The sequence below is a fragment of the Maritimibacter dapengensis genome, from assembly GCF_019218265.1.
GTDB lineage: Bacteria > Pseudomonadota > Alphaproteobacteria > Rhodobacterales > Rhodobacteraceae > Maritimibacter > Maritimibacter dapengensis.
In genome coordinates, this window is sequence record NZ_JAHUZE010000006.1 from 1 (window position 1) to 55,055 (window position 55,055).

Here is a 55,055-nt window from a genome sequence, read left to right on the forward strand (position 1 = left end):
AACCCCGCAGGCCCGCCGCCGCTGCGCTATGTGAGGGCTACGCAGCGCCGGGCCTGCTCACCACCAAGGGGGTCAATATTGGATGCCGATAGGGGGTCAAACTTCAATGCCGATTGACATTCACCACCGTCTTAGTGTGCGCGTCGAGTTGCTTCCTGATCGCGTCCTTGCGTGCTTCGATGCCGTCTTTTTCGCCGGAGAGCTTCGTATACGTGCCGCAAAGCTCGGACACGTCCTCGCGGTGCCGGGTCTGGATCGCCGTCAGGCGGGCCAGCTCGGTCTCAGCCGCCTTGAGGTCGCCCGCATCGGCGGCTGCCTTCTTGTTGGCGATGACGACATTCGCCGCCCGGATCGCGGTGTTCGCCGCCTCGATGGCGGCGATGGCGCTGTCATAAGCAGCGCGCACGACCGTGAAACCTTCATCCGGCGCGATCGGTTCGAGCGGTACGGCCGCTTTGCGGTCGAGAAGGTCGGTCGCCCCGGTTGCAAGCCCGCGGATCGCCTCGACGGCATCGGCCGGCAAGGCGAGGGCAGGAGCCTCGATCGCGCAATACTTCTGCCAGAACTCCACGCCGCCCTTATTCTGTTCTGCGATGGTGCCAAGGCGGGCAAGGGCAGCATCGCCCATGTCCCGCGCGATGCCCGCTTTCATGGTAGCAATCTCTCCCGCAAGCGCCTCATAACGCTCGCTGAACACGGCCCGAAAAGCGGCGATCAGCGGAAGCCCCCGAATATCTTGCCCACAGAAAGGACAGGTATCGTCGGCATGGCCGAGGCCATCCGCGATCCAGTTGCCACCGCTGGCCGTCATGCCATGCGCGGCCAGGTGCGCCGACAGTTGTTGCTCCGCATCCTGTGCGATGGCGTCGATGGTGCGCGCCAGCATGCCGGTGAAATCCTCCGGCAGGGCCGGAATAGGAAATTCGGAAAGGGCAGGGCGGGCGCGCAGCGCCCCGGCCTGCCGCAGCGCATCCACGCTGCGCGCCTGCGCCTCGATCTGCACCGCAATGTCGGGCGTCTCTGGCAGGGCAATGAAGGTGTCCAGTTTCATGCCAGCCGGCACATGCGGCTGAACGGCTTTTCCCGCCGTGCTAATTTCGCCGGTCTTGGCGCGACTCTCGGCGGCCAAGTCGGCATCCTTCGCTGCGAGCTTCACACCGGCGTCGCCGACGATGACACGATAGAGATTACGTTTGTGCTCGATGTCCACGACCTCGCCGGAGTGGACGTTCTCGGCGACAAACACCCCGTCGAAGATAGAGATGTCCGGCTTGGTCGCATTCCACGCCGTGCCATCAAAACGGGCCTGTCCGCTGTCCAGCAGCAGCTCGATCGCCGGTGCGTCGGTAGCGCCAAGAGTCTTGCGGCCGAGGACATGGGCCGGATCGCCAGTTTGTAGTGAGCGGAGGACGGCACAGATCGTTGTTTTGCCGTAGCCGTTTGCACCCGCGATGAAGGTGTGCTTGCCAAGCTGCGGATTAGGGGAAGTGGCGGAGTTGCGGAACCGACCAACGTTCTTAATCGAAATGATCTTCTTGAGCACTTGCTTCCCCCTGAATAATACCGCCACGCCCGCCCGGCAAATGCCGGTAAAGCGTCGCCGGCGAAACCTTTAATCGCGTCGCCACCTCGTCCATGGTGATCGCTGGATCGCGTAATAGCGCCTTGGCGGCCGCCAGATCGGCGGAGGACAGGGCAGGGGGGCGGCCGCCTTTGCGGCCGCGATCGCGTGCAGCCTTGAGGCCCGCGCGAGTGCGCTCGCGGATCACGGATCGTTCGAACTCGGCAAGTGCCCCGAAAATATGAAAGACGAGCTTGCCGCCGGCGGTTGTGGTGTCGATCGCTTCTGTGAGGGAGCGAAATCCGATGCCCTGATCCTCAAGCGTAGAAACCGTGTCGATAAGCTGAGGCATGGATCGCGCCAGGCGGTCGAGCTTCCAGACGACCAGGCTATCCCCCGGACGCATGTATGACAGTGCGGCGGCCAGTTCGGGCCGGTCGCGCTGTCCGCCAGATGCCTTTTCGGTGAATACTTTTTCACAGCCCGCCGCCTTCAGGGCGTCGAGCTGGAGATCGGGATTCTGATCCTGCGTGGAGACGCGGGCATAACCGACGAGCATACAGACCTCTTAAAACTCATCGCACTATGAGGGAATTGAGAGTTTTATTTCAAGAGATAGTTTTGAGAGACCAGAGACCGAGTTTGCGAGCGGAGCAGGGGCTTCTACGGCGGGACTCTCAAAAACGGTGATTTTTGAGATATTTTCTTGTTAGTGCCACCACTATGGTGTATCGTGGTGCAATCTGATGCATAGATGTATTTGCCATGCCTGTCGACGCCCAAAACAACGATGACAAATCCGTACATCGCCTGTCTGTCAGCCTCACGGCGGAGCAGCATCGCGAGATTAACGAAATTGCCCGGAAAAACCGGGTATCAGTGGCATGGGTCGTGCGCGAAGCGATCGACCGCCTTCTGAAGGATGACATGCCGTTACTGCATGTGGGGAAAGAATGAAAATCGCGCGTACCAAATCACGCACCACCACGCCAAAAGGCAAGTCTTTGAAAGTTGCCCCACGTGGTCGCTTCGCCGATTTGGACGAAGATAAGTTACGCGGTGGTTATTACACGTCAGCAAAGGTCGCAGAATGGCTTTGCGGCTGGGCGATCCAGTCCGCTGAGGATGTCGTACTGGAGCCGAGCTGCGGCGATGGTGCCTTTTTGGAGGCGGCCGCACATCGGCTCCGTGAGCTGGGCGGAAAGCCTGCAAAGATCGGGCGAAATCTGACTGGCGTTGAAATCATTCCGGCAGAAGCGGAAGCCGCAACAACGCGCCTTCAGGGCGTGATCGGCAAATCTGCCGAAAGGGTGGTTCAAAACTCGGACTTTTTTGCATGGTGGGCGGACTCTCTTCAGCCCGCCTTTGACGCGATCATCGGCAACCCGCCGTTCATCCGCTACCAATCGTTCCCTGAGCCGCATCGCACCATCGCCATGCAGATCATGGGCGATCAGGGGCTGACGCCAAATCGCCTGACCAACATCTGGGTGCCGTTCGTGGTCGCCGCGACGGCCAGTCTCAAGGCTGGCGGGCGCCTCGCACTCGTGCTGCCGGCGGAAATTCTGCAAGTCACTTATGCGGCGCAGTTGCGCTCCTATCTGACCGATCACTTCGAGCGGATCGACGTGATTGCCTGCAATGAGCTGTTCTTCGAGAAGGCGGAGCAAGAGGTCGTCCTGCTACTTGCTGATGGTGCTTTAGCAACAGCGTCCGAGGACAATACCTGCCGCGTTTCTCTGACAGCCGCCGCAACGGTTGCCGATATTACCGATGTCAAACCAGCCTTGATCCTCGATCGGGCGGAGCCCAAGACCATCCGGCACGACAGCGAGAAGTGGCTGAAATATTTCCTTGATAATCGGCAGATCACCTTCATGCGCGCTCTGCGCGATGCGGCGATCACGACGCCCATGTCCACGCACGCGAGCATCGACGTGGGGGTGGTCACCGGAAAAAATGAATTCTTTGTCCTCTCGGCTAATCAGGTCGAAGATCTTGGCCTTGAGGGCTACACGACGCCGCTGGTATCGCGCTCTGCCCAGCTCAAGGGCAGCAAGATCGGGAAGGCTGACTGGAGGTCCCTGGCCGCTGGCGGTGATCGCGTCCATCTACTCAACATCTCGAAGGCACAAGCCAGCAAGCTCACCGCACAACTGCGCCAATACATCGAGGAAGGTGAGCGGAAAGCATTCCATATGGGATACAAGTGCTCGATCCGAAAGCCTTGGTATCTGGTGCCGTCTGTCTGGGTGCCGGACGGTTTCGCGTTCCGCCAAATTTACGACTTCCCTCGCATGGTGCTGAACTCTTCGGGGGCTACGTCCACCGATACGATCCACCGGATGCGCAGCCACGGCGCGAAGCCTGAACGGGTGATCGCCAATACCTATACCTGGCTCACGGCTGCTTCGGCTGAGATCGAAGGGCGAAGCTACGGCGGCGGCGTTCTGGAGCTTGAACCGACAGAAGCCGAACGGTTGCTTATGCCCGCCCAGCTCAACGGCGCGATGCCGCTCACCGAAGTGGATCAACTCGTCCGTGCCGGCCGGCTCGATGATGTTCTGGAGGAGAATGCAAAGATCATCCTCCGCGAGCACATGGGGCTGACATCGGCAGAGTGTGATCTTTTGAAGAGCGTCTGGACGCAGATGCGGAATCGGCGGAACTCCCGTCGGCGTGGTGCCCGGAAACATACAGCATGACAGCCGTTGACCCGAAGGACGCTGCCCGTGCTCGGGTGGCTGATCTTGTCCAGAACTTCCGGCGCAACGAAGCAGATTATCTGCGTGCGGCCTATAATGAGACGCAGGCGCGCACGGATTTTATTACGCCGCTGCTCGCGGCATTTGGGTGGGACGTGCACAACGTCGCCGGCCAACCGCTCGGGCTTCGGGAAGTTATCGAAGAGGCAACGGTTGAAGTCGGCGAAGAGCGGCTTTCCAAGAAGCCGGACTATGAGCTGCGCCTTGCACGCCAGCGCAAGCTCTTCGTTGAAGCCAAGAAGCCGAATGTGCGCATTGATCGGAGTAGGGATGCCGCATTCCAGACGCGGCGCTACGGTTATTCGGCAAGCCTGCCGATCTCGATCCTGACCAACTTTCATCAGCTGGCGGTCTATGACTGCCGGCCCTCTCCAAACAACACCGATGAAGCGCATGTCGCGCGTATTCTGCTTGTCGGATACGAAGAGTTTGAGGCGCGCTTCGACGAGCTATGGCCGCTTCTGTCGCGTGAGGCTGTGTACTCTGGCGATTTTGATCGCCGCTTCGCCGTCGATGTGACCCGGCACGGTGCCGATCAGTTTGACGACTTTTTCTTGCGCCAAGTGCGGTCGTGGCGCGAGCGTCTCGCAAGAGATATTCACCAGCAAGTCCCCGGCCTGTCGCCGGAAGAGCTGACCTATGCGGTGCAACTGTTCCTTTCGCGGATCGTGTTCCTTCGTATCTGTGAAGATCGCGACATCGAGCGGTATGAAACCCTGCGTGGCCTGACCGCCGGCAACAGTTTTGATGCTCTTATGGCGGAGCTGCGGCGCGCGGACGCCTTCTATGATTCCGGTCTGTTCCGGCTGCTCGATGATGCCAGGCTCGGGATTCGCATCAGCGACGATGTGCTGAGCGGTATCATCAACGAGCTTTACTACCCGCAGAGCCCCTACACCTTCGCTGTCGTGGAAACCGAAGTCCTCGGGGAAATCTACGAGCAGTTTCTGGGCGAGATCATCACGATCGACGCGCATGGCAACGTCGAGATCGTCAGCAAGCCCGAGGTGCGGGACAGCGGCGGCGTCGTGCCGACGCCGCGCTACATCGTCGATGCAATTGTGCAGCGCACGGTTGGGCCGAAACTAGCCGGACAGTCTCCGGCTGATCTCGCAGCCTTCACCGTTGCCGACATTTGCTGCGGCTCGGGCATTTTCCTCTTGTCGGTTTTCGAGTTCCTGACGGACCACTATCTGTCCTGGTATCTGGCCAACGATCGCGCAAACCATGTGGGCCGCACGATCTATGAAGCCGGGGCAGGGCTGTGGCGTCTGACTTTCGAGGAAAAGCGACGCATCCTGCTCGCGCATGTGCGCGGCGTCGATATTGATGCCAATGCGGTTGAGGTCGCCCGCTTTAGCCTTCTTTTGAAGCTGATTGAAGACGAGAGCGAAGCCGGGTTGCGAGAGTATGTCGATCGCACCGGCACGCCGGCGCTGCCGGAGCTGGATGGAACGCTGCGAGCAGGAAATAGTCTTGTCAGCCAGGCGGAGTGGGTTGCGGCGCGTGGCGCACTGCCGGCACGGCTTTTGGATAAGGTCAATCCTTTCTCCTGGGCGGTCGAGTTCCCGGCGGAGAATGCACGAGATGGCTTCGACGTGATCGTTGGAAACCCGCCCTATATCCGCATTCAGAACATGCAGACATACTCGCCGGAGGAAGCCGCCTTTTACCAATCGGCGGGGTCTCCTTACACAACGGCGCGCCAAGACAACTTCGACAAATACGCGCTGTTCATTGAACGCTCGCTGAGCCTTGTACGGCCAGACGGTCGGCTTGGCTTCATTGTCCCGCATAAATTCATGACGATTCAAGCCGGGCGGGCGCTTCGGCGGCTGGTGACGGCCGGGCATCCGCTCGAAGAGATCGTGCATTTCGGCGTGCAGCAGGTCTTCGGACGCTTGGCGACCAACTACACCTGTCTGTTGATCCTCGACCGGCAAGGGACGGCCGATGTGACCGTGGAGCGGGTCGAAGCCTTGGATTTGTGGCGGTATGGCACGCCAGGGCCGAGAAGCACGATGCCGGCCGCCGAGCTGACGGATGATCCGTGGCAATTCGCCGATGCGGCCACGCGCGCGCTGTTTGCACGGGTACGCGCTGCCTGCGGCCGCGAGCTGGGCGAAGCAGCCGAAATTTTTGTCGGAGTCCAAACCAGCGCCGATGCAATTTACATCTTCCGCGAGGTCAGCAGCACGCCAAACACTGTGACGCTGCGGTGGGACGGCCGCGATTGGCCGATCGAGCGGGACATACTCCGGCCTTGCCTGCTCGATGTCACGCTGCAACCCTACGCGCGCGCTGAGGCCAACACCTGGATGATCTTCCCCTATGAGATCGTCAACGGTGCCCGCACGACAGCGCAGTTGATCCAGCCCGCAGACATGGCGCGGCGGTTTCCGCTCTGCCTAGCTTACTTGACAGCGCGTCAAGCTGATCTGCAACGGCGCAATATCGTTGGCGGCACGGCCGCTACCCGGCAATTCTATCAGTTCGGCCGCTCGCAGAGCCTGACGAAGTTCGACAGCCCCAAGATCATCCTGCCGATCCTGTCCCGTGAAGCCCGTTACGCCTATGATGATACCAACATCATGATGACGGGCGGCGGGAACGGTCCCTATTATCTGATCCGGCCACGCAATGGCGCAGCGGAAACAAACTTCTTCCTTTTGGCCGTGCTGCACCACCCCCTGAGTGAAGCGATGGTGCGGACCCATACCAGCCCGTTCCGGGGTGGATACTATTCACATGGCAAGCAGTTCATCGAGCACTTGCCAATTCCGCCGGCAACACCAGCGGAGCGGGCGAATATCGAAGCCCTTGTCACGCAGTTGATCGCTGCAAACGATGCTGCTCAAGCGGCTCGTGTGCCGCATCAAAAGACGCTTCATGAGCGCAATGCGGCCGCGCTACGCGACCAAATTGAAGCGATCGTCACGACATTGTTCGGACTCTCGCCAGCGGATATGGCGCTGGCGAGGGCCGTGCCAATCCCGGCATGACGGCTGCGAGTTCTTTAGAGCGACAGCCTGGACGCGGTTCTTTTACTCTCGTCCATCCCAAGCGTGTCGCGGTTTTGAATGAGAGGGTTCGATGAGGCGATTCAAAATCGACGCGGAAACGCTTCCCGACCTGCCTGGGATGATGCTCGTCACGGTCGAAGCTCTGAAAGAGCTCGGCGGGTCAGCGACGATCCAGGAGCTCGATGAGAAGGTAATCGAGCTGGAAGGCGTTACGGAGACCGAACAAGCCTTCACCATGCCGCGCGACGAAAACCGAACGCGGGTAAATTACTATCTAGCCTGGGCGCGGACCTATCTGAAACGGGGTGAGGCACTGAACAATTCCCAGCGTGGGGTCTGGGCACTGACCGAGGCAGGCTCAGCAATTTCCGATCTTAAGGCAACACGAAAAATCTACGATCAGGTGACGCAGGAAGAACGCGAACGCGCGCGCCTGAAACGTCTCGCCGCGAAGAACGCCGAAGCCGCCCGAGGTGACGAGATCGAAGTCATGGCAGATGACGGCCCCGAAGATGAAGAAGACTGGAAGTCAGCGCTCTTGGCCGTTCTAGGAAAGATAACAGCGGACGGTTTCGAGCGCCTGTCACAGCGTCTTCTGCGGGAGGCGGGCTTCACCAAGGTCGAGGTGCGCGGCAAGTCTGGCGACGGCGGGATAGACGGCGTCGGAGTGCTGCGGGTAAACCTTGTGTCTTTCCAGGTTTATTTCCAGTGTAAGCGCTGGAAAGGGAGCGTTGGAGCAAAGGAAATCCGCGACTTTCGCGGAGCCTTGCAAGGGCGGGCCGACAAGGGACTCTTCATCACCACCGGACACTTCACCAGCCAAGCTTCGGATGAAGCCACGCGTGATGGCGCGATTGCAATCGACCTGATCGACGGCGATCGCCTTTGCGAACTCTTGAAGGAAAACAAGCTAGGCGTTGCGACAGAGATGATTGAACGGGTCCAGATTCAGCCTGATTGGTTTGCAGGCATTTGAGGCGGTCTTCGCCCCTTTGGGGGCGTTCGCGCGAAGCGCCGGACCTGTCGGCGGGTAGCCTTCAGGTTGCCCGCCGACAGGTCACCCTGAAACCGCCCAACACCTGGATCACCCCACAACGCAAAAGGCCCCCACCTGGTGACGGGGGCCTCGATCATTGCGGCGGTGCGGGCTGCTACTCGGCGGCCATCCGGTCGGCCTGCGCGGTGCGGGCCATGATGTAGTCAACAGCCTTCTGCGCCTCGGACGCGGCGCGGAAAATCGCGCGGCTGTCTTCTTTCATCGCCTCCAGCCATCCTTCGACATAGGCCGCGCTCTGATCGAATTCAGGCTCGACACTGATCTGCGCGCACAACATGCAGTTGCCAATCTCCGCGACCAGCTCCTCGAAGGCGTAGGCCTTGCGGTCATTGAACCGGCCCAAGCGGTCCAGCCGCTTTGTCGCCCCTGTCCAGTGGGTCAGCTCATGCGCCAAGGTGCCGTAGTATCCTGCGGTCCGATGAAACGTGCCAATCGGCGGCATGTGAATCCGGTCGGTCTTGATGTTGTAATAGGCGCGCGGCTCCTCGGTCACGTCGATCTGCGCGCCGGTCGCGGCAAAGAAGGCCTCCAGCGCCGGGTCGGCCACGGTGCCCAGATCACGGGGCGGATCGGGCAGGATGTAGAATTCAGCGGGCAAGCCCTCGATCTGGTCCGCATTGAACACACGATAGGCCTTGGCATAGGGGATCTGACGTTCCTCGCCGTTCTCGTCCTCGCGCTCGACGGTGCCGTATTTCACTACGGTCGCGGATTTCTCGCCCTTGCGGACATGGCCCCCAAGCTGCTTGGCCTGATTGAACGTCATCCAGCGGGCTGAGCTGTAATCCCTGGCCATCGCCGTGGCCCAAAGCATCAGGATATTGATGCCCCGATAAGCCTCGCCGTTGAACCGTTCCGGCAAGCTGACCGATACCCCGCCACCGGTCCACGGCTTGCGCCAGGGCGGCGTTCCCGCCTCGATCTGCGCAATGATCTGATTGGTGACATGCGAATAAACGTCAAACTTCTCTGCGGTCATTTGTGACCCTCCTTAAAGTGACGCGGGCCGGGTCTCTTCCCCTTTCCGCCGATGGGCGGGCCTTCCCTCTCTGTTGTCTGGAATGCCCATGCATTCCGGACGGCAGAGCAGGTAAGGGCAAAGCCCGTCCTGCGGCCTGGCGGGGCCGTGACAACCGGGTGGAGGGCGTGAATTTGGGAGGGAACCGCGCGCCTGCGCGTGGGAGGAACCGGAATTCTCGACCGGAACCGACGCCGCAGGCGGCGCTTGCCGGTTTTCTCGGACCTGCCGGGATGGCAGGCGGATCAACAGGATTGGAAACTGTCAGGGTTGGGGTGAGCGGGCGTCAGCCCGTCGATCCTCGGCCCTGCCTATCGCTCAAGGCGAGACCGGGGTCACTGCATAAAAGTGACATTATTGTCCGGCTCGTGCGAACGAACCGGGAACTCATGCGGCATCGCGAAGATCATTTTTCCGAAGGGGCCTGAGGCGATCTGGGCTGAGCGGCGGGTTCATGTTCCACAGATAGTCGCCAGTCAATCCGACATGTGCCCAGCCAAGCGGCGCGATGTGTTTGATGATGTCATTTGGGATGGCAACGCCGTCTTTCCTCAGATCAGTGATTGAGGCTTCCAGATATTTTGTATTCCACAGGATGATAGCGGCGACCAGGAAGTTGAGGCCGGACGCTTTGTGTATCTGATGCTCATAACTGCGGTCACGCATTTCACCGAGTTGGTTGAAGAAGACCCCGCGTGCAAGGGCGTTTCGAGCCTCGCCCCTGGCCAGGCTTGCGCTGGTTCTTTTCCGCAATTCCAGGCTGCGCATCCATTCCAGTGCAAAGAGGGTCCGCTCCAATCGCCCCAATTCGCGCAAGGCAATTGCGAGTCCGTTTTGCCTGGGATATGCGGACAAGCTTTTCAAGATCGCCGATGCGGTGGTGGTCCCGGCCTTGATGGAGGTCGCCAGCCTGAGGATCTCGGGCCAATTGTCGATAATGTGAGCGACCTTGATGGTGCCGCCGATGAAGGGCGTCATGATGGCCGGGGGCTTCATTCCAGGCAGAAGATACAATTTGCGATCCTTGAAGTTTCGCAAGCGTGGCGCGAAGCGGAATCCCAAAAGGTAACACAATGCAAAGACGTGATCCGTCGCGCCGCCAGTGTCCACATGATGCTCTTCGATTGCGACACCCGATTGGTGGCGAAGCAGACCATCCAAAACGAAGGGTGCTTCGCTTTCTGTGGCGGTGATGACGGTCGAGTGGAACGGGCTGAACTGGTCGGAGATGTGGGTGTAGAATTTGAGGCCCGGGGTGCGCCCGTATTTCGCGTTGATGTCTGCAGAGGCTTCACCGCGGCCACCAGCCCGGAAGAACTGCCCATCTGAGGAAGACGTCATGCCGTCCCCCCAGAGCTTGGCCAGCGGGAGATCGCGCTGCATGTCGACCAAACAGGCCAGGGCAGTTGAATAGGTCTCCTCGCGCAAATGCCAGTCGTGCGCCCATGCGATCTGCCGGGCGGACAGATTGTGAGTTGCTGCCGCCATGCGGGACACACTCAGATTGACCCCGTCGGCAAGGACAGCGGCAAACAGCGCCTTTTGATCTTCCGCCGGTCTGCCCGAGCGATAATGGGTGAAGCAATCCGCAAAACCGGTCCAGGCGTTCACTTCCGTCAGCAGGTCGGGGATCTTGATTTGTGGCAATTGCCCATAGACCAGTCGGCTCATGGCCGTGGCGGCGTCGGGTGTTTCGTCTTTGACCGGGGTGATGCTCAGGGTGCCACCCTGAATGGCGGCATCCGGCAACGTCCCAGCTTCGGCCCGGGCCGCGACAACGGCCATGGCCTCCTCAATCTGCAGTTGCCGCTCTGCAAGATAGGTTTCTGCATCCGCCGCGGCGGCGATCGGCAATGATCCCTCGGTACGCAATATCTCGAAGGTGGCCTTGGGGATGAGCCGATCATCGAAGTTGCGGCGCTGCCGGCTTCCTTCGACCCAGACATCTCCTGCCCGAAGCCGATCGCGCAATTCGAAGTAGACGCAAAGCTCGTATGCGCGCCGGTTGACCTCCCCCGGTGCCGGAAAGACAAACGGGCGCCAGGCCTTCCGGATGAACCCGGTCGGCGGGTTGTCGGGCAGGCTGCGCTTGTTCGTCTCATACATAACGCGCAAAAGATCGACCGCGCGCAGAAGGCTGGCGGCACTGGCCGCTCCTTTGAAGGTCAAGCCCCTTAATATCATGGGCGCAAATTGGCGGGCTGTCTGATATTTTCCGATGAGCTCCGAGTATTTGTCGGGCTTTCCGTCTCCCAGGGCAGTCTCAATTGCGGCCGTCGCACTCTCGATCTCATCCCAATTGGCCGTGTCCAGCATCCCGTTGAGATCGCCGGTTTGCAGGCGCGCTGTCAGAGCCTCACGGCAGAAGGTTTTGAGAGACTGCAAGGGGCGGATGATGTCCATCAGGAGCTGGGATGCTTTGTCGGAACTTTGCTGTTCCGCCTTTCGAAAGCTCCGACCCAGCAATTTATCGAACATATCCAATGCAAGGTCGGTGAGCTGTTCTTCCAGCCGCAAACAGGCGGCCGACAATACAGCCCATAGCCGGGGCAAGGCCATACGCCGCAGGTTTTGCACCGTGATCCGCAAGCCTTCGCCGGCCAGACTGTCGAGCGCCGATGTCGAGATGTTCTGACGCAAACTGGTGGGCAAGCCGATCTCCCGAACCACCATCAGGCGATCCAGAACAGCCTTGATGGATTTGGCCGAGGCTGATTTGGGTGCTGCTTTCAGCCAGCTCAGCATCGACACCTCGCCCGATTCAGGTGGCGCAATCAATGCACGCAGGGCGTCGTGGTGATCCGGATGCAGGTCCCGGGTCAGAGCGGAAATCCTGACATTTTCCGCACGCCGGATCGCGTGCCTGACAATCAGTTCAACGGTACGTCGCGCCGGGACCAGAATACGCCGGCGCCTCAGTTCTTCAATCAACGAGATCGCCAAAGGCTCGGCCCGCAGGTCTTCTCCGGCAGATGGTGTCAGCCAATGAACAAGTTCCCGCACGAGGGATCTTGTGAAGGCCCGATAGCCGAACCGGGCCATGATTTGCGCGATATGTTCGCGTCGCGTTTGCGGGCGTCGATCATAGACCGCCAGATCGGAAGCGCTGGCATCAACCTGATCTGCAAGAAAGGCCAGCATCACGTCGTTGGGCTGTTCTCCAACCTCGCGAACCCGCCCGGGATGGCGCATGTAAGCCAATGATACGGCATAGCCCAGACGGGCGGCAGCGGTTCGTTTTCTGGCGACCGCCTCGATCTCATCCGGGGTGAGCGTACAATACATCGCAACCTCTCGATCCTCCAAAGGCGGCGCCATCAACCGAGACCAAAAACTTGCCGTCAATATTTGTCGCCGTGCCATTTAATATCCTTCTCCCGTTCATGTCCGAGAAACGCTCGTTTGGCGGAACGTCCCGTTCCGTCCGCCAATATGGCTTGACAACGGGAAGTCGGACAAGTTGATTTAAGGACGGGAAAACGGACAGGACTGCCTCAATGGCTCTGATCGGATATGCGCGGGTCTCGACAACAGACCAAAAGCTGGAACCGCAGGTGGATGCGCTCAAAGCCGCAGGCTGCGAAACCGTGTTTGAAGACGTCATCTCCGGTGCCAAAGCAGACCGCCCAGGCCTGAATGATGCTCTGGCCTTTCTGCGCAAGGGCGACACGCTTGTGGTCTGGAAACTCGACCGTCTTGGCCGCTCAATGAAGCACCTGGTCGAAACGGTTACAAATCTCGGAGACCGTGGCGTTGGCTTCAAATCTCTGACCGAAGGCGTGGACACAACCACCACCGGCGGCACTTTGGTCTTCCACCTATTCGGGGCGCTGGCCCAGTTCGAACGTGACCTCATAATCGAGCGCACGCAGGCCGGATTGAAGGCCGCCGCAACGCGCGGCAGAAAAGGCGGGCGCAAGCCAGTCGTCACGCCCAAGAAGCTGGAGCAAGCCAGAGCCTATATCGGTGATGGATTGACGGTCCGCGAGGCCGCAGCGCGCCTCAAAATCAGTAAAACAAGCCTCTATAACGCCCTCAGAGACCAGAAATCCGACTGAAACCTGAAGTGTTCCCGTAAAGTTCGCGCGAGCCGGACAATAACGTCACTTTTATGCAGTGACCCCAATTCTTCGGCCGTTTCCGGAAACTCGAGCGCCGCGGAGTTTGACCCTCGCACCAACTCGTATCGTGAATTCCAGCGACGCACCTCGGCCGCGTTCCACCCGTTCATGACCAGAATGATCGCGGCGATCATCAGCATCGAGGACGGGACCCAGATCGTGTAGCCACCCATGGTTTCGTCGGACAGGGGATCGAGAAACCCGGTTCCCGCCGTTTGGTAGGAGGCATAGAGGCTCACCTCTTTGAGTGTCGTCAAGGAACCCAGAAAAATGTTTGAAACGATCACCGCGAAACCGGAGATCAGCCTTGCGCCGCGCCTCGCGCCCTCAGGGGGATCTCTCGGGTCGAAGAGCATGCCGAAATACCAGATCCCTGCCAGCACCATCGCAAAATGGGCGAACACCTCGATCGCCGCGATGCGCTGAGCAAGTCCGTAAAGCACTGGAATCTGCCAGATAAAGAGCGATGTGATGAGCGCGGCAGTGGCGGTTACCGGATGTGCCAAGAACCGAAATGCAAAAGATTTTCCAAGAGCGCCGAGGTATCGACGCCACCGTCTGTTCAAACCGGCTTGCAATAATCGCCACGGCTGAGAGACCGCGAAGAGTAGTGGTCCTGCAAGGCGGAGGAGAAGGTGCTCCACTTGGTGCACCGAAAAGAGGCTATGCCCCAACGAAGCCAGAGGCGCATTTGTGGCCGCGAGAATGCAGGTCAAGCCAGCGAGGAACAGGGCTTGCCGCCACATAGACACCGTCCCGCGAATGCGAGCGGATCGCACTAGGCCGCGCATGTAGACCCATGCGGCCAAGCTGACGGAAACAAGGGACACTGGCGAAATCGCATACCCAAACGGGTCGAAAAGGAGGAAGTAAGTGATCATCGGCTCCTGTCATTTTGTATTGTCGGCGTATCGACGGATACCGGTGAAAGTCGGGATGTTCCCACAGCGCCACCCCGGGCCAAGGACAGATCAGTGGACATCGTGAGATATTTGCCCTGCATCCACATGAGAAAAAGGTTTTCATAGAAACGTGAGAGCGGGTGGCCGGACTGACCGGCTGGCGCGATGAAATAGGATCCGGCTTCTTCCGAAAACGACATGACCGCCTGAAAATTGGTGCCCGCGCTGGCCGCGAAGGGGCGGTCATTGTCAGAAGAGAACAGCGTTGCAATCAGTGTGTATGGATCGCCCGAAGATGGGGCTTCGAGAGACAGCAGATCGCTGATGATCCCACTCGATCGGATTGGCGCCCACCCCATATTCAAAGCGTGTGCTTCGCCCCAGACCCAATCTGACGGATCGGGTCCGTAGCGGTCGACAAGCCAGCCGATGGCATCATCCAGGGCCGCACGAACCTGATCCTGGCAGGTCTCGATGCGGGTGGACGGGCGGATGTCGCACCAGATTGCGCTCCCTCCGCGATCTGAAAGCACCGCAAATAGGATATCGGCATTTGGCCTGGCCCAGACCGTTGTCGCGGATGGAAATTCATCCTGAAGTATCCGTTTTTGCAACGCGCGCGCCCAGGCCCAGAACACGAGCGGTTCCGGTGAAAAGCGATCCATGTCGCCATTCCATTGGGCAAGTTGACCCAGAATATCGCCGCGAAGCTCATCTGCGCGGTTCTCTTTGAGAGCGCCTGCGGAACCCACGAACCAGAGCTCTTTTGCCATTATAGGAAGAAGCGCCCGCGCGGCAGTGCTGACCGTGTCGCGCTGCGCCGCAATCGCGCCCTCGACCGAGAATATCGGTTGCCGCACATCAAGAGCTGCCAGACGGGCGTCTCGAAACGATAAAGGCGTTTCGACCTCCCTGTCAGGCCAGCGAGCAAAGATTTCTCGGCCGATGGCAAGAATCTCCAATCCGGCTGGTGCCAGGTTCATGCTTGCGTCCATAGCATCGTTCACATCGGCGGACCGCGCCAGACGGTCAAGCATCATCAGAAAATTGCCGGCCTTGGCAGCGGTGGGACTCACTGGCTCTTTAAGGGCAGTCAGTGACAGAGATCGGAACGCCCAAGCGACGCGTTCGCTGCGACCGACGACAATGAAGGGCACACCCGGCATTGTAGCCCCAATCGCGGCTCCGGTCGGGAGTTGAATATCCGCCAGGTACCATTCAGAAGGCAGCGATAAGGGGCCACGTATATCGGCGGCGAGAATTGGTGCTCCCGAAGCTGTTCTGTCTCCAGGCAACGCCCAAGCATCGAGGCTGACCTTGGGCGAGGTCACAAACAGCTCGGGCAAAAGAGGTCGATCTGACAAGCCGGACAGGTCACTCTGGCGTCTCTCGGGTTGAAGATCGTTCAGAAACGCTTGGACAAGTCTGAGACTATCGACGGGTCTCCAGGCAGCGATCATTCTCTCATCCGCGATCAACAGATCGGGTGAGCCTCTGCCGCGCCCGCCTTCGGATACCAGACCAAGCCACGCGTTGACACCTGCGGCATATGCGTCGAGCGCTTGGGCTGTCGAAGGCTCGACTTCGATCGTCTGGTCAAGTGGCAACAAGGCTTGCGCTGCCCGCCTTGCCCTCAATAACTGGCCAAGCCTGTCCTGAGCGTGAACGAAACCAAGCGCGAAATAGGCGTCCGCAGCGGAGTCTGCAGAAATGTGCGGTATGGCCGCAGCATCTCGCAGAATATCGACTGGACCTTCGATTCCCGCAACACTGAAATCCTCGTCATAGTCGGGGACGGAGGCGCGCAAAAGAAAGTAGACGACACCGGATACGGCCAGTCCTGATGCAAAAATCGCCAGGAGCAAGTACAGTAATATGTTGAACAGTCGTTTCAATTCGTTGCCGGTGCCAAAGCATTCTCAAGACGTGATGCGCAAGAGGATCACCGAGGCGAAAAAAGCGAGTAGGCCGAAAGCAATACCGAAGCCTGTCGCGTATTGAAGTATATCCAGGCGGTTCCCTTTCCGCCGTTGCGCCAGGTAGCCACCCCAGAGCGCCCCTCCGACAAAGCCTGCGAGCACCAGCATCACGATTCCTCCGATTTTGATTTTTCTGAATTGAAACATCGTCTGGCCGATCCGACGGTAAAGGCTAAGGCCCAGACCGCACAGATGAGCGCCAGCGATGTCCAATCACCGAAACGTGCGTAAGGTGTAGGCGCAAGCGCTGTCGGCAGGCTGGCATCTATGACTCCAGTTTGTCCGGTCTCGAGGCGCGCGATGATCTCTCCCTTGGCGTCGATGATCGCGGAAATCCCCGTGTTGGCCGCCCGGACCACAGGAAGCCCTTCTTCGACCGCGCGCATGCGCGCGGAGGCGAGGTGCTGCTCGGGGCCGATGCTGGTACCGAACCAGGCATCATTTGTTGCGTTGAAAATCCAGTCGGGGCGAAAAAGGTCATCGACCACCTGGCCCGGAAAAATGATCTCGTAACAGATCGCCACCGCGACCAGAGGCGCACCCGGGATCGCCAGCGTGCCTGGCCCTGGTCCTGGCGTGAAATCGCCCAAACCTTCGGTGAGCCGCTCAATCGGCAGCCAGCCTCTCAGGGGCACATATTCCCCGAACGGAACAAGATGATGTTTTGCATATCCCGTCAGAATTTCGCCGTTGCCGTCATAGGCTTGAACCGTGTTGAAATATCGGGTTTCCCCATCGCCCTCTACGCGGTCAGGCACTCCTGTCAAAAGGATCCTGCCGTCTGGCAGAACCGTGGATAACCGCCTGCGCGCCAAGGCGTCCTCGTCCAGAAAACCGGGAAAGGCCGTTTCCGGCCACAGCAGCAGGTCGAAGCGTCCAGGTTGCGCAGACAAGCTCAAGTATTTTTCCAGTGTTCGCTCGCGGCTCCCCGGCGCCCACTTCTCGACTTGCGGCACATTGCCTTGGACGATGCGCAAAGCGATGTCCGTCGTCGGCAAATTTGTCCCTAAACGCAACGCGCCGCCACCCCAGAGGCCCATCACCGCAACGGCGAAGAGCACGAGAACAGGCACGCGTCTATTTGGTGCCGCCACAATCAACACACCGGGCAACAGCCCGATAAAGACCGTGAGAAAGCTTAGCCCATAGCTTCCGACCCAGGCGGCGGTTTGGCGCAGGGCGGCGTGATCGACAAGGGCATAAGCGGCAAGGTTCCACGGAAACCCCGTCAGGACATGCCCCCGCAGCCATTCCAGTGCGACCCAGCAGGTTGCAAGCAGCAGGCCCGCTGCAATGCCGCCGACAGCCCGGCGCTGCATCACGGCAGCAAAAAGCATCGCTGTCAGAGCCGGGAAAATGGCCAGTCCGGCGGACAGTCCCGCGACTGCCGGAATCGCAAGGGCACCGAAACGTTCGGAATCGACGTAGAAGCTCTCGGCGATCCAGGAAACTCCAAACCCGAACTGGCCTATTCCGAAGGCCCAGCCGATGAAGAAGGCAGGCGCTGTCGAAACCTGCCGGAGCATGAGAAAAAGTGCTGAGAAGGCGACCGGAACAACGATGAGCCATGAGAATGGTGGAAGGGCTAAATCCGTTAAACCGCCCGCCATAAAGCTAATCCCTGATCGCAGGGAAATGTAACGGCCACGACCCGTCAGTGGTCGCAAGCCCGTCATCATGTGCCAGTCTGAAACTTGGCGCTCAACCAAGGGGCTATGAGCAGTAGGCCCACGCCGCCGACCACGAAAACATCCGCCATGTTGAAGGCGGGCCAATGCGTGGATCCGGCGTAGAAATCGAGGAAGTCCGTCACACCCCGAAACCGGATGCGGTCGAGGACGTTGCCGAGCGCGCCACCGATAATCGCACCATAGGCGATAGCCTCAACCGGGTTGGCAGTGCGCACCAACATGACGGTCAACCAGCCACAGACAGCGAGGGCCAACACTGTAAGGCTCCACCATGGCGCTCCACCAAGTAATCCGAATGTCACGCCATCGTTGCGCAGGTAGATGAGATTGAAACCGGGAAAGACCGGAATTCCGGCGCTCAAATCTGCCGCATTGGCGACGACAATTGCTTTTGTCACCTGATCGACAAGAAAAGCACTTCCAGCCGCAATGAAACCTTGGAAATGGGACTGTTTCATCTCATCATCCCAGCCATACATCGAGGAACAACATGATCACGAGGCCGACCGCGAGACCGAGTGTCGCCCTGTTTTGATGGCCGGAACGGTGGGTTTCCGGAATGATTTCGTGGCTGATGACGTAGAGCATCGCCCCGGCGGCAAAGGCGAGGCCCCATGGCAACAGCGGCTGCGAGATGCTGATGATCCCAGCCCCAAGAAGCCCGCCTACCGGCTCGACAAGACCTGTCAGGGCGGCAATCCCCCACGCACGGCGCCTGGAATATCCCTCACCAAGCAATGAGACCGCTACTGCGAGACCCTCGGGAGCGTTTTGCAGCCCGATGCCAATCGCAAGCGGCAAGCCACCAGAGAAACCGTCAGCCCCAAACCCGACACCAACGGCGAGTCCTTCGGGGAAATTGTGGATCGTGATCGCAATGATGAAGAGCCAGACGCGGCGCAGCGAAGCAGCGTCTGGGCCTTCCCGCCCGGTCTTGAAATGCTCATGCGGCAGCCGCTCGTTCATCAGAGCAACGGCACCCATGCCAAGCAGGAGCGCAACACAAACGATGGCCGCCGGGAGAGCACCGTTGTCGGACTGTCCTTCGGCTGCGTCGAGAGCCGGGATGATCAGCGAGAAGAACGATGCAGCGAGCATGACACCCGCTGCGAAGCCAAGCAGCAGATCGCGCGTAGCCCGGGAGGGGATGCGCCCGAAAAGAACAGGGGTCGCCCCGACCGCTGTCAGCAATCCGGCGGCCAGGCTTCCAAGAAAGCCAAGGGTAATTGGGGAGAAGGGTTCCAAGCGCTGAGGTCTCGCCGATACGTCAATCAGCGGCCGAATAGCTACTAAAGATCTCGGTCGATCCATCGCCGCGGATCAGGAAGACGTCATAAGCCTCACGATCATCCTCCGGTCCCATGCCCGGCGAGCCATAGGGCATTCCCGGCACCGCCAGCCCCACCGCATCTGGACGCTCATCCAACAAACGCTGAATGTCTGATGCCGGCACATGACCCTCGATCACGTAGCCGTCGACCAGAGCCGTATGGCAGGAGACCATGCGCTGAGGCACGCCATTGTCGAGTTTGAAGCGCACAAGAGATCCCCCGAACATGTCCTCGCCTGTCGGTGCGAAGCCGTTTGCCTCGAGGTGCTTCATCCAGGACAGGCAACACCCGCAGCCATTTGTCTTCCGGACTTCGATCTGGATCGCATCGGCGACAGCTTGTGCCGCGGGAAACATGGCCAGCGTGACTGCAAGGGCGGGAGCCAGTCGTTTCATGGATTAAAGCCTTTCGGTTGTTGTTTGCACAAATTCGCTGGCGAGCCTCTCAGCGAGTAGCGAACGCGCCTCAGACAGTCGTTCAAGCGCAGCAGTGTCGTCTGCATCCCGCTCGGCCGCCTCTGCCAGTCGCTCGTCTGAAAGAGGATCGGTCGGGCGACCATCCACCAGAATCTCGTAGTGCAGATTGGGACCGGTCGCGGTGCCGGTCGCACCGACGCGACCGATCATGTCTCCGGCCATCACGCGCTGCCCTTGTTCGAGGCTGTCCGGCACCTCGCTGAGATGTGCGTAGCGTGTAAGTGTGTCGGATCCATGCGCAATCTCCACCACCCGGCCATATCCACCACGACGTCCGATAAAGCTCACGCGTCCGGGCGCCGTTGCTTTTACCGGCGTACCGCTTGCCGCGGCAAAGTCGACGCCGGTGTGCATGCGCACATTCCCATAGACTGGGTGTGTGCGACGGCCAAAGACGGAACTCAGCCGCGCTCCTTCCACCGGTTGCGCAAACACGCGCAGCACTTCTCCGTCGACATAGATCGTCGCTTGACCGCTGCCGTCGTCCGGCCAGACGATCTCGTAGACCGATCCACCAAGATCCAGCTCAGCGAAGGCAAGCTCAGGCTGACCAATTCTCTGGGTGCCGTCCCGTGCCTCGCGCCAAAGGAGGCGCATCGTCTCGCCACCGGAAAGTTCGCGTCGAAAATCCACTGTGCCGCCCAGCATCTGCGCCAGGTCGACCGCAAAGCGTGCAGGAATGCCTGCTTTGTCCAACGCCGCGAAGACAGAGCTTTCGATCACTGCCTCGCCCGCGAACGTTACCATTTCAGGGTCTGGCTCCAACACGCGTGTGACAAATTTTTGACCAAAGACCGTTTCGATCCGCACCCCATTGTCAACTGCCAGTTCCACGCGGCTCGGATTTCCGTCAACCTTTGAGATCACGGTGATCTCGTGGCCCGGGCGCAATCGGCGCAGATCATATTCTGCTCCAAGCGCGAGCGCGATTTCGGCGCGCGCAGGCGCAGCGATACCCGCGTCCGCCAGGACCGCATCCAGAGTCTCGCCCGACGCAATCTCACGCGACCAGGTGATCAAAGGCGGTTCAATCTCGGGCAAGGCGGTTTCTGCGAAGACAGATTGCAAGAGCGGCAGAGGTCGCATTGGGCTAGCATTGTCGGCGTGAAATGCAGCGGGCGGTGTCACATCGTAGTCGGCGATCTGAGGCATCGAGAGCGGATCGGGAGTCCAGAGGGTCGCTTCAGCAATCGCAGGAGGCACTGCCTCTTTGGAAAGAACGCCAGAAATGGCGATGGCGGTCAGCGAAAAAGCGCCTGCGATTGCCACGGTCGCCAAAACAATTCTAATCTTCATGTTGCCCCCTCTACGTATTCTGTCAGTGCACGCCGGATCTTCGGCACTGCGAATTCTCTTGGCTCGTGATAGTCAATCATGGTGACAAGTTCACCCTTGGCATCGAACAGGAATACGCTTGCCGTATGGTTCATTGTATAGTCGCCGCCTTCGGTCGGGACGCGCTCATACGAGGCACGAAATCCTTCTGCAGCGCGGGCAATCTGGTTTGCCGGCCCAGTCCAGCCGCGAATAGCCGGATGAAAATAGCCGACATATTCGGCCATGGCCTCGACCGTGTCCCGCGCCGGATCGACTGTGATAAAGACCACGTTCATCTGCGCGGCTTCGTTTCCGAGATCTTCAAGCCAGCCTGAGATATCCGATAATGTTGTGGGGCAGACATCCGGGCAGTAGGTGAACCCGAAAAACACCATGGTCGGGCGTCCGATCAAGGTTTCTGGGCCCACTTCATTGCCTTCGTGATCGGTCAGTCGGAAATCCATCGCCGACAGGGGGAGAGGCCTTTGGCCGGCCGGTTTTGGTGCACCGGGACCATCCACCCGCCACCAACCGACGCCGAGCATCAGAGCGACAGCGCCTACACCGGCTGCACCGTATTGGACCACATGCCGACGCTGCATCAGCTCTCCGGCCCGCGCGCGGCGATGCCCAGAATTGGGACCTCGACAGTCACTTCACCACCGTCCGAAAAAGTCAGTGTCAGCGGAAAGGTCTCGCCTTCGATCATCGGGTTTTGCAGCTTCATGAGCATGGCGTGCAATCCGCCCGGCTTCAACGCAACGCTTTGGCCCGGTTCAATCGTGATCTCGCCAGCAGGCGCCATTGAACTTACGCCTTCGGCGTTGGTTTTCGTCTCATGGATCTCGGGCATCATGGCCAATGGTGTTGTAAGCCCGGTCAGCGTGACCGTGTCTTCACCGGTGTTGCGCACAGTCATATAGGCGGCACCAGGGCGGTTGACGCCGATTGAAGCACGGGACCACGCGTTTTCGACGACCACATCCTCCGAACCGGCAAATACCGGAGTCGACGTGCCCGAGAGCAGTAAGAGAAGGCTCAAGCCCTTGATGTAGGGTAGTTTTTTCACGAACAATTCTCCTGTATCTAACCGAGCGTCAATTTTGGCTGGCCGCAACTTCCGCAGCCACCAGCCGCCGTAGTTCGGCCTCACCGAACGGGTCTAGCGGTTTGGCGTTAACGAAGAACGTAGGCGTTTGTCGCACGCCTACCGCTTCGACATCAGCGCCGTCCTGGTTGAGCACTGCCACGACACCGGGGGCCAGCATCTGTGTCCGAGCCGCTTCGACATCCAGACCACCGCTTGCGGCAATCTCAAGGATCAAACCCGGTGCCGGAGTGCCATGGGACGCCCATCGCGGCTGCTCGCGCAGGACCGCTTCCAGTACGGGTTCGAACACATCCTGCATCCGCGCAGCTTCGAGAACGCGGATCGCTTCCACCGAAGCGTCCCCATGAAAGGCAGTGTATCGAATTACGACACGGACCGCATCACCGTGCTCAGCCATTATATCTTTGACCACGGGATAGAATGCGCGGCAGGCCTCGCAAGCTGGATCGAAAAACTCGACAATCGTGACAGGTGCCGTTTCGGGGCCGAGGATCGGGGAATAGGACCGGATCAGCAAATCGTTCACTTCGGGCGCGACAGGTACTGCCTCTGCCATGGGTTGGGGGCGGGTGGCATACCAGGCCGCGCCGCCAAAACCTGCGGCACCAACAGCCAGAACGGATAGAATGAGTCCGCGTCGATTCATGTTTGTTTTTCCTTCAGTGAAATGGCCGACAGCATCCCGATCATCGTGAAGGCGACAAGCGCCATCAGCGGAATCGGAATGCCGAAGACCACCTGGTTGTCGTCGGTACAAGAGGGGCCGGTCGCCGTGCAGGGCTGGATCGCCTCGGGGATCAGCCCGACATAGAGGCCGATGTGATACAACGCCACTGCCGCCCCCCCAAGCGCCAGTGCAACGCCATAGCGTCCCACGCGCGGATCCTGCCACCACAGCCCGAGCCCAAGAACGATAGCCAGGGGGAACATGAAGGCGCGCTGGAACCAGCAAAGGACGCAAGGCGTTTGACCAAGGACTTCACCGATGAAGAGCACGGCAAGCGACGCGGTGAGCGCAATGATCCACGCTAGGCCAAGGGGCGTGTGTCCGGAAAGTCGGGTCATGGCGATTAGATCCTCTCTCTCAGATCGGCGAGGATCTCTTCGGCGGGTGTGCCATAGGGCCAAGAGTCCGCGAAGCCAGCTTGCGTGTCGAAAAGGAAAAGATGCGATGTGTGCCCCATTGTATAGCCATCCGGCGCGCTGGCCTCTTCGATCCGTTCGAAGTAGATCGGAAAGGTTTCAGCGGTTTCAGCGATCTGATTGGATGTTCCGGTCAGACCGATGATGCCTGCATCAAAGCGCGGCACAAAGTCGGCAAGAGTCATTGGCGTATCGCGTTCGGGATCAATCGAGATGAAGATCGGCTGCACTTTTGCGGCATCCTCGCCAAGTCCATCCATGACCGCCGCCACTTCTGCAAGCGTCGTCGGGCAGACATCGGGACAATTGGCAAACCCGAAGAACACAAGCATCCAGCGGCCCGCAAAGTCTTCTTCGGTGCGGATCATGCCTGTGTGATCCGTCAGTTCGAATTTCGCAAAGAAAGGTTGTCCGTCCTCGGCTTCGGCGCGGTCGGCGCGGTAGTCTGCCCACAGTAATAGCCAGATGAAAACGAGCGCCGCGACGCCCGCCAAAACCCATAGCACTTTTTGAAGACCCGAAAGCTTCACGCCGCTCCGCCCGAATTTGATTCTATATTTTTAGAGCGTTTACACCCTCTAGCTACTGTAGGTTCAAGTCCTATTCTGGAAGAAAAAGCGGTGTTCACCGACCTGTGACATGCCGAGCGGAACTTGTGCCGCAAAACGCTTGAAGCTACACGGACTGTAGATAGTTTGGAGAGATGGTATGTTTACAATCGGCACTCTGGCTAAAAAGACCGGAACAAAGGTGCAGACGATCCGCTATTATGAGCAGATCGGACTCTTGCCCGAGCCTGGGCGATCGGCTGGCGGTCAGCGGCGCTATGGCGATAGCGAGCTTGACCGCTTGTCTTTCGTCCGGCATGCGCGGCAACTCGGGTTCTCGCTGGACGCGATCCGTGAGCTTCTCGATCTGAGCGATCATCCAGAAAAGTCTTGCGCGGAGGCCGATGCCATCGCTCGCCGACAACTCAAGCAGGTTGAGCAACGTATGGTCCGACTTGAAGCCCTTCGGACGGAATTGCAGAGGATGGTGCATGAATGCAGCGGCGGGCACACGGCCGATTGCCGTGTGCTGGAGGTGTTGCGCGACCATTCCGAATGCCTGACGGACCACGACGAGATTGGCGCCTGAGATGCCGGCAGCACTCGCCTATCCGCTCGCGGCATTGGCCGAGATCGCCGGATGCTTCGCCATCTGGGCATGGTGGCGCCTCGGCGCGTCCGCCCTTTGGCTCGTGCCCGCTGTGGCGGCGCTGGTGGCGTTCGGCTGGCTTCTGGCACAGGTCGACACCGTGGCTGCGGGACGCGCCTTTGCGGCCTACGGTGGGATCTATATTGCCGCGTCCATTCTTTGGATGTGGCTCGCCGAAGGGCAGCGGCCGGACAGGTGGGATCTGCTCGGCACCACTGTATGCTTGTTGGGTGCCGCTATCATCCTCGCGGCACCCCGCGGAGCGTAAAAAACGGCATTGCTCCTACAGTAGCTTTAGCTTTTACAACGGTGCGCGTTTCACAGGCTAAAGCAAGGCACGAATTGAATGTTCGAAATCTCAGGTGTTGGAATCGTCGCGGCTTTTCTGGGTGGCGCTATATCCTTTCTGTCGCCTTGCGTCTTGCCTCTTGCACCTGGCTACGTCTCTTACATCGCGGGACAGCCCGCCGCGAAATCCGGGGCGGCGCGCAGCATTGCCGAACGGGCGCGCAGCGTGGTCCTGAGTTTGTGGTTCGTGCTCGGGTTTTCGACAGTCTTCGTGGCGCTCGGGGCCGGGGCAAGTCTTTTGGGCGGGATGCTCTTGCGCTGGAAATACGAACTCGGGCTTGCGGGTGGCTTTTTGATCGTCTTGTTCGGACTTGTCATGATGGGCGCGATCAAGATCCCCGCCATGATGCGTGACACGAGGCCCGACGTGAAAGTTGACGGCGGCAGCGCCGTCGGAGCCTACCTTTTGGGCCTTGCCTTTGCCTTTGGCTGGACGCCCTGCATAGGCCCTGTACTCGGGTCGATCCTGGCAGTGAGCGCGACATCTGGAGCGGACGGAATGGCCTTGCTGGCAATCTACTCCGCAGGACTTGGAATGCCGTTTCTGATCATAGCGCTCTTCACCAACGAGATTGCAGGCAGGCTAAAGCGGATCGGTGCGGCTGGTCGATGGCTCTATCGTATATCGGGCGGTCTGATGGTGCTGATGGGTATCGGCGTGATGACAGGTCAAATCAGCCGCCTTGCCTTCTGGCTGCTCGAAACCTTCCCGGCCCTTGGCACGATCGGATAAAATCATGATCGAAAGTGACATTTGAGAAAAGGCTTGTCTCTCTAGTCACTGTAGAGATTAAGACTCCTCGTGAACGATTCGAGGAGAGACCCTGTGGCACCCACCGTTTCCTATTTAACCGCGACAAGACTGCTGGATTTTGACTCGCCCTCAATCTCGAACCTGATACGAGATCGTGGCTGGCATGACCTTGCCCGTGTCGACCGGATTGGCGCGGTTTATGACTTTGTGCGAAACGAGATTGCGTTCGGCTACAACCGCGTCGACGACATTCCCGCCTCTGCGGTGCTGACCGACGGCTACGGGCAGTGCAACACGAAAGGGACGCTTCTCATGGCACTGCTGCGCAGCGTAGGCATCCGCTGCCGACTGCACGGCTTCACCATCCACAAGGCCCTGCAGCGTGGCGTGGTGCCCGAACTGGTCTACCCCCTCGCACCGTCCGAAATTCTGCACTCGTGGGTCGAAGTCGAAACAGAAGAGGGCTGGATCAATCTCGAAGGCTTCATTCTGGACGCCCCCTTCCTGCAGTCGCTTCAGAAGGAATTCAGCGAAACAGAAAGCCTTTGCGGCTACGGGGCCGGAACGGATTGCCTGAGTGCGCCACCAGTCAGTTGGAGCGGCGGCAGCACTTATATTCAGAAAACCGGTATCGTTCGTGATTTTGGAACGTTCGAAACCCCCGACGCCTTCTATGCAGAACATGAGCAGAAGTTCGGCCGTTTGCGTGGATGGCTCTACCGCAACATCATCCGTCATTGGATGAACGCCCGCGTTCGGGCCTTCCGCGCGGGCCGTCTGAAACCCGACGCGTCCGTTGCGCACCTGCACGGGGGAGAGACCCATGCCACATGATCACCACGGTCACAGCCATGCCCATTTGGACCCGTCCAGTGGGGATCGCCGCGTGGCGATTGCGATTTGGGCCAACGGACTTCTGACCGTCGCCCAGATCGTGGGCGGCATTTTCGCAGGCTCACTCGCGTTGATCGCGGATGCGCTTCACAACTTCTCGGACATGGCCGCGCTCGTCATTGCCTTTGCAGCCCGAAAGATTGCACGTCGGCCAGCCGATGAACGGATGACGTTTGGCTATGGCCGGATCGAGACGGTGGCAGCCTTGATCAATTACACAACGCTGATCGTGATCGGGCTCTATCTTATCTACGAAGGCGGCATCCGCCTGTTTGAACCGCCCGAAGTTAAAGGGTGGACTGTCGTTATCATCGCGGGATTGGCGCTGGTCGTCGACGCCCTGACGGCGGCGCTGACCTATTCGATGCAGAAGGGCAGCCAGAATATCCGCGCCTTGTTCCTGCACAATCTTTCGGACGCGCTGGCCTCGGTCGCCGTGATTGTCGGCGGCACACTGATCATACTTTATGACATGCGTTGGGTTGATCCCGCAATCACAATCGGGATCGCGATTTACATTCTGTACCTGGCCTTCACTGAGATTGGTGGCCCTGTCCGAACCCTCATGCTCGGTTCTCCGCCGGATATTGACGGGGAGCAGGTGGTGGCTGCCCTGCGCCAAACAGATGGCGTCAGGGACGTGCACCATGTGCACCTGTGGCAGATGGAAGAAAATGCGCCGGCGCTCGATGCCCATGTCGTGGTCGAAGACGCCGCATGGGACCGGTTGGAACAGATCAAGGCAGAGCTAAAGACGCAGATTGGTGCAGAATTTGGGATCAATCACTCCACTCTGGAGTTTGAGCGCACAGGTGCCTGTGATGCCGAGGCTCCACTGTTCGGTCATGACAAGCGCCAGGGTCAATAGGTCTTAGATGTCTGCCGTGCTTGTCATCATCGGTTTTCTGATTGCTGCAGCTACTCTCGGTGCGCTGGTTTGGTCGATTGTTTATCCTGCGAGACGCATATGGCCGCCGAAAACCTACAGTGCCTGGACGCCAGTCGTCGTCTGGGTTCCAACCTTTGCGTTGTTCGGGACACTGATCGCACTTGGAGTTATTGGTTGGGGCCAAATGGTGTTGCCGGCTTGGTTGCGATATGGGTTGGGCATCCCAATCGTCGTCTTGTCGAATGTCGTGGTTTGGAGTGCCGTTAATAGATTCGGGATTGCGCAAACGGGTGGTGCCGAGGGAACGCTAAAGACAAACGGCCTATATCGCTACTCGCGCAACCCGCAATATGTTGCCGATGCCTTCATGGTTTTTGGGTGGCTGGTTCTTTCTGCATCACCAATTGCTCTGGTGGTAGGAATACTGGCGATTGCCGTACTGATGATCGCGCCCTTCGCCGAGGAGCACTGGTTGCGCGAGCGCTTTGGGCGCGAGTTCGATAACTACTGTGCAAAGACGAGACGCTACCTGTAGACAGGTTAACTCACGAAAACGTCAACCTTGCACCTATTGAACCTCTAGCTACTAGAGGCACTACCAATTCAATTAAAGAGTAATCAGAAAAGAGGCTAAGAGTATGAAGCTCGATGTCCGCTCAAGACGCCAATTTCTATGCACGGCTGCGGCCGGAATCCTATCTGTGCCAGGGTTGCTTCGCGCCCAAGAGCCAGAGCCAAATGCCGTGCGAAGAAACATCTCATCGTTCAAAGTCGACTCTTGGCAGGAGCACTTCGATGATCTTGAACATGGCGCAATCCTTTGCGATATCAATTCGCGGGCGGTTCAATTCTGGTCTGAGGACGAAAGCGTCTATAAGCTCTATCCATCAAGCGTACCGGCGTCTGAAGAACTAACGCGCCGTGGCTATACTCGCGTTATCCGGAAGGTCGAAGGCCCAAGTTGGCGACCCACGCCGTCCATGAAAGAACGCAATCCTGAGTGGCCGGACTATTGGCCTCCGGGTCCGGACAATCCCCTCGGGACACACGCTCTTTATCTTTCCTGGCAATACTATCGAGTTCATGGCACCGGCGACACTCGCAAGATCGGACGCCAGTCTTCCAACGGTTGCATCGGCCTCTATAACGAGCACATTGCGGAGCTTTTTGATTTGGCGGAGGTTGGTACGCAGGTCAGGATTTTCTAGATGCCGGCTTCTTATTCAAGCATCGTAGTGCGTCGGTGAATAAATGTCACAAAATACGCTTTCGGAACTCCGAAGAGAAGCGTTATTATTTTACATAAACTTCACTATCGGATCTTGACGTTCACACGCCGGGTTTCCCCGGCTCCAACGCCTGGCAAGCGAAGCTACCTGGAAATTTCCCCTGCTAACACCGCTCGTCCGTGCACTGCCAACGTCGCTGAAAACCTCTGACACCCAAACTGGCGGATTACATCCAGTACACGCGCTTCGTAGGCAGCGTGACCGATCAAACGACACAGGTCGGACGCATGGAACTGGCGGTTCGCAGTCGGGGCGGCTTGCATCTGTCTCAGCAATTCGCGCTCTTTGGGGTCTGGTACCCGTTTCTGCGATGATTTCACCTCGGGACGAGGCGGAGTCCCCGGCGAATTCCGCCATCGGCGCATGAAGCCAAGCAGGAAGCCGGCCGGCACCTTCCCGTTGCCTCGGGACCGGTTGAAGGCGAGGAAGCGATCCCAGATGACCTGGGTGTCAACGTTCCAGCAGGGCAGCGTGGCCTTCGCTGCTTTGATGAGCTCTGCCCAACTGGTCTGAAAAACGTGCGAACTCGCGGTGATGTCGATCAGTCCTGAGAAGATAGTTTTGTTATTATTATCTCTAGATAGTGATGTGTCACCTTCACCTGACACGAGATCATGGGTTTCAATCTCCTCGTCGAAGGCGGAAAACCGAAAGATCCAAGGCGCGAACTTGCCATTCGGCTTCGCCCGCTCGAGCTGCAACTCCGACGTCTCAAGTTCGCTCAAAAGAACTGAAAGATATTGTCGTGAGACACCCATCTTCTCCGCCAGAGCAGAGAGGGTGAAGGCTGCCGTTCCGCGCGACAAACCGTTGTAGCCGTCCTTCCAGGCGATGGCATCAAGGATGAGGGTGGCCAGCTTGTGCGCTGCAACAGAAAGATTTGTCTGCGTGATCCGTCGCAGGATCAGGCCGGTCGTAGGTTCCATGGTCGAGGTCTCCTTGGAGATCCGACGCCATGTCGTGAGAAAACAACATTCTTGCCAGCAAAACAACTTTGCTGGTTGCAGGTGTCTTAGCCGTGCGCTAGGAAACTCTTGTTCACGGAGTTTTCTTGCACGGCGTCAGGCTTCACGGTCTGGCGTCGTCTCCTTTTTAGGGGTTTTGCACAGCCTTTCGTGCGGGGTTGTGAGGACGCGCGCGGCAAGACCGCGTGCAGATTTTGTCAGTAGCGAACTTCTTCAGAACCATAGTTCCCGGCGTGATCACGCCAGTCGACGAAGACGGAGCGGTAGAAGTAGCTGCCGCATCCATTCGGGATGCTCAGGCCGGATGCGGCCGGCACTTGGCCCACGTTGGATCTTGTCCATCGGTAATCGCCTTGCACTCCGTAGGACCCCAACCGCGTGGAGTCGCTGCGATTGCAGTCACCATCTCGGTTTTCGTGCTGCCGGTACTGGATGTGATACACGCGAATGCTCCGAACAAAGTCAAAGGCGTCGCCTGAGATGTCGATGTCGGCTTGTTCATCCGCTTGGACGCGAACAAGGGGTATCGGAGTCGATTCCTGCGGTTCGGGCGGATCGCGGAACGTGATCTCATAAAGGCGTTCCATGGGCGACATCGGACTGGGATCGTTTAACGACACACCCATCGGACACCGCCAGATTTGTAAGGGTGGCTCGATCGGCCATGGTGTGATCCGCCGAATGAAGACCGCTCTAGCATGTGCGCAGGGCGCGGAGGCAGGCCAGCCGCCCGCAAGGCAGAGGAGGATCGCACAGTCCACCTGATAGGCCTGAGCCGGTGCTGACGAGGCCATTAGTCCGGATATGCTTATTGCTGTGGCCGTGGCCACGCCGTGGATCACGTGCTTCATGATGCCGACTCCATCTATAATGGTGCAGCGATACGAAACAACATTAATGATGGCAAGGAGATTTGATTGATGGTGACCTGCGATTGTTCGCTTGTGTCGCGAGACAGCTTCCAAGATCTGACGCCGGTTTGGGCTCTTGTGGCGTCTTGAAAGCGGCCAAAATTGCGGCTTCATTTCACGTTAGATGCCAAACAAACATTTGCGAAAAAAGGAAAATGTGGTGTTTCCATGCGGCCACGCAAGCGGTCACGGAAGAACAGACCGCATGAGCCCGTCAAACGGCGTGTCGCAGCGCCCATGGTCCCAGGAAGGGCAGTGTCGGAAAACTATAGGGCTTGGTTCCCCGGCTGGAATCCGGGAACGGAAGGGCGGGTGGAGCAACGATCCTGTGTTGTGGCCTATGTTGGGATCGAACATGCGCTTGAAGATTTATAGCAGTATCTGATACGATTGAGCATGGATAGGAGAGTCTGATGCCAAACGTCCACCTGACCGAACCGATGCAGAAATATGTGCAGGCGCAGATCGAGTCCGGCGCCTACGCCAATCTGAGCGAAGTCGTGCGCGCCGGCGTAAGGATGCTGATGGAGAAGGATGGCGCGCGGCAGTTCTACGCCCTCAAGGCCGATCTCGAGATGGCAGCCACCCTGGCCGAAAATGGGGACTTCGCCGAGTTCGATGCCCAAGCCTTCGAACCGGATGCGTTTGATCGCTGACCCGCATGACGATTCGGCTTTCCGGACAGGCCAGGTCCGACCTCGAAGAGATACGCACCTACACCGTCGAGACCTGGGGCAGGGACCAATGGCTCGTCTATTACCGCCAGTTGGTCACCGCCTTCGAGCGGATCACCGGGGATCCCGAAGCGGGCCGGGACAGGAGTCTCTTTGTCCCGGGGATGCGGTCCGTCAATTGCCAGCGTCACGTGATCTTCTACAAGCGGCTCGATGCGGCGGATGGCGCGGCAGTCATCCTGCGCATCGTGCATCAGCGCCGCAACATGCCCGCGCTCGTCTACTACGAGGATCTCGACGGCGGTTAAGCCCATGCGATTGCTCAGTCCAATAGCTCGACCAGTCTTCCATAGTCTTCACTGACCTCGCGCGCCTCCTGAAACGCGCGTTGGCGCTCGGCATCAAGGCACAGGAAGTATTCCTGGATATCAGCGATGTAGCCCTCGAAATCAGAACGCAGCAGATCGGCATAGGCACGAATGTCTTCTTGCGACTGCGGCAAGAACGGTCGTTCGGGAGGTACGCAATCCGCAGCCGCGGCTACCGGCATGCTTCCAAGCAGGAGAGCGAACAGCAACGGTGCGTTGCGCGCAATAAACAACCGCAGGGCAAAACTCCTTTGCCGCCTTTAAGATTATCATTCTGTCGGCTATCACCGTTATCGGAGCAAGGCGAACTTCGTCAACACGTTATTATTGTCTTGCTATCATTAATGTTGTTTTGTATCGCTCACGGTGTTGCGACCCCGTGGGCCTGATACTGCACCCAGGCAGAACAAGGACCCAAGGGAAGGCCATGATAGAAGAAGCCCCGAATGTGGTTACAGAAGACGGACTGCGCGGCTTGCTCGCCGAGGGCTACCTCATTGAGGTGGTCTGCAAGGAGAGAGCAGAGAAGCGCCATAACAGCTGGTACGGCTCGTGGGTCATCCGCGCCGTCGCCACTGATGGGCGTGACGACAAAATGCTCGTCACCAGCCGAAGCGTCCTCAAGCTCCGCGACTTCAAAACCATCGTTGGTCTTGTCAGTTTCCTGGCCGACATGGGCTGTACGACCGCTAGCATCCCACTTGAGGAAGGTGGCCGCGAGCGCCACGCCGCGCCTCCGGTCAAAGGCAGCTGACCGCGCGACTGCGCTCGTCGTTGCTTTGGGTACAGGCGTTTGTTCCGCGCCCCCGGCCCTGGCCGACGGTTTCATCTTCTCGGTTGGCCCAGACGGCCAATTGATTTCCTCTTCTCAAGAGGCAAACGGGCGCCTTTTTCTCTTCGCAAAACCTCGCGTTCCTGACGCAACGAGCGAGCCAGCGATCCCGGCTCGATCCGCCGCCCGCGCCACCCCAGAAATCCTCCACGCGATCGAGACCACGGCTCTGCGGTATGCCGGGCATGGTGCGCTGCGTCGCGCAGGGCTTTCAGTCACTGATTGGGCGCTCCTTTACCGGGCCAATATCGAAGTCGAGAGCGCATACAATCCGGCTGCACGCAGCCCTGTCGGTGCCATAGGCCTTGGGCAGCTTATGCCAGATACCGCCCGCGACCTCGGCGTGGACCCACATGACATTGCGCAAAACCTCGACGGATCAGCCCGCTACCTGCTGATGATGCTCGACCAGTTCGGCGAGGGCTCTCTGGCCCTTGCGGCGTACAACGCTGGCCCTGAGGCGGTCACACGCCACGGCGGCATCCCCCCTTTTCGAGAAACCCAAGGGCATGTGGCCCGTGTGACAGCCGTGTTTGAGCGGCTCAGAGGAGATTCTTCATGACATCGAGACCTTCGATCGTCGCGCTCGGCGCGATGGCCCTTATCGTGCTGGCGGGTCCAGCGCTTGCGCAGAGCATTGACCTGTCGCCCGTGCAGACCCTGCTGCAAGGCATCGTCGATGCAATCACCGGCCCCTTGGGTATTGTGATCGGCACGCTCGCGCTGATCGGCGTGTTCCTCTCCTGGCTCTTCGGCATCCTCGACTTCCGTCAGGCGCTCTGGGTCGTGGTTGCAATCGCGGGCATCGCCGCGGCGCCCACCATCGTCGCCGCCATCTGGACCACCTGAGCTCCGTCCATGGCTGACCAGTCCCGCGTGTTCATAGGCCTTCTCAGGCCACCCAAGCTGATGGGCTTGCCGATCATGTACGCCATGGTCTGGCTCTTCGGCTCGACGCTTCTGTTCCTCTGGGTGCAGAGCTGGGTGGTGGCCGTCTTCGCGGGCCTGGCCTGGCCGGCGCTTTGGAAAGCCGCGGACTGGGATCCGAACTTCCTCGATGTCCTGGTGATCACCTTGCAGGAAACCCCGCCCACGACGAACCGCAAGCTCCACGGGGGCGACAGCTATGCCCCGTGATGGAATTGCCGATGACGTGGCCGACGCCCTCGATCCGCTCACCGCGCTGCCGGCATGGGTCAAGGGCGAGAAGCGGCTCTCCGCGATGCTGCCCTATGTGAGCCTCGTGACCGACCGGACGATCCGGACGCGCGGCAATGAGCTGATGCAATGCATCCGGCTGGAAGGGGTAAACAGCACCACGAGCGAGGACGCGCATCTCGACCGGATCGGCGGGCTCCTCGCCGGGATCGTCGCGCAGGTGGGGACGGAGTTTTCCTTCTACCTGCACAAGGTGTCGAAAGCGGTCGACGTGACCCTGCCGCCCGTTCCGGGCGAAGGGTTTGCGGCTGCCGTCGACGAACGATGGCACGCGCATCTCGGCCGCGCGGGTTTGCGCGACAAGACGCTGACTCTGACCGTGCTGAAGCGACCTGAGACCGGCAGCCGCTTGCCGTTCGGACTTGGGGCGTCTCGCTCGCGACATGCGGCCGACACCACCCGCCGCTTGCGCAAGCTCGACGAGGTTGTGGGGTTTCTGCTGTCCTCCTTCGATGAGCTGAAGCCTCGCCTGCTGGCTGCAAGCACCGGCGAGCTTCTGGGCTTCCTCGGTTCACTCAACACAGGCGAGGAGCACCCGCTCTTCCCCCTGTCGCGCCTAGGTGTGATTGCCGAGGACGTAGCCAATACGCGCGTCACCTTCCGCGGCACGAGCATCGCACTCTCAGACGGTGCCGTCGGCGACAAGCTCGGGGCGATCTTTGCGGTGAAGAACTACCCGGCCAAGACGGACAGCCTGATGCTCGACGAGCTGAATCTGCCCGTCGACATGGTGGTCACGCACTCTTTTGTGCCGATCAACGCCAACATCATGGCGGGCCGGATCAAGCGGCAGCTGCGGCTCATGCAGGCCGCCAATGACGGAGCCGTCAGTCTCGCCCAGGAACTGGAACTCGCGCAGGACGATCTGGAATCCAAACGCCTGATCTTCGGCGAGCACCACATGACCGTGGCCGTCTATGCCCGCACCCAGACGGCGCTTGACGACATCGCGGCCGAAATCCGCAACATCTCCGCCACTTCCGGGATCAACCTGATCTCGGAAGCCTTCGGGGCGCGGGCGCATTTCATGGCGCAGCATCCCGGCAATAGCGGGGCGCGCAGCCGCAAGGCCGCAATCACGAACCACAACTTCGCCGATCTCGCTACCTTCCACCGCACCCCGCTCGGAAAGACTGGGCGAGAGGTGCCGTGGGGCGTGCCGATCACACTCTTCCCGACGCCGGAGCGCAGCGGTTTTCGCTTCAACTTCCACGAACAGGGCGCGCCGGATCGCGAGCCCACGGGAGGCCACACGCTGATCTTGGGACGTCCCGGCTCCGGTAAATCCGTACTGGCGGCTTTCCTGATGACGATGGCCCGCCGCGCCGGTGCGCGGGTCTTCGTCTTCGACTATCGCGCCGGCATGGAAATGGCCGTCCGCGCGCTCGGCGGCAGCTATTCGACCGTGCGGGCGGGGCGCCCCACGGGCCTCAATCCGCTCCAGACCGAGATCGACGTGCGGGGCCAGGCATGGCTTGCTGATTGGCTCGCGAGCCTCTTAGAGCGGCGCGATCGACCGCTGACCCCGGTTCAGACCAACCGATTGCAGGAAGTCGTGCGCCAGAACGCGAGCGCAGGACATGCGGGCCTACGAAACTGGTCGGATTTCGCCTCGCTGCTGGTCTCGACCGACGACGAAGGCGATCTCTTCGAGCGTATGCAGGAATGGACGGCCGAGGGCCGCTACGGCTGGATCTTCGGGGCCAATGCCGAGGACAGCTTCAGCATCGACGGGGATGTCGCGGGCTTTGACCTCACCGGCATCCTCGATTCCGAGAGCGAGCGGGAACGCATGGCGGTCCTGTCATACCTCTTCCGCCGGGTCGAGCGGGTGATCGAGGATCGCAAGCCCACGATCATTGTCATCGACGAGGCCTGGAAGGCGCTCGACAACGCCTATTTCGCGGAGCGGCTCTCGAACTGGTTGGTGACCGCCCGCAAGCAGAACGCCGTGGTCGTGATGATGACCCAATATGCCAGCCAGCTCGAGCGCACCCGCACCGGCAAGACCATCGTGGAAGCGGTGCCGACCCAGGTGCTTCTGCCCAACATCCGCGCCTCGGCCGCTGACTACGCGATGCTCGGCCTGACCGAGAAAGAACTCGACGTGCTTTTGGGCGTCGGCTCGACCTCGCGGCTCGCGCTCGTGCGCGATGACCGGGGTGCTGTGGTGATCGATGCCGATCTCAGCGCCCTCGGCCACCTCGTGACCATCCTTGGCGGCATGGAGAAAGGCGAGGCCCTCGTTGGCTCCGACTACCGGGACCGCCCTGATTTCTGGAGAGTGACATGACCCGCACCATCATTCGCAGCGTCGCGCTGCTCGGGCTCGGCCTGACCCTGACAGCCTGTGCGCAGCATAACCCCCCGCAAGCCAACTGCTTCAATTTTCGCGAGGCTCCTGCGCAGGCAGGAACCGCCACCGCCACGATCTCGACCATGGGGGCGGAGGTCACGCGCCGCGACACGGCCTGCGATTTCGTCCTCTTGGGGGCGGGCGGCTGAGCCAATGCGGACCTGGCTTCCTCTCTCGATGATCGGCTTTGCACTGGCAGGTCCCACGGCGGGGCCAGCGGTCGCCCAAGGCGTGCCGACCTTCGATCTGCGCCTCTTCGCAGAGCGGCAGGCCATCCTTGAGCAGACCGATCGGGACCTGGCACTGCAGCAGGACCGGCTAAGCCGCGAGGAGGAACTGGCCGAAATCGAGCGCCAGCAACTCGCCTCCCTCGAAGGGCTGATGGATGCCATGTCGCTTGGCGCTGGAGACGTGGCCGGAACCGTGGCGGGGCTCGAGGCGGGGCAGGGGGCGGTAGACGACGTCGAAAGCGCGGCCGCCAGTCTTTATGCGCCCGAGGACACCAATCCAGCGGCAGCGCGGATGTTCGGCGATGCCAGGGAGGGGATCGAGGAGCTGATCATCCGCGCAGCACGCGACACCCAAAGTCTGTCCGGGGTCGGCCGCGCAGGTCTTTCGCTCGTGCAATGGCGCTGTCTCTTGCAGGCGCTGATCTGGCAGGAAAGCCGTTTCCAGATCGGGGCACGCTCACCCGTGGGGGCCTTCGGACTTACCCAGATCATGCCCGGTACCGCGGGCGATCTCGGGATCTACCCGGCGTATTACGACGATCCCTATCTGCAGGTCACCGGTGGCGCGCGCTACCTCGCCCAGATGCTGAACATGTTCGATGGCAACATCATTCATGCACTCGCCGCCTATAACGCCGGTCCGGGCAATGTGCAGGATTATGGCGGTGTGCCGCCCTTCGCGGAAACCCAGCACTATGTCGTGGTGATCCCGCAGCAGTACAACAGCTACCTCGCGGCCGTAGGCGGCATCGATGCGCTCGGCACCATCGACCCTGTGCTCCTCGCCAACGCGAGTTTCAGCCTCTCGGCCCATGGCGCAGGGGTCTATGGCGACTATTCGCTGGTCTCGGTCCGTGCCGCCGCCCTGCGGGTTCAGGACATCATCACCCGCATTGGTGAGACCGAGGATCTCCACGAGGCCATCGCGCTCAACACCTATGCCCGGGCCGAACTGGCCCGGCTGGTTGCAATCCGGACCCGGATCAAGGCCGCCCGAACCGAGCCACTCAGCGCCGAGCAGATCGCCTTGGCGGCAGCCCAGGCTGTCGAGGGGCAATTCATGGATTTCAGTCAGGAGGATTTGCGTTGAACCTGCGCCTGCCCCGTTCCCTTTTCGCCGGTAGCATCGCTCTCGCGCTTGCCCTCGATGTCACCGGACCTGTCGCGGCACAGGGTGTGCCCACGGTGGACACCCAGAACATTGCCCAGGAAATCCGCCAGCTTCAACAGATGCTGCAGGATTTCGGGATCCAGACCGATCTTCTGGACAATGCGTTGGAGCAACTGGACATGCTGCAAAGCCAACTCGATCAGCTGAACGAGATGTATGCCTCGCTCACCGGGCCGCGCAGCATCCTCGGACTTGCCATGGGCGGGGACCTCGACACCTTGCTTGAGGCCAACTTCGAAGACATCCCCGGCCTGATCCGAGGCATCCAGGCGGGCGATTGGAGCGCGCTCATCGGGCCCAATGCCGGGCCCATGCGCACGCAGATGGAACAGGCGCTGGCAAGTGCCGGGTTCGACGAGGATTCTCTCCGCGAAATCGCCACCAGCGGCAATCCGGGCGCTGAAGGCGTGGCCACGCGAGCAACCACAGGTGCTGTGATGTCGGCGGCGGCGCAGAATAGCCACGCAGAGGCGGAACAGTCTCTCGAACGGGTGGAACGTCTGGTCGAGATGATCCCGGACATGGAAGATCTCAAAGCATCAATGGATCATAACACACGCGTCACGGCGGAACTCGCCATCGCCATGACCCGGATGTGGGAGCTGGAAGCGATCCAAACCCTGGGCGCTGGCAATGCAGGCGTAGTTGACGCCGCCACCGTTGCTGAAGAACGCCGCTACATGGACTTCACCTTGCCGGATCTTGAGCCGTGAGTGGGGCAGGGGTGACGAGTGCGCGCGAACTCGTGGAAGAAGAGCTTGTCTACGGTGCCCTGCGCCGGGAACAGCTCTGGCGGATGATCGGCATTTCCGGGGCTGGCTTTGGCGTATTCGGCTGTTTGACGGCTGCGGCTGTCGCGCTGATGGTCGAGACGCCGCCTCCCGTGGTTGTGCCCTACGATCCCGCCACCGGGATGGCGCTCCCCAATGCCACGGTTGAAACCGTTTCGCTTGCCGAACGACCTGCCGTGATCGAAGCACAAATCTATCGCTACATTCTCGACCGCGAGACTTACAACCAGCTCGACAACGATCTTCGTGTCCGCCGCGTCCTGGCACAGTCTTCCGGGTCGGCCGAGGCCGGCATGCGCGCGATGTGGACATCGGGTCAGGAGAGCTATCCGCCGACGCGATACGGGGCTGCGGCCGAGATGGCCGTTGAGATCGCATCGATCACTCTGATTGGCGAGAACCGCGCCCAGGTGCGGCTCAGAAAGCGCCTGACAAGCCCGCAAGGGGTACAGGATGGATCGTTCACCGCCACGTTGATGTTCGAATTCCGGCCGGAGCGGACCCGCGCGATCGACGATGTCTGGCAAAACCCTTTCGGTTTCACCGTTACCCAATATGCCATCCGATCGGACCGTTCCGAATGACTCGCACTCCAATCTCTGCGCTGCTGGCCGCCGGTATTCTCGCGTTCGCGGGAACGACTGCCTTGGCCGAAACTACGCCCCGCCCAGGTTCTCATGACAATCGCGTGCGCGTCGCGACCTGGACTGAAGGCCAGGTTTACCGTGTCGTCACGACTCTGACCCGCGTCACCACAGTCGAATTCGGTGAGGGTGAAACCATCCGCTCGATCATCGCCGGTGACACGGTCGGGTTTCAATTCGACGGTGTCCCGGGTGGCCGTGCCTTCGCCATCAAGCCGACAGCATCTGGCGTCGCCACCAACATCACCGTCTACACCAACCGCCGCTCCTACTACTTCCATGTCGTCGAAGCCCGGGAGACGCCGCATTATGTCGTGCAGTTCCGCTATCCCGAAAACCGCGTGCAACCCACCAGGGCAGTTGCGGCCGATGCGCCGAACGCGAACTATGCGGTCAGCGCCCGAGAAGAGTTCACGCCGACGGCCATCTGGGATGATGGTACCTTCACGTATTTCCGGTTCGCACGGAATGCGCCGGTGCCCGCCATCTTCCGATATTCGAACGGCAGGGAACGCGCGGTGAACAGCCAAGCCTTGAGTGACGGTGTCATCCGCGTGTCCGGTGTCAACCGACAATGGGTCCTTCGCCTTGGCGAAGTTGTGGTTTGCGTCCAGGACGCAGGGCAGGCCACATCATGACCGACGGTACGGAAGACCTCGCCGCGCGCCTCGCGGCTCTCGAAGGTTCGACAGGCAAAGCGAAGGCCAACAAGCGGCCTGCGCCGCTTGCCGCGATTCTTGGAGTCGTCGGCATCGCGGCAGCAGGTGGTCTGGCGTGGGCTGCCCTGCAGCCGTCGGCAGAAGCGCCAATGGCGACCGCCGCGCCGGAAGAGTTCCAGAGCAGCGGCCCCGGATTCGGAGATCTGGCGCCGATTTCTGCCCCGGAGCCCAGCCAAGCCCCGCCTACGGACACAGGTCCGAGCGAGTCGGAACTCGCGCTGATGGAAAGTCTTGCGACATTGAGAGCGGAACTCGAGGAACTACGCGCAAGACCGGCCGAGGCCGCGGACAGCGGGGCGGAGCAGGCGATTGCGGACCTGACGGCGCAAATTGCCACCTTACAGGAAGCATCCGCCGAGGCGCAGCGTGCCCTCGAGCGGCAGCTGACAGAGCGGGATCGCGAATTGGATCAGCTCCGAATGGACTTGGAACTTGCAAGGCTTGCGCCACCAGAGCCGACCTCATTGGGACCAAGTGAAGAAGAATTGCGGCTGGCCGAACTCGAAAGGCGGCGCGCAGCCGAAGCCGAGGCCCGCGCAGAGCGTATCGCGTCTCCTATGATCGCCTTCTCCGGGATGGGCGCGGGTGCGGATAGGGAGAATACGCTGGAAGCCGCGCGTCTGAATGCAGATGAAGCCTTTGTTCGTTCGGGCGCGCAACCAGCACAGGTGACACGTGCCGAAGTGATCGCGAACCCATCGAACACGGTTGTTCAGGGCACCATGATTCAGGCTGTGACAGAGACGGCCCTCGCCAGCACACTACCCGGCGCGATCCGCGCCATCGTCTCGGAAGACGTCCATTCTTTCGATGGAACGCGTATCCTGATCCCGCGCGGCGCGCGGCTGATCGGGCGCTACCGCTCCGATGTCGCACTTGCCCAATCGCGCGTCATGGTGGCATGGGACCGGATCATCTTGCCCGATAATCAGACCGTGCAGATCAGCGCCTTCGGTGGAGACGAACTCGGCCGTACTGGCACCACCGGGTTTGTCGACACCCGTTTCGCGCAACGCTTCGGCTCCGCCGCGCTGATCTCCTTGATCGGCGCCCTGCCTGCGGCTGCAGCGGGTCAAATCGACAGCGAGGCGGCGGCCGATATTGCGAGTGATGTCGGCACCGACCTGCGCGATAGCACGCAAAGCGTGATGCAGGACTATCTGGCGATCCGGCCAGTGATACATGTCGATCAGGGTACACGGATCACGGTCATGGTTGATCGTGACCTCGAGATTTTCTGACATGGCTGCAAGTTATCTGGAAGCGTCGCTCGACCGTTTCGGCCCCGAGGTCCTGCGCGACGACACGATCGAGATCTGCATCAATCCCGACGGACAAGTCTGGGGCGAGTTCCAGGGCGATCACTTCATGCGAGGTCTCGGCAGCCCGCTGAGCCAGACCGAGATCAAGGACCTCGGCAACCAGATCGCCTCCGCCGCCTCGACCACGCTCAGCACCAAGAAGCCCATCGTCTCGGTCTCGATCCTTTATCGCGACCGACCTATCCGGGCGCAGGTGATCCAGCCGCCGGCAGTCGAGGGCGGTTTCTCGATTTCTCTTAGGTTCTTCTCCTCCCTGCCGCTTGAGAAGATCAAACTCGGATTCCTTTTCGGCAAGGAACGCAGCCTTGAGGGTCTGCGTCGGGAACGGAACGCCGCGCTGCGCGATGTGGTGAGGTCCGGCGACATCGACGCCGCGCTGCGGTTTTGCGTCGAGAACAAGCTAAACATGATCGTCTCGGGCGGTACATCGACCGGCAAGACGGTCGCAGCGCGCAAGATCCTCTCGCTGATCCCGCCCGAGGAACGGATCATCACCATCGAGGAGGCGGCCGAGCTGCGCCCCGAGCAGCCCAATGCCGTGACGTTGATCGCGGACCGGGACACGGATGCCCGCAGTGCCGATGTGCTCTTGGCTTCAACGCTTCGCATGCGACCCGACCGGATCGTCCTGGGCGAAGTCCGCGGGCGCGAGGCGATGACGTTTCTCGAGGCAATCAATACCGGCCACGGTGGATCGCTGACCACGCTGCATGCCGAGACCCCACAACTTGCTGTTCGCCGCCTCGCCATCGCCGCCCTGAAAACGGATGTGCCGATGACCTATGCCGACATGATCGATTATATTGAGGGCTCGATCGACGTGATCATTCAGGCAGGCCGCCATGAAGGCACGCGCGGAATCACCGAGTTCTTCCTCCCGGGTCAAACCACAGATTTGAACCTCGACACGGTCGACGGCAGAGGCAACAAGAGCCCCTCCGTTGCCGCTGAGTAAAAAAGGAACCCCCCAGATGCGAAAACCAATTCTCGCACTCATGCTTGCCGCCTTGGCGGGCCCCCTTGTGGCGCAGACTTCGCCTCCGATCTCAAACGATCTCACGGTCGATATGTCGCCTCAAAAGTACCGGATTTGCAACGATCGTCCGGCGCGCCCGACCTGGATGGACGAAATCAATCCGCGGGAAGCCTACAAGGCAGCAGCTTTGATGGAATTGTACGAAATTCGGGCCTGGGAGGAGATCGCTGAATCTGGCGACTGCGGCTGTGAAACCCGCTTTCCCGCTTGGGGTAGCTCCGATGGCGAGTATCATGAAAGGTATGCAGGCCTTAGCCAAGCCGAGCATTCAGCGTTTCGCCGCGACTGGATTGAAGTAAGGAAGCAACTCGAGCCGAGCGTGCGTACAATCTGCGAAGCTCAAGGCAACTGGTAATGGGCGTCGTCAGCTGGATGGTCGGAACGGCAGACGCGTTCCTTGTCGATGCGGCTGAGTCCCAGTTCGGGGCCGTGGCAAGCAATACCGGCACGATCGTCCTGCTGATGGTCACGCTTTCGCTAATCGGCGTCTGCATCAACATGGCATTCCAGTTCCGCAGCATGGATGGGGCCAGCTTCTTCTGGTACCTGATCAAGCTGATGCTGATAGGGCTCTTCGCCTTCAACTGGGCAAACTTCAATGCAGTAGCGAACGCCGTCATTGGAGGCTTGGACTACGTCGCTGGCGCGCTGGTGTCTTCGGTTGGCGGCGGAGGAGCCGGAGCCACACACTTTGCCGGCGAATTCGACATCCTGATCGAAAAATTCAGCCAGTACCTGAATGCCATCGGCAGCAATTTGAACTGGATGACGGGCGCGATCCTAGGCGGCATCGGGCTTATTCTTTTGAGCCTCCTTGGCTTCATGACCGGCATCGTCCTCATATTCGCCAAGATGATGCTGACCCTCATGCTCGGCCTTGCTCCGATCATGATCGCTCTGTCGCTCTTCGACGCGACCAAGGATTTCTTCCATAGGTGGGTCTCGACGACGGTCAGCTATGCCTTCTACCCCATCGTCATCGCAGCAATGTTTTCGACCGTCGTCGGCATGGCGAATTCGCTTCTCGCGCAGCTCGGTGATCCAAACTCGGCAACCAACATCGGATCGCTCGTGCCGTTCTTCGTCATGGTGTTCCTAGCCAAGGGCTTCGTCGCTGCAACGCCCCTGATTGTGCGGGGGATCTCTGGGAACCTGATGGTAGCCGCAGCGCCCGCTGTGGTCGCTGGATCGACCGGGATCATGCGGGGGATCTTCAATACCGACGGCGTGAAGGGCCGGGCGCGGATCGGTGCGCTCACGACAAGCGAAGTAATCGGACGAGGCGCGGTGCAGACGCCTGCCGCTGTGCGGAGCGCCGCGGCAACGACAAGCGCGCAGGTGGTCAGAATGGCGGAACGAGCAAAACGTTTGCGAGAGTAGAAAGGAGAAAGCAGCCTTTCGCCGCACTGTGCATGAACTCACACAATGCGGGACTTTTCGGGCTTTCGCTGCGCCGTTCACGAAGGTCCGTTGCCCCCTCTTCTTCAGGGTGGACTAAGCATCGAGTAACGCATCGATCACCGCGCATTCTGGGGCAGCATCGCCGGTGCATCGCGCAACAGTGTCCGACAGGACGCGCTCGATGCGCTGCAGATCGGCAATCTTGGCCTGAACGTCAGTCAGATGATCTTCGGCGATGATCTGCACCTCGGCGCATGTCCGGGATCGGTCATCGACCAGCCCAAGCAGCCCGCGAACCTCTTCGAGAGAAAAGCCTAGATCGCGGGACCGCATGACGAATTTCAGCCGCTTGACGTGGGCATCGTCGTAGCTTCGGTAGCCCTTCGTACTGCGCGGCGGGTCCGGCATGATCCCGATTTTCTCGTAATAGCGAATGGTTTCCAGGTTGCAGCCCGTTGCGCGGGCCAAATCGCCCCGCCGAATTGATCTCACGCTTGTGTTACTCATTGTGCCGAAAAATCCCTTGAGCCTGTATCAACTACAGACCCTAGAACGGTGGAAACATCTGTTCAAGGAAGATTCGATGGAACAACATTTGGCGGAACTTCCGCAATCTCAGTCGCAGAAAATTGGCGACGAAACCACCAAGGGATGGGGCGTGACCGGCCTCGGCGTCCTCGGTGCGCTGGCGATGACTTCTTGCTGCATCCTTCCATTGGTGCTGGTCAGCTTTGGCGTGACAGGCGTGTTCATCGCGCAGCTCGGGGCGCTCTATGCCTACAAATGGTACACCTTCGCGCTGAGCGCCGCGTTTTTGGGATACGGCTTCTACAAGGCTTACAAGCCTGTAGATGCCGAGGCCTGTGCCGATGGCACCTGCGCCCGCCCCATCGACCGCCGCATCATGCGCGCAACCCTCTGGGCCGCTTCCGCGATTGTCGCTGTCGCCATGATCTTTCCCTACATCACCCCCTTCATCCTGAAATTCTGAACGAGGACCATGACCATGAAGCATCTCCTGTTATCCGCCCTGGCCATCGTCGCACTCTCGACCCCGGCCCTCGCTGAAGAGCGCCAGGTCGAGATCGCCGTCAGCGAACTGACATGCCCGTCCTGTTCGTTCATTGTTGCCAGCTCGATGCGCGGTGTTCCGTCGGTCGAGATCGCCGCATTCGAGGACGGCCCCGAATACGGGCAGGGTGTTTACAGCGTGACCTACGATGACGCCGAAACTTCCATCGAAAGCATCATCGGCGCGGTGACGGCCAATGGCTATCCGGCGCAGGTGCTGCCCGACACAGCCTCCTGAGCCGCCTGCAATGCGTGACAATCTCCTGCAATGCGTGACAATCTGATGGGTGGCCTGCTGGCCTTCGGAATAGCAGCTCCGGTCGTGGTCGTCTGCTGCGGCGGCGGAACTGCCGTGCTTGCAGCGTTGTTCGGCGGCGTTGGGGCTTGGCTCTCTGGAATGAGTGGCATTGCCGTGCTGGTTTTGGCGGGTCTGACCTACCTGATCGTCCGCGCACTGCGTCGTTCGCAAATGAAACGCGCCTCCGGCCCCGACCCATCACAGAGAAAGACGGCTCCTTGACTGACACACCTGAAAATTCCGACCGTCTGCTGAAATGGGGGCTTGGCGGTGCGCTCTTCGCCGCGCTCTGCTGCTTTACACCGCTTCTGGTCGTCATCGTCGCTGGCGTCGGATTGTCGGCCCTCACGGGCTGGCTCGATTACGCCCTGTTCCCGCTGCTGTTTTTCAGCCTCGCCGTGGTGGCACAGGCCCTTTGGCTGCGCGCTGGCAAACCGGGACCGGCCCCGAAACTTTGGGCCACCGGCCTCGCGGTGGCCCTGTCGATCCTGATCATTCTTCTCGAATTCAGGTTCGCAATACGGATCACAATCGGCGTTTTCGCCGCCACAGCACTCTACGCGGTTCTCCTGAACCGTGCGCAAAAGAAAGGATCGCTCTTATGATGATGGGATGTTGCACCGCCACCGGCATGGTCTTCGGCCTCCTCGGCATGTTGACACCGCTGATCGCCATCGGCGCGGTCATATATCTGCTCGCCGCCAGACCAAAAGACCCCGAACATGGCGAGGCGCGCTGAGATGAAAGACCTGAACAAAACCGACGATGAACAGGGCGGCTATGACCTGATCGTTCTTGGGGCCGGATCGGCGGGGTTCTCCGCCGCAATTACCGGCGCGGATGCCGGAAAGCGTGTCGCCCTCGTAGGACATGGCACCATCGGCGGAACTTGCGTCAACGTGGGATGCGTGCCCTCCAAGGCGATGATCCGTGCGGCAGAGGCCGTGCACTGTGCGGGGGCTGCCAAGCGGTTCCCCGGCCTGTCGGGACGGGCACAAGTGGATGATTGGCAGACGCTCGTTCAGTCCAAGGACGATCTGGTCACGACCCTGCGCCAGAAGAAATACGCGGACCTTCTGCCGGAATATGAGGATGTCGATTACATCGACGCCGGTCCCGCGCGGCTGATCGAAGGTGGCGTGACAGTCGGTGAGCGAACCCTGAAAGCACCGAGGACCATCATCGCCACGGGCGGGCGTCCCGTTCTGCCGACCATCGACGGCATCGAGGAAATCGGCGCGCTCAACAGCACCAGTCTTCTGGAACTCGAAGTACTGCCGAAAAGCCTGATCTTCATCGGCGCGGGCTACATCGGCGCGGAGCTGGCCCAGATGATGAGCCGCATGGGCGTGAAGGTCACGCTTGTCGCCCGTTCGCATCTGTTGCCCGGCGCGGAACCAGAGGTCTCGGAGGCATTGGCGGCGGCGTTCGAGGCCGAAGGCATCACTCTTCTGACCGGGTTAAGCTACGACACTGTGCGCCGCGACGACGCGGGCGTGACACTGCGCGTGATCCAGAACGGAAAGCCTGTCGAAGTGACGGCGGATCACCTCGTTTCGACCGCTGGCAGGCGGGCCAATACCAAAGATATGGGCCTGGACGCAATCGGCGTGGAAACCGACGCGCGTGGGTCCATCGTCGTCGGCGAGGACATGCAGACATCGGTGCGCGGCATCTATGCCGCAGGCGATGTGACCGACCGCGACCAGTTCGTCTATATGGCGGCCTATGGTGCAAAGCTCGCGGCCAAAAATGCGGTTCTCGGCGAAGACCATCGCTACGACAACGCCGCGATGCCCTGGGTGGTGTTTTCCGACCCGCAGGTCGCGGGCGTCGGTCTCGGTGAAGCCCAGGCGCGGGACGCGGGCCTCGACGTCAAGACGTCCATCGTACCGCTCGATCAGGTGCCGCGCGCACTGGCCGCACGCGACACGCGCGGATTGATCAAGCTGGTGGCGGACAGAAAGTCCGACCGGCTGCTTGGCGGCCAGATCATCGCGCCCGAGGGGTCCGATACGATCCAGACCCTCGTTATGGCGCTGAAGTTTGGCATGACCACAAAGGCGCTCGGGGAGACGATCTTCCCCTATCTGACGACCGTGGAAGGGCTGAAGCTGGCGGCGCAAACCTTCGATATGGACGTGGCAAAGTTGAGCTGCTGCGCCGGATGAAGATCAGGACAAGGACCGGAGAATGAATGAAGACTACGACCTGATCGTCATCGGGGCGGGCATGGCGGGCGTGGCCGCGGCCAACAAATGTGGCGCGGCAGGATGGCGTGTCGCCATTGTCGATGCGCTGCCCTACGGCGGCACCTGCGCATTGCGCGGCTGCGATCCAAAGAAAATCCTGCGGCGCGGTGCGGAAATCATGGACGCGGCACGGCTCATGCAGGGCAAGGGGATCGATCCCGGTGATCTGTCGATCAACTGGGCCGATCTGATGGCACACAAGCGTGGCTTCACCGATCCCGTGCCGGACAAGATGGAAAAGGGCCTGTCGGGCAACGGCGTCGAAACCCTGCATGGAGCCGCGCGGTTCACGGGAAGCAACACGCTGGAGGTCGATGGAACGGCATATCAGTCGGAACGGTTCCTCGTGGCCGCCGGTGCCATGCCCAGGCCGCTGAGCTTCACAGGGGCCGATCTCGTGATCGACAGCACGGATTTCCTCAACCTGGAGGCCCTTCCCAATCGGGTTCTTTTTATCGGTGGCGGCTTCGTGTCCTTCGAGTTTGCGCATATCGCCGCACGGGCCGGAGCCAACCCGATCATCGTGGATCGTGGCGCCCGGCCCTTACGCGGCTTCGATCCCGATCTGGTCGAAATGCTGATCGACCGCAGCGGCGGTATCGGCGTGGACCTGATGCGCGAAACCGAAATCGTGTCGGTCTCGGAAGCCAGTAGAGCATTCACTGTCGAGGTGAAGTCGGGCGATGAAACCCGAACAATCGAAACCGATCTGGTCGTGCATGGCGCGGGCCGTGTGGCAGCCCTGGCCGATCTGAATCTTGAGGCGGCTGGTGTTGATTACAGCGACAAGGGCATCGTTGTAGCCCCGCATCTGCAAAGCACGACGAACAGCGCGGTCTTTGCCGCCGGAGATTGCGCCGACACCGATGGCATGCCGCTGACGCCAGTCGCAGTGATCGAAGGGAAGGTCGCGGCCTCCAACATGCTCAAAGACACTCAGACCGCACCGGATTATGCCGGTATTCCTACAGCCGTCTTCACAGTCCCGGAAGTGGCGCGTGTCGGTATGTTGGAAAGTGAGGCAAGGGACGCCGGGTATGATGTCGATGTTCGGTTCACCGACACTGGCGATTGGTATTCGAACTACCGGATCGGCGAGACCTCTGCTGCCGCGAAGGTCCTCGTGGACAAGTCGAACGGCAAGATCCTCGGCGCGCACCTGTTCGGCCCGGAATACGGCGAACTGATCAATTTCTTCGGGCTGGCAATCAAGCTGGGCCTGGCGGCCAAGCAACTTAAGTCGATGACGGCGGCCTATCCAAGTGTTGGATCGGATTTGGGCTCGCTTCTCTGAATTTGAAAGATTTTTCGCAATAGACCCGATCCTCCTCGGAACGTATGTCTGGCCCGATGAAGACGGTTCTTATCTACTTCGCCGCTGCGCTGGCCGAAATTGCCGGATGCTTTGCTTTCTGGGCCTGGTTTCGGCTGGACAAGAGCGTGTTTTGGTTGGCACCGGGCATGCTGTCCCTTGCCGCTTTCGCCTGGCTACTGGCGCTCAGCCCCGCCGATCAGGCGGGCCGCGCCTATGCAGTCTACGGTGGCGTTTACATCGTATCGTCCCTGCTGTGGCTATGGGGCGTAGAAGGGCATCGCCCGGATCAATGGGATGTAGTTGGAGCGGTCATTTGCCTTGTCGGTGCGGGTATTATTCTCTGGGCACCGCGCAGTATTTGAGAGGCAGCCGCAGACGGGGTGAAGCGCTGAATCGTTCGATTAGATCGCCTTTTGGTTCACGCGTTCCGACAACTCGGCGCTGCTTTCCCTCCGCATCGCGGCTGCGATCAAGCAGGTTTTCTACCGCCCTCGAAAGCAGCGATACATCCTTTACGCAGCATCGGTCAAAGTGGGCTCTTCAGTTACATTCGCCGCGAGGAGAATGAACGTCAACTCCTGCGAAACTCATCCGTGCTCCGCGATGATAGCTCTCGTTGTCTGAACTGCCGAAGCAAGCGTTGTCCGGTCTGTGTTCGTGATACCTAGGCCCTCAACATCAAGCGACAGTTGACCTTGGCCACCTCCGCTTGCAGCAGCACGAGCCGCGCGGCCGCGGGCCTTCGCTGCGCTGACAGGGTCAGTTTTCGATGCGTTAGGCACATTGTGGCCGACTTCCCGCGGTCCCGCAGCCGCCCGCACTTCCTGCAGTTCTTGCTTCAACCTCTCCACCGTTTCCCGGGTCTCAGACATCTGCCGATCCCGCCGCAGGCCGTCCTCGTCCGGATATGGGAAGCTTCCCGATTGACAGGCGTGCAGAACCTTCAACGCCGGGTCCTCGAAATACTTCACCCTTCTTGCCCGGATCGGCATCTGCGCGTCGATCACGAGGATGACCTCGTCGAGGTCCATGCGTCGGGCCTCATCCTCGGTCAGGAGCGGGGTATCTTCTGTCCTCTCCGAGACGCTGCGCCCTTCGAATGGATTGCGTCCAACAGCACGGGAGCGGGTCACCACACGCTTGGTGGTCTTGCCGACAGCCTGGCTCAATTCCTCGATGGTCTTCTGCTCGGACGGGGTGAGGTAGAGCTTTACCCCGGCGCCGCCCTGCAGCGACCTGCGGGTGTTTTCACCATAGATCTCGTCCAGCGCCGGGATCGTCTGGGTCACGATGGCGAGGTTGCCGCCGAAGGAGCGCAGCGTCTTTATGCTTTCGGCGACGATTGGCATTTTCCCGAGCCGGTCAAACTCGTCGAGCATGATCATCACCGGCCAGGGCTCGTCATCGCCGGGTTCCTGTGCTTGCAGCGAGGCGATCAGGTCCGAGAAGAAGAGGCGGATCAGCGGGGCAAGCGGGCGGATCATCTCGGATTCGACCGCAAGATAGATCGCATGTGGGCGACGGCGGATATCCCGGAAGGAAAAGTCAGAGGTCGCGGTGGCCGCGTCGATCGCGCGGTTGTCCCAGGTGTCGAGACCCGATGTCATGAGAAGCGAGAGGTAGGAGGTGAGGGTGTCGTTGTTGGTCGAGGCCATACGCTCGAAGATCAGTTTGGCCGAGGTGTTCTTCACCTCCTGCGAACGCTTCAGATATTCCTTCTGCTTGTCGCCCCCCGAGGCGGTGATGCGGTAGATCTCGCCGATGGTCGGCACGCCGCGCTCGAAGGCCAGAAGACCGGCCGCCACGAACAAGTCGATACCGCCTGCGAGAAGGCCGCTCAGCTTTTCGTTGTCGGTCTGCAGGAAGAGCTTCGCGGTGAGTTTAAGCTCCATCTGCTGCCGGTCGGGGTTGGTCATGGCAGCAATGCGCGCCAGCGGATTATAGCGATGTGTTGGTCGGTCCCAGTCGGTCGGCGCGAAGCGGAAAACCTTGTCCCCCATGCTGGCGCGGAAGCGCGAGGTCTCGCGGAAGTTCTCGCCTTTCACGTCGAGCACCACGGCGGAGCCCTTGTAGGTCAGCAGGTTCGGGATCACGAACCCCACGCCCTTGCCCCGGCCTGTAGGCGCCACGATCAGCGCGTGGGGGAAGGTTTTTGAGACTAGGAACGGGCGCTTGGATTTCGGGGAGCCGAGCTTGCCCAGAAGGAAGCCACCGTCGGGCTTGGCAAAGAAACCGTTCCTGTTCATCTCGCTGCGGGTCTGCCAATGCGTCGTCCCGAAGCGGGTCAATGCATCCCCCAGAAGCGTGACGCTCAGCATCAGCGATGCCAGGCCGAAGCCGCCAAGGATGAGGTTCACCCAGAGGAAGTCCTTCGGCGCAGACTGAGACAGACCCCGATATTCGCGGGCGAGTAGGGTGACGTCGAAACGCGTGGGTGAAAGCCCATAGCGGAACATGACAAAGCCGGTCGCCACGACATAGCCCATGGCGAGACCGACCAGCACGAGGCTCAACACACCGAGGGCAATCTTGCCTTTATCCATGGGTGATCCCCTTCTCACCATGTGCCGCGGCGTGGCGCGCGCGCTGCGCCTCGATCTGCTCTTCGGCCAGAGCATCGAGAACGCGCTCCATGGCCGGGCCATGCGCGGTGACCTCGCTGCCTTGAAGATAGGTCTTGGCGAGTTCCAGCTGGCGCAGCGGATCCTCGGTGAATGTGTCCAGGACGTCCGCGTTACCGGCCCGCAGTGCGTCGATTGCGTCGGGGCTTAGCCGTTCGTTGACCTGCCGGACGATGTCCTGCTGCTCTGACTCGGAGAGCGGGCCCTCGACGTCGGCGTTTTGCACAAAGGCCATGACCGTTGGCGCGGTCTCTTCCAGATAACGGCGCTCGGCGTAGTCTTGTCGCGCCTGGTCCTCGATCTCGAAACTGCGCTCGCTGATATAGGCACGCGATGCACCGAGTGAACGTAGGTGGTTGATTTCGTCCTGGACGGCCTGCCCGAACTCGTCATCCGGCATCTCCGTGCGATAGCGGGCGAGGGTGCGGAGCTCTTCGGTAATCGGACCGAGATGATCCGAAGGATCCCGCAAGGCGAGGTCCATGTCGCCAGCATGAAGCGTGCGGTCCTGCTCCGATACCGCATATCGCGGCGGCATTCGACTGTCAGTCATCTGTTCCCAAGCCATCGAGGCCAATTCGGCATGTTGCGGAGATCTCTGCGCATAGGCGTCGAACGCGACGCGGGCCTCTTCAACCTCCACGGCGCCGGCCCGCCTTACAGACGGGTCGTCGGAGAACGGATGATCGAAATCCGTCCGACGGAACTGCGCCACCAGCGCCCTGAACGCCTGCCGCTCCGATGGGGCAAAAATGTCGGGCCCGTCCTTCTCGAGATCACCCCCGGGTGCCGTCAACCGCTCGCCGAGCGCTGGCTCAGCGTTGTCCACCTCGTCGATCTCGGTTGGCGCGCGCAGGACGCGTACGTCGGTCAGGACATCGCCCAACCGAACATGCACGGCTTCCAGCCGGTCGAGCGCTTCTTCCCGGTCCGCAGATTTCTCCAGATCGAGGTCGCTTGCTTTGGCAATCCCCTGCAGATCCTGTGCCAGCCACTGGCGCTCCAATGCGGCATTGCCTGCCCCCTCCCGCAGGCGCGCGGCCACAGCCTCGGCATCGATGCCCGTGCCTTGCAACGCCTCGGCCAGCTTTGATGCCACCTCTCCATCGTCAAGACGCGCGAGGTGATCTTCACTTGCGTTTGACCTTGCATAGATGCCGTCCCGGGACGGAGCATCGACCAGGGCGGCGGAGCGATCCCCTAGCGGGTTCAAATGCGCGACCGAGGCCAGAACGTCGGTCAGCTTGCGCTCGATCACCGGCCTCTCGGCCGCCGGCGCCCTGTCAATCGCCGCCTCGATCTGGCGAATGTTCTGAGAAAACTCGGTGATCAGCGTGTCGAACGCCGCTTCGTCTTGGGACATGTAGATGGCTCCGTCAGATTGAATCTGACCGCCACTGGCAAGGATGGTGCTGGCCCTCTCGAGCGCCTCGGCCACGTCGTCGAAATTCGAGCGTGACGCCTCCGCCGCCAGCCCGCGGTAGATCAACGCATTGTGCCGGACGGTTTCCAGCGCGGCCGCTAGGTCAGCTCCGGTTCTCTGGCGCTCGACAGGGGGACGGCCCGCATCGCGGGCCTTGTAGATTTCATCGATCTCGGCGCGGTAGGTCGTAACGCCGCGATCCAGACGACGCGTCGCCTCAAGGCGGATCCCATGAACTTGGGCCGCCTCGACCATCGCCTCGCGAAAGGCGTCGTAGTTGAAGTGATGATCCTTCCCGAGAAAGAACATTTCGCCATCCTTGCTGCGGCGGTTCAGAACGATATGCGCATGTGGATGTGCGCGATCTTGGTGTATTGCAGCAATATAGTCGAATTGCGACCCCTCACCTTGAAAGAACTTCTCGCAGACCGCCTGGGTGATATCGCGCACCTCTTCACCCCTGGTCCCAACCGGGAATGCCATCAGCAGATGCGACGTATGGCCAAGCTTGGGGCTGTAGCGCTCGTTCCACTGGTTCTCGAACCGCCGCGCCACTCGGTTGATCTCGGCTTCCGAGAGCTGCTTCTTCCCGTCATGGGTGCCGCGGCTGTCGAGGATATGGGTCGACTTCGTCGTGAGATATGTGAGCTGCGCCCGTAGCTGCGCCCCGGTGTGGCAGCCCCCTTTCGAGATAGCCTTGAAGATCGCGGGCGAATAGCCGCGCGCGGCCCGAACCATCTGCGCGCCCTTGGAAAGCCCCTGCCAGGATCCCGAAACCCGGCTCCAGCCGCGGTCGAAGAGCGCCGGGTCGATGCCCCGGACCCGGTCACTCCGCACCATTCGCATCCCCCACGGCGAGGCCCGCCAGGGCGGAGCTGATCTCAAGGTCCAGCACGCTGCGCCGCGCACGCGACATCTCCTGGACCTGATCGGCCAGATCGAAGACCAGACCGGCAAGTGCGCGGACGTCACGGTGACTTGAGGCCGGGTAGGACAGTCTCTCGCCCCGCACCTTGGCCTCGTTCAGACGTCGCGCGATCTGGTTCACGTTGTTGCCGACCCGGTTGAGCGCGGCGCCGAGGCTGCGCAACTCGTCACACATCTCGTCGTCGGGCAGGAAGACACCTTCGGCCGCCAGCATCAGGCGGCGCATGGCATCCGAGCGGTGCGCAATCCCACGCCGCGACAGCGCCGCGTCGAACCGGCGCAGGTCGTCGTCCGAGACCCGGATCCCCACAACCCGCGATCGGCTGCCGTTCGCTGTCTGACGCTCACCCCAGTGGTTCACCACGTTGTAGATCGTCTTAAGGCTGACATCGTAGCGGGCTGCCAACGACGCCGCGGAGACGCCGTTCCGGCGGTCCTGGGCGATGGTCGATCGCTCGATCTCTGACAGTCTACGACGGCGGGGCATTTTGAAGTTAACGTTCCTATTTCTTGCCAACTTCGTACAAGCCCGCCGACTCCCAACGCAAGTGGAGTCGGCCATAAGGGCTTGTACTCAATGTAGAAAATCGCCCTGCAGGGGCGATTTCCCGTCCTTAGTCAAATGGATCGCGCCTCGCGCTCATTGCACCACGCGATGCGGTCTCCGCATCGCGCATCGCGTCTTTCGCGCCCCGTCTCTTGCACCCCGCAAGACGGGTTTTGCCGCGTGCTGACCGTCTCGCGTCACCCGCAGAACGACATACGCGAGACTGCCTCCCGTCGTCTGGAGCGCGCTATCCGTCACCTGCATTCCGTCCGCAGCACATCGCCAAGCGCATCCCGACATTTGGAGGGTGGGTGGTGCCCCGCGAAGAATGCTGAAGGCGCCACGGCAGACGTCGCACGGTCATTGCCAAACGCCGTCCGCAGCATGCCAGACGCGGGTCGCATCCCGACTTCTGCTTGACCCCTCCGCCTCATGCGTTTAGCGACATTTTGGTATTATCGTTGCGATTCACTATTTTTGCGGAGGATCAGAATGCCGAACGAAAATCTTGTGGTGGTCGCAGCGATGGCCCGGAAAGGGGGCAGTGGAAAAACGACGCTTTCGCGCGCCTTGATCAGTGCCGCGATCGCCGCCGGACGCAGAGTGATGTTGATCGACACGGACAGCACGAGGGTACTCGGGGCCTGGCATGCTCGGGCGGAAGCCGGTGGGCTGAGTTCGCCGCTTCTCTGCTCGGCCACCGTCGAAAGCGTGGCGGGTGTCGAGGATCAGATCGATCAGGTCTACATGGCAGGCACGGCAGACTTCATCTTTATCGATACCGCAGGGGTCGGTGCCGAATGGTCAGACGGCATCGCGGTGCTTGCGGACCACATCGTGACGCCCGTCATGCTGTCGACGTCTGATTTCGATGTCGGAGCGCAGACAGCTGATTGGTTTGAGAAACTGAAATCCCGTGTTGACGACCCCTCTAGTCTTCCGCGCCACCACGTCGTCCTCAACATGGTCGACCCGAAAACGACCCGTGCTGACGCCGCCCTGATTGAAGAAGCGCTCACCCGTTTTCCAGTGATAGAGACCGTCATGATGCGACGGAACACTTACAAGGAGATGGATCAGAAGGGGCTTCTCCACGC

Annotated in this window: 61 protein-coding genes (1 of these 61 running past the window's edge); 37 read left to right on the top strand and 24 right to left on the bottom strand. The window is 60.3% G+C overall.

The features are described from left to right. Positions 1-103: 103 nt before the first annotated feature. Both KJP28_RS20095 and KJP28_RS18515 read right to left on the bottom strand, forming a co-directional pair. Positions 104-1,543 carry an AAA family ATPase gene (locus tag KJP28_RS20095; protein WP_218394046.1) on the bottom strand — a complete coding sequence of 480 codons (1,440 nt, stop codon included), beginning with the start codon at positions 1,541-1,543 and terminating at the stop codon, positions 104-106. Then, a complete protein-coding gene (locus KJP28_RS18515) occupies positions 1,518-2,120 on the bottom strand; it encodes a recombinase family protein (protein WP_218394047.1) in 603 nt (200 codons plus the stop codon). The genes KJP28_RS20095 and KJP28_RS18515 overlap by 26 nt, the downstream gene beginning before the upstream one ends. Before the next feature lie 206 nt (positions 2,121-2,326). On the opposite strand from KJP28_RS18515, the gene KJP28_RS18520 reads away from it, so the two are divergent. The 4 genes from KJP28_RS18520 to KJP28_RS18535 all read left to right on the top strand — a co-directional run bounded on the left by KJP28_RS18520 (position 2,327) and on the right by KJP28_RS18535 (position 8,325). Beyond that, positions 2,327-2,518, top strand: a complete 192-nt coding sequence (locus tag KJP28_RS18520; protein WP_218394048.1) for a ribbon-helix-helix domain-containing protein — start codon at positions 2,327-2,329, stop codon at positions 2,516-2,518. After that, entirely contained in the window at positions 2,515-4,266 is a 1,752-nt protein-coding gene (locus KJP28_RS18525) for an Eco57I restriction-modification methylase domain-containing protein (protein ID WP_218394049.1), read from the top strand. Before KJP28_RS18520 ends, KJP28_RS18525 begins: the two co-directional genes overlap by 4 nt. After that, positions 4,263-7,328, top strand: a complete 3,066-nt coding sequence (locus tag KJP28_RS18530) for an Eco57I restriction-modification methylase domain-containing protein (RefSeq protein WP_218394050.1) — start codon at positions 4,263-4,265, stop codon at positions 7,326-7,328. Before KJP28_RS18525 ends, KJP28_RS18530 begins: the two co-directional genes overlap by 4 nt. A gap of 139 nt (positions 7,329-7,467) precedes the next feature. Continuing rightward, positions 7,468-8,325 (top strand): restriction endonuclease, encoded by an 858-nt coding sequence (locus KJP28_RS18535; RefSeq protein ID WP_218394051.1) that lies wholly within the window; start codon positions 7,468-7,470, stop codon positions 8,323-8,325. Between the two features lie 175 nt (positions 8,326-8,500). Here the strand turns inward: KJP28_RS18535 and KJP28_RS18540 are convergent, their stop codons facing one another. Together KJP28_RS18540 and KJP28_RS18545 are read right to left on the bottom strand one after the other, a co-directional pair. Further along, a complete protein-coding gene (locus KJP28_RS18540; protein ID WP_218394052.1) occupies positions 8,501-9,385 on the bottom strand; it encodes an ArdC family protein in 885 nt (294 codons plus the stop codon). A gap of 426 nt (positions 9,386-9,811) precedes the next feature. Further along, positions 9,812-12,787, bottom strand: a complete 2,976-nt coding sequence (locus KJP28_RS18545; RefSeq protein WP_036562625.1) for a Tn3 family transposase — start codon at positions 12,785-12,787, stop codon at positions 9,812-9,814. A gap of 134 nt (positions 12,788-12,921) precedes the next feature. Between KJP28_RS18545 and KJP28_RS18550 the strand changes: the two genes are divergently transcribed. Next, complete coding sequence (locus KJP28_RS18550; RefSeq protein WP_036562622.1) at positions 12,922-13,482, top strand: recombinase family protein; 561 nt, start codon at positions 12,922-12,924, stop codon at positions 13,480-13,482. Here the strand turns inward: KJP28_RS18550 and KJP28_RS18555 are convergent. From KJP28_RS18555 to KJP28_RS18615, 13 genes are all read right to left on the bottom strand, one after another. Continuing rightward, positions 13,449-14,426: a cytochrome c oxidase assembly protein gene (locus KJP28_RS18555; RefSeq protein WP_255552476.1), complete on the bottom strand. Its 978-nt coding sequence runs from the start codon at positions 14,424-14,426 to the stop codon at positions 13,449-13,451. The two genes, KJP28_RS18550 and KJP28_RS18555, sit on opposite strands and share 34 nt — an antisense overlap. Continuing rightward, positions 14,423-16,342, bottom strand: coding sequence for a penicillin acylase family protein (locus KJP28_RS18560; RefSeq protein WP_218394053.1), 1,920 nt, complete (start codon positions 16,340-16,342; stop codon positions 14,423-14,425). The genes KJP28_RS18555 and KJP28_RS18560 overlap by 4 nt, the downstream gene beginning before the upstream one ends. A gap of 24 nt (positions 16,343-16,366) precedes the next feature. Next, a complete protein-coding gene (locus KJP28_RS18565; protein ID WP_005641387.1) occupies positions 16,367-16,534 on the bottom strand; it encodes a hypothetical protein in 168 nt (55 codons plus the stop codon). Then, entirely contained in the window at positions 16,534-18,036 is a 1,503-nt protein-coding gene (lnt, locus tag KJP28_RS18570; protein ID WP_418887941.1) for an apolipoprotein N-acyltransferase, read from the bottom strand. The genes KJP28_RS18565 and lnt overlap by 1 nt, the downstream gene beginning before the upstream one ends. Positions 18,037-18,101: 65 nt before the next feature. Continuing rightward, positions 18,102-18,596 carry a signal peptidase II gene (gene lspA / locus KJP28_RS18575; RefSeq protein ID WP_081979728.1) on the bottom strand — a complete coding sequence of 165 codons (495 nt, stop codon included), beginning with the start codon at positions 18,594-18,596 and terminating at the stop codon, positions 18,102-18,104. Further along, the gene (locus tag KJP28_RS18580; RefSeq protein WP_043754952.1) at positions 18,580-19,362 is read right to left on the bottom strand and encodes a ZIP family metal transporter; all 783 of its coding nucleotides are present in this window, start codon (positions 19,360-19,362) and stop codon (positions 18,580-18,582) included. The genes lspA and KJP28_RS18580 overlap by 17 nt, the downstream gene beginning before the upstream one ends. 22 nt (positions 19,363-19,384) lie before the next feature. Beyond that, positions 19,385-19,843, bottom strand: a complete 459-nt coding sequence (locus tag KJP28_RS18585) for a DUF411 domain-containing protein (RefSeq protein WP_043754949.1) — start codon at positions 19,841-19,843, stop codon at positions 19,385-19,387. Between the two features lie 3 nt (positions 19,844-19,846). Further along, on the bottom strand, positions 19,847-21,220 hold the full coding sequence (locus KJP28_RS18590) for a peptidoglycan DD-metalloendopeptidase family protein (RefSeq protein ID WP_218394054.1): 1,374 nt from the start codon (positions 21,218-21,220) through the stop codon (positions 19,847-19,849). Continuing rightward, entirely contained in the window at positions 21,217-21,843 is a 627-nt protein-coding gene (locus KJP28_RS18595) for an SCO family protein (RefSeq protein WP_043754945.1), read from the bottom strand. The genes KJP28_RS18590 and KJP28_RS18595 overlap by 4 nt, the downstream gene beginning before the upstream one ends. Further along, a complete protein-coding gene (locus tag KJP28_RS18600; protein ID WP_418887940.1) occupies positions 21,843-22,310 on the bottom strand; it encodes a copper chaperone PCu(A)C in 468 nt (155 codons plus the stop codon). Before KJP28_RS18600 ends, KJP28_RS18595 begins: the two co-directional genes overlap by 1 nt. A gap of 28 nt (positions 22,311-22,338) precedes the next feature. Then, positions 22,339-22,998 (bottom strand): DsbA family protein, encoded by a 660-nt coding sequence (locus KJP28_RS18605; protein ID WP_043754942.1) that lies wholly within the window; start codon positions 22,996-22,998, stop codon positions 22,339-22,341. After that, the gene (locus tag KJP28_RS18610) at positions 22,995-23,417 is read right to left on the bottom strand and encodes a disulfide bond formation protein B (RefSeq protein WP_218394055.1); all 423 of its coding nucleotides are present in this window, start codon (positions 23,415-23,417) and stop codon (positions 22,995-22,997) included. The genes KJP28_RS18605 and KJP28_RS18610 overlap by 4 nt, the downstream gene beginning before the upstream one ends. A gap of 5 nt (positions 23,418-23,422) precedes the next feature. Then, positions 23,423-23,989, bottom strand: a complete 567-nt coding sequence (locus KJP28_RS18615) for an SCO family protein (protein ID WP_218394073.1) — start codon at positions 23,987-23,989, stop codon at positions 23,423-23,425. A 214-nt stretch (positions 23,990-24,203) separates the two neighbouring features. Between KJP28_RS18615 and KJP28_RS18620 the strand changes: the two genes are divergently transcribed. From KJP28_RS18620 to KJP28_RS18650, 7 genes are all read left to right on the top strand, one after another. Continuing rightward, positions 24,204-24,632 carry a MerR family transcriptional regulator gene (locus KJP28_RS18620; RefSeq protein ID WP_218394056.1) on the top strand — a complete coding sequence of 143 codons (429 nt, stop codon included), beginning with the start codon at positions 24,204-24,206 and terminating at the stop codon, positions 24,630-24,632. Between the two features lies 1 nt (position 24,633). Then, entirely contained in the window at positions 24,634-24,960 is a 327-nt protein-coding gene (locus tag KJP28_RS18625) for a YnfA family protein (protein WP_218394057.1), read from the top strand. A gap of 78 nt (positions 24,961-25,038) precedes the next feature. Further along, complete coding sequence (locus KJP28_RS18630; RefSeq protein ID WP_043754919.1) at positions 25,039-25,773, top strand: cytochrome c biogenesis CcdA family protein; 735 nt, start codon at positions 25,039-25,041, stop codon at positions 25,771-25,773. Positions 25,774-25,866: 93 nt separating this feature from the next. Beyond that, a complete protein-coding gene (locus KJP28_RS18635; RefSeq protein ID WP_043754917.1) occupies positions 25,867-26,628 on the top strand; it encodes a transglutaminase-like domain-containing protein in 762 nt (253 codons plus the stop codon). Continuing rightward, positions 26,618-27,556 (top strand): cation diffusion facilitator family transporter, encoded by a 939-nt coding sequence (locus KJP28_RS18640; protein WP_043754913.1) that lies wholly within the window; start codon positions 26,618-26,620, stop codon positions 27,554-27,556. Before KJP28_RS18635 ends, KJP28_RS18640 begins: the two co-directional genes overlap by 11 nt. 7 nt (positions 27,557-27,563) lie before the next feature. Further along, positions 27,564-28,112 carry a methyltransferase family protein gene (locus tag KJP28_RS18645; protein ID WP_043754909.1) on the top strand — a complete coding sequence of 183 codons (549 nt, stop codon included), beginning with the start codon at positions 27,564-27,566 and terminating at the stop codon, positions 28,110-28,112. A 103-nt stretch (positions 28,113-28,215) separates the two neighbouring features. Further along, positions 28,216-28,785 (top strand): L,D-transpeptidase, encoded by a 570-nt coding sequence (locus KJP28_RS18650; protein ID WP_081979727.1) that lies wholly within the window; start codon positions 28,216-28,218, stop codon positions 28,783-28,785. Between the two features lie 164 nt (positions 28,786-28,949). Here KJP28_RS18650 and KJP28_RS18655 read toward each other — a convergent pair whose 3' ends face one another. After that, entirely contained in the window at positions 28,950-29,792 is an 843-nt protein-coding gene (locus KJP28_RS18655) for a hypothetical protein (RefSeq protein WP_218394058.1), read from the bottom strand. Positions 29,793-30,028: 236 nt separating this feature from the next. Next, complete coding sequence (locus KJP28_RS20100; RefSeq protein WP_418887942.1) at positions 30,029-30,625, bottom strand: hypothetical protein; 597 nt, start codon at positions 30,623-30,625, stop codon at positions 30,029-30,031. Between the two features lie 530 nt (positions 30,626-31,155). Between KJP28_RS20100 and KJP28_RS18665 the strand changes: the two genes are divergently transcribed. Beyond that, a complete protein-coding gene (locus tag KJP28_RS18665) occupies positions 31,156-31,398 on the top strand; it encodes a type II toxin-antitoxin system ParD family antitoxin (RefSeq protein WP_008336111.1) in 243 nt (80 codons plus the stop codon). A gap of 5 nt (positions 31,399-31,403) precedes the next feature. After that, on the top strand, positions 31,404-31,724 hold the full coding sequence (locus KJP28_RS18670) for a type II toxin-antitoxin system RelE/ParE family toxin (RefSeq protein ID WP_218394059.1): 321 nt from the start codon (positions 31,404-31,406) through the stop codon (positions 31,722-31,724). A 14-nt stretch (positions 31,725-31,738) separates the two neighbouring features. On the opposite strand, the gene KJP28_RS18675 is transcribed toward KJP28_RS18670, so the two are convergent. Next, positions 31,739-31,966 carry a hypothetical protein gene (locus tag KJP28_RS18675; RefSeq protein ID WP_218394075.1) on the bottom strand — a complete coding sequence of 76 codons (228 nt, stop codon included), beginning with the start codon at positions 31,964-31,966 and terminating at the stop codon, positions 31,739-31,741. 245 nt (positions 31,967-32,211) lie between these two features. Between KJP28_RS18675 and KJP28_RS18680 the strand changes: the two genes are divergently transcribed. Genes KJP28_RS18680 through KJP28_RS18745 form a run of 14 tightly spaced genes read left to right on the top strand, consistent with a single transcriptional unit; the run spans position 32,212 to position 43,483 of the window. Further along, positions 32,212-32,538, top strand: coding sequence for a hypothetical protein (locus KJP28_RS18680; RefSeq protein WP_010138156.1), 327 nt, complete (start codon positions 32,212-32,214; stop codon positions 32,536-32,538). After that, positions 32,495-33,178, top strand: coding sequence for a lytic transglycosylase domain-containing protein (locus KJP28_RS18685; protein ID WP_218394060.1), 684 nt, complete (start codon positions 32,495-32,497; stop codon positions 33,176-33,178). Before KJP28_RS18680 ends, KJP28_RS18685 begins: the two co-directional genes overlap by 44 nt. Beyond that, positions 33,175-33,465, top strand: coding sequence for a TrbC/VirB2 family protein (locus KJP28_RS18690; RefSeq protein WP_054540759.1), 291 nt, complete (start codon positions 33,175-33,177; stop codon positions 33,463-33,465). Before KJP28_RS18685 ends, KJP28_RS18690 begins: the two co-directional genes overlap by 4 nt. Before the next feature lie 9 nt (positions 33,466-33,474). Beyond that, positions 33,475-33,753: a VirB3 family type IV secretion system protein gene (locus tag KJP28_RS18695; protein ID WP_009574151.1), complete on the top strand. Its 279-nt coding sequence runs from the start codon at positions 33,475-33,477 to the stop codon at positions 33,751-33,753. Further along, entirely contained in the window at positions 33,743-36,127 is a 2,385-nt protein-coding gene (locus KJP28_RS18700; protein WP_218394061.1) for a VirB4 family type IV secretion/conjugal transfer ATPase, read from the top strand. Before KJP28_RS18695 ends, KJP28_RS18700 begins: the two co-directional genes overlap by 11 nt. Then, entirely contained in the window at positions 36,124-36,339 is a 216-nt protein-coding gene (locus KJP28_RS18705; RefSeq protein WP_038069540.1) for a hypothetical protein, read from the top strand. Before KJP28_RS18700 ends, KJP28_RS18705 begins: the two co-directional genes overlap by 4 nt. 4 nt (positions 36,340-36,343) lie before the next feature. Beyond that, positions 36,344-37,510 carry a lytic transglycosylase domain-containing protein gene (locus tag KJP28_RS18710; protein ID WP_218394062.1) on the top strand — a complete coding sequence of 389 codons (1,167 nt, stop codon included), beginning with the start codon at positions 36,344-36,346 and terminating at the stop codon, positions 37,508-37,510. Next, positions 37,507-38,304, top strand: coding sequence for a type IV secretion system protein (locus KJP28_RS18715; RefSeq protein WP_218394063.1), 798 nt, complete (start codon positions 37,507-37,509; stop codon positions 38,302-38,304). The genes KJP28_RS18710 and KJP28_RS18715 overlap by 4 nt, the downstream gene beginning before the upstream one ends. An 11-nt stretch (positions 38,305-38,315) precedes the next feature. Continuing rightward, positions 38,316-38,966, top strand: coding sequence for a VirB8 family type IV secretion system protein (locus tag KJP28_RS18720; RefSeq protein WP_218394076.1), 651 nt, complete (start codon positions 38,316-38,318; stop codon positions 38,964-38,966). After that, positions 38,963-39,664, top strand: coding sequence for a TrbG/VirB9 family P-type conjugative transfer protein (locus KJP28_RS18725; protein WP_218394064.1), 702 nt, complete (start codon positions 38,963-38,965; stop codon positions 39,662-39,664). The genes KJP28_RS18720 and KJP28_RS18725 overlap by 4 nt, the downstream gene beginning before the upstream one ends. Further along, positions 39,661-40,986, top strand: coding sequence for a TraB/TrbI/VirB10 family type IV secretion system protein (locus KJP28_RS18730; RefSeq protein ID WP_218394065.1), 1,326 nt, complete (start codon positions 39,661-39,663; stop codon positions 40,984-40,986). Before KJP28_RS18725 ends, KJP28_RS18730 begins: the two co-directional genes overlap by 4 nt. 1 nt (position 40,987) lies before the next feature. Beyond that, positions 40,988-42,022: an ATPase, T2SS/T4P/T4SS family gene (locus tag KJP28_RS18735; RefSeq protein ID WP_218394066.1), complete on the top strand. Its 1,035-nt coding sequence runs from the start codon at positions 40,988-40,990 to the stop codon at positions 42,020-42,022. Between the two features lie 16 nt (positions 42,023-42,038). Then, the gene (locus KJP28_RS18740; RefSeq protein WP_078572064.1) at positions 42,039-42,458 is read left to right on the top strand and encodes a hypothetical protein; all 420 of its coding nucleotides are present in this window, start codon (positions 42,039-42,041) and stop codon (positions 42,456-42,458) included. Next, positions 42,458-43,483 carry a TrbL/VirB6 family protein gene (locus tag KJP28_RS18745; protein ID WP_009574169.1) on the top strand — a complete coding sequence of 342 codons (1,026 nt, stop codon included), beginning with the start codon at positions 42,458-42,460 and terminating at the stop codon, positions 43,481-43,483. The genes KJP28_RS18740 and KJP28_RS18745 overlap by 1 nt, the downstream gene beginning before the upstream one ends. 114 nt (positions 43,484-43,597) lie before the next feature. Here the strand turns inward: KJP28_RS18745 and KJP28_RS18750 are convergent, their stop codons facing one another. After that, positions 43,598-44,011 (bottom strand): MerR family transcriptional regulator, encoded by a 414-nt coding sequence (locus tag KJP28_RS18750; protein ID WP_153218054.1) that lies wholly within the window; start codon positions 44,009-44,011, stop codon positions 43,598-43,600. A gap of 76 nt (positions 44,012-44,087) precedes the next feature. Here KJP28_RS18750 and KJP28_RS18755 point away from each other — a divergent pair, with 76 nt between their 5' ends. Genes KJP28_RS18755 through KJP28_RS18790 form a run of 8 tightly spaced genes read left to right on the top strand, consistent with a single transcriptional unit; the run spans position 44,088 to position 48,802 of the window. After that, on the top strand, positions 44,088-44,495 hold the full coding sequence (locus tag KJP28_RS18755) for a mercuric transporter MerT family protein (protein WP_007803565.1): 408 nt from the start codon (positions 44,088-44,090) through the stop codon (positions 44,493-44,495). A 15-nt stretch (positions 44,496-44,510) separates the two neighbouring features. Continuing rightward, positions 44,511-44,813, top strand: a complete 303-nt coding sequence (locus KJP28_RS18760) for a heavy-metal-associated domain-containing protein (protein WP_040545980.1) — start codon at positions 44,511-44,513, stop codon at positions 44,811-44,813. Between the two features lie 30 nt (positions 44,814-44,843). Next, complete coding sequence (locus KJP28_RS18765) at positions 44,844-45,095, top strand: hypothetical protein (RefSeq protein WP_072629817.1); 252 nt, start codon at positions 44,844-44,846, stop codon at positions 45,093-45,095. Continuing rightward, the gene (gene merF / locus KJP28_RS18770) at positions 45,092-45,478 is read left to right on the top strand and encodes a mercury resistance system transport protein MerF (protein WP_007803570.1); all 387 of its coding nucleotides are present in this window, start codon (positions 45,092-45,094) and stop codon (positions 45,476-45,478) included. The genes KJP28_RS18765 and merF overlap by 4 nt, the downstream gene beginning before the upstream one ends. After that, the gene (locus tag KJP28_RS18775) at positions 45,475-45,612 is read left to right on the top strand and encodes a hypothetical protein (protein WP_007803572.1); all 138 of its coding nucleotides are present in this window, start codon (positions 45,475-45,477) and stop codon (positions 45,610-45,612) included. The genes merF and KJP28_RS18775 overlap by 4 nt, the downstream gene beginning before the upstream one ends. 1 nt (position 45,613) lies before the next feature. After that, on the top strand, positions 45,614-47,044 hold the full coding sequence (merA, locus tag KJP28_RS18780) for a mercury(II) reductase (protein ID WP_040545982.1): 1,431 nt from the start codon (positions 45,614-45,616) through the stop codon (positions 47,042-47,044). 22 nt (positions 47,045-47,066) lie between these two features. Next, positions 47,067-48,419 (top strand): dihydrolipoyl dehydrogenase family protein, encoded by a 1,353-nt coding sequence (locus KJP28_RS18785; RefSeq protein WP_007803574.1) that lies wholly within the window; start codon positions 47,067-47,069, stop codon positions 48,417-48,419. A 56-nt stretch (positions 48,420-48,475) separates the two neighbouring features. Continuing rightward, a complete protein-coding gene (locus KJP28_RS18790; protein ID WP_040546036.1) occupies positions 48,476-48,802 on the top strand; it encodes a YnfA family protein in 327 nt (108 codons plus the stop codon). A 225-nt stretch (positions 48,803-49,027) separates the two neighbouring features. Here KJP28_RS18790 and KJP28_RS18795 read toward each other — a convergent pair whose 3' ends face one another. The 3 genes from KJP28_RS18795 to mobC are packed head-to-tail and all read right to left on the bottom strand — an operon-like array spanning position 49,028 to position 53,898. Then, on the bottom strand, positions 49,028-50,983 hold the full coding sequence (locus KJP28_RS18795) for a type IV secretory system conjugative DNA transfer family protein (RefSeq protein WP_218394067.1): 1,956 nt from the start codon (positions 50,981-50,983) through the stop codon (positions 49,028-49,030). Continuing rightward, a complete protein-coding gene (locus KJP28_RS18800; protein WP_218394068.1) occupies positions 50,976-53,324 on the bottom strand; it encodes a relaxase/mobilization nuclease domain-containing protein in 2,349 nt (782 codons plus the stop codon). Before KJP28_RS18800 ends, KJP28_RS18795 begins: the two co-directional genes overlap by 8 nt. Continuing rightward, complete coding sequence (mobC, locus tag KJP28_RS18805; RefSeq protein ID WP_066818928.1) at positions 53,311-53,898, bottom strand: plasmid mobilization relaxosome protein MobC; 588 nt, start codon at positions 53,896-53,898, stop codon at positions 53,311-53,313. Before mobC ends, KJP28_RS18800 begins: the two co-directional genes overlap by 14 nt. Positions 53,899-54,450: 552 nt before the next feature. On the opposite strand from mobC, the gene KJP28_RS18810 reads away from it, so the two are divergent. Beyond that, on the top strand, positions 54,451-55,055 hold the 5' portion of the coding sequence (locus KJP28_RS18810) for a nucleotide-binding protein (RefSeq protein WP_008336065.1). Its footprint extends 115 nt past the window's final position; 605 of the gene's 720 nt are visible here — the first part of the coding sequence; the start codon lies at positions 54,451-54,453; the stop codon falls past the right edge of the window.

Excerpts from the sequence above, each read along its gene's own strand:
- KJP28_RS18765 (WP_072629817.1), top strand. The coding sequence starts at position 44,844 with ATGCGTGACAATCTGATGGGTGGCCTGCTGGCCTTCGGAATAGCAGCT.
- KJP28_RS18640 (WP_043754913.1), top strand. The coding sequence starts at position 26,618 with ATGCCACATGATCACCACGGTCACAGCCATGCCCATTTGGACCCGTCC.
- KJP28_RS18690 (WP_054540759.1), top strand. The coding sequence starts at position 33,175 with ATGACATCGAGACCTTCGATCGTCGCGCTCGGCGCGATGGCCCTTATC.
- KJP28_RS18705 (WP_038069540.1), top strand. The coding sequence starts at position 36,124 with ATGACCCGCACCATCATTCGCAGCGTCGCGCTGCTCGGGCTCGGCCTG.
- KJP28_RS18730 (WP_218394065.1), top strand. The coding sequence starts at position 39,661 with ATGACCGACGGTACGGAAGACCTCGCCGCGCGCCTCGCGGCTCTCGAA.
- KJP28_RS18760 (WP_040545980.1), top strand. The coding sequence starts at position 44,511 with ATGAAGCATCTCCTGTTATCCGCCCTGGCCATCGTCGCACTCTCGACC.
- KJP28_RS18680 (WP_010138156.1), top strand. The coding sequence starts at position 32,212 with ATGATAGAAGAAGCCCCGAATGTGGTTACAGAAGACGGACTGCGCGGC.
- KJP28_RS18790 (WP_040546036.1), top strand. The coding sequence starts at position 48,476 with ATGAAGACGGTTCTTATCTACTTCGCCGCTGCGCTGGCCGAAATTGCC.
- KJP28_RS18775 (WP_007803572.1), top strand. The coding sequence starts at position 45,475 with ATGATGATGGGATGTTGCACCGCCACCGGCATGGTCTTCGGCCTCCTC.
- KJP28_RS18710 (WP_218394062.1), top strand. The coding sequence starts at position 36,344 with ATGCGGACCTGGCTTCCTCTCTCGATGATCGGCTTTGCACTGGCAGGT.
- KJP28_RS18665 (WP_008336111.1), top strand. The coding sequence starts at position 31,156 with ATGCCAAACGTCCACCTGACCGAACCGATGCAGAAATATGTGCAGGCG.
- KJP28_RS18740 (WP_078572064.1), top strand. The coding sequence starts at position 42,039 with ATGCGAAAACCAATTCTCGCACTCATGCTTGCCGCCTTGGCGGGCCCC.
- KJP28_RS18745 (WP_009574169.1), top strand. The coding sequence starts at position 42,458 with ATGGGCGTCGTCAGCTGGATGGTCGGAACGGCAGACGCGTTCCTTGTC.
- KJP28_RS18565 (WP_005641387.1), bottom strand. The coding sequence starts at position 16,534 with ATGCTGGTGCTCGCAGGCTTTGTCGGAGGGGCGCTCTGGGGTGGCTAC.
- KJP28_RS18540 (WP_218394052.1), bottom strand. The coding sequence starts at position 9,385 with ATGACCGCAGAGAAGTTTGACGTTTATTCGCATGTCACCAATCAGATC.
- KJP28_RS18530 (WP_218394050.1), top strand. The coding sequence starts at position 4,263 with ATGACAGCCGTTGACCCGAAGGACGCTGCCCGTGCTCGGGTGGCTGAT.
- mobC (WP_066818928.1), bottom strand. The coding sequence starts at position 53,898 with ATGCCCCGCCGTCGTAGACTGTCAGAGATCGAGCGATCGACCATCGCC.
- KJP28_RS18610 (WP_218394055.1), bottom strand. The coding sequence starts at position 23,417 with ATGACCCGACTTTCCGGACACACGCCCCTTGGCCTAGCGTGGATCATT.
- KJP28_RS18755 (WP_007803565.1), top strand. The coding sequence starts at position 44,088 with ATGGAACAACATTTGGCGGAACTTCCGCAATCTCAGTCGCAGAAAATT.
- KJP28_RS18620 (WP_218394056.1), top strand. The coding sequence starts at position 24,204 with ATGTTTACAATCGGCACTCTGGCTAAAAAGACCGGAACAAAGGTGCAG.
- KJP28_RS18605 (WP_043754942.1), bottom strand. The coding sequence starts at position 22,998 with ATGAATCGACGCGGACTCATTCTATCCGTTCTGGCTGTTGGTGCCGCA.
- KJP28_RS18670 (WP_218394059.1), top strand. The coding sequence starts at position 31,404 with ATGACGATTCGGCTTTCCGGACAGGCCAGGTCCGACCTCGAAGAGATA.
- KJP28_RS18535 (WP_218394051.1), top strand. The coding sequence starts at position 7,468 with ATGATGCTCGTCACGGTCGAAGCTCTGAAAGAGCTCGGCGGGTCAGCG.
- KJP28_RS18550 (WP_036562622.1), top strand. The coding sequence starts at position 12,922 with ATGGCTCTGATCGGATATGCGCGGGTCTCGACAACAGACCAAAAGCTG.
- KJP28_RS18785 (WP_007803574.1), top strand. The coding sequence starts at position 47,067 with ATGAATGAAGACTACGACCTGATCGTCATCGGGGCGGGCATGGCGGGC.
- KJP28_RS18800 (WP_218394068.1), bottom strand. The coding sequence starts at position 53,324 with ATGGTGCGGAGTGACCGGGTCCGGGGCATCGACCCGGCGCTCTTCGAC.
- lspA (WP_081979728.1), bottom strand. The coding sequence starts at position 18,596 with ATGTATGGCTGGGATGATGAGATGAAACAGTCCCATTTCCAAGGTTTC.
- lnt (WP_418887941.1), bottom strand. The coding sequence starts at position 18,036 with ATGGCGGGCGGTTTAACGGATTTAGCCCTTCCACCATTCTCATGGCTC.
- KJP28_RS18675 (WP_218394075.1), bottom strand. The coding sequence starts at position 31,966 with ATGCCGGTAGCCGCGGCTGCGGATTGCGTACCTCCCGAACGACCGTTC.
- KJP28_RS18515 (WP_218394047.1), bottom strand. The coding sequence starts at position 2,120 with ATGCTCGTCGGTTATGCCCGCGTCTCCACGCAGGATCAGAATCCCGAT.
- KJP28_RS18645 (WP_043754909.1), top strand. The coding sequence starts at position 27,564 with ATGTCTGCCGTGCTTGTCATCATCGGTTTTCTGATTGCTGCAGCTACT.
- KJP28_RS18735 (WP_218394066.1), top strand. The coding sequence starts at position 40,988 with ATGGCTGCAAGTTATCTGGAAGCGTCGCTCGACCGTTTCGGCCCCGAG.
- KJP28_RS18595 (WP_043754945.1), bottom strand. The coding sequence starts at position 21,843 with ATGCAGCGTCGGCATGTGGTCCAATACGGTGCAGCCGGTGTAGGCGCT.
- KJP28_RS18630 (WP_043754919.1), top strand. The coding sequence starts at position 25,039 with ATGTTCGAAATCTCAGGTGTTGGAATCGTCGCGGCTTTTCTGGGTGGC.
- KJP28_RS18525 (WP_218394049.1), top strand. The coding sequence starts at position 2,515 with ATGAAAATCGCGCGTACCAAATCACGCACCACCACGCCAAAAGGCAAG.
- KJP28_RS18545 (WP_036562625.1), bottom strand. The coding sequence starts at position 12,787 with ATGGCACGGCGACAAATATTGACGGCAAGTTTTTGGTCTCGGTTGATG.
- merA (WP_040545982.1), top strand. The coding sequence starts at position 45,614 with ATGAAAGACCTGAACAAAACCGACGATGAACAGGGCGGCTATGACCTG.
- KJP28_RS18590 (WP_218394054.1), bottom strand. The coding sequence starts at position 21,220 with ATGAAGATTAGAATTGTTTTGGCGACCGTGGCAATCGCAGGCGCTTTT.
- KJP28_RS18725 (WP_218394064.1), top strand. The coding sequence starts at position 38,963 with ATGACTCGCACTCCAATCTCTGCGCTGCTGGCCGCCGGTATTCTCGCG.
- KJP28_RS18700 (WP_218394061.1), top strand. The coding sequence starts at position 33,743 with ATGCCCCGTGATGGAATTGCCGATGACGTGGCCGACGCCCTCGATCCG.
- KJP28_RS20100 (WP_418887942.1), bottom strand. The coding sequence starts at position 30,625 with ATGGCCTCGTCAGCACCGGCTCAGGCCTATCAGGTGGACTGTGCGATC.
- KJP28_RS18585 (WP_043754949.1), bottom strand. The coding sequence starts at position 19,843 with ATGAAACGACTGGCTCCCGCCCTTGCAGTCACGCTGGCCATGTTTCCC.
- KJP28_RS18650 (WP_081979727.1), top strand. The coding sequence starts at position 28,216 with ATGAAGCTCGATGTCCGCTCAAGACGCCAATTTCTATGCACGGCTGCG.
- KJP28_RS18695 (WP_009574151.1), top strand. The coding sequence starts at position 33,475 with ATGGCTGACCAGTCCCGCGTGTTCATAGGCCTTCTCAGGCCACCCAAG.
- KJP28_RS18555 (WP_255552476.1), bottom strand. The coding sequence starts at position 14,426 with ATGATCACTTACTTCCTCCTTTTCGACCCGTTTGGGTATGCGATTTCG.
- KJP28_RS18655 (WP_218394058.1), bottom strand. The coding sequence starts at position 29,792 with ATGGAACCTACGACCGGCCTGATCCTGCGACGGATCACGCAGACAAAT.
- KJP28_RS18520 (WP_218394048.1), top strand. The coding sequence starts at position 2,327 with ATGCCTGTCGACGCCCAAAACAACGATGACAAATCCGTACATCGCCTG.
- KJP28_RS18750 (WP_153218054.1), bottom strand. The coding sequence starts at position 44,011 with ATGAGTAACACAAGCGTGAGATCAATTCGGCGGGGCGATTTGGCCCGC.
- KJP28_RS18625 (WP_218394057.1), top strand. The coding sequence starts at position 24,634 with ATGCCGGCAGCACTCGCCTATCCGCTCGCGGCATTGGCCGAGATCGCC.
- KJP28_RS18795 (WP_218394067.1), bottom strand. The coding sequence starts at position 50,983 with ATGGATAAAGGCAAGATTGCCCTCGGTGTGTTGAGCCTCGTGCTGGTC.